The organism is Falsihalocynthiibacter sp. CO-5D18 (assembly GCF_041205445.1).
Classification (GTDB): Bacteria; Pseudomonadota; Alphaproteobacteria; order Rhodobacterales; family Rhodobacteraceae; genus Falsihalocynthiibacter; species Falsihalocynthiibacter arcticus.
Genome location: NZ_JBGFCF010000006.1, coordinates 57,672 through 112,828 on the forward strand (window position 1 = coordinate 57,672; position 55,157 = coordinate 112,828).

61 protein-coding genes and 1 tRNA gene (1 of these 62 only partly in view) are annotated in these 55,157 nt (G+C 52.6%); 34 read left to right on the plus strand and 28 right to left on the minus strand.

Features of this window, described 5'->3' with window-relative positions; translation table 11 throughout:
• Window positions 1–4 precede the first annotated feature (4 nt).
• On the plus strand, window positions 5–886 hold the full coding sequence (locus AB9F27_RS09780) for an AEC family transporter (RefSeq protein WP_335584008.1): 882 nt from the start codon (window positions 5–7) through the stop codon (window positions 884–886).
• A 68-nt stretch (window positions 887–954) separates the two neighbouring features.
• Window positions 955–1,539: a lytic transglycosylase gene (locus AB9F27_RS09785; RefSeq protein WP_039003373.1), complete on the plus strand. Its 585-nt coding sequence runs from the start codon at window positions 955–957 to the stop codon at window positions 1,537–1,539.
• Window positions 1,540–1,549: 10 nt separating this feature from the next.
• On the opposite strand, the gene AB9F27_RS09790 is transcribed toward AB9F27_RS09785, so the two are convergent.
• The 4 genes from AB9F27_RS09790 to AB9F27_RS09805 form a co-directional block, all read right to left on the minus strand.
• Window positions 1,550–2,149, minus strand: coding sequence for an outer membrane lipoprotein carrier protein LolA (locus AB9F27_RS09790; RefSeq protein ID WP_335584007.1), 600 nt, complete (start codon window positions 2,147–2,149; stop codon window positions 1,550–1,552).
• Between the two features lie 71 nt (window positions 2,150–2,220).
• Window positions 2,221–5,181 (minus strand): DNA translocase FtsK 4TM domain-containing protein, encoded by a 2,961-nt coding sequence (locus AB9F27_RS09795; RefSeq protein ID WP_335584006.1) that lies wholly within the window; start codon window positions 5,179–5,181, stop codon window positions 2,221–2,223.
• Between the two features lie 6 nt (window positions 5,182–5,187).
• Window positions 5,188–6,369, minus strand: coding sequence for an aminotransferase class I/II-fold pyridoxal phosphate-dependent enzyme (locus AB9F27_RS09800; RefSeq protein ID WP_335584005.1), 1,182 nt, complete (start codon window positions 6,367–6,369; stop codon window positions 5,188–5,190).
• Between the two features lie 127 nt (window positions 6,370–6,496).
• Window positions 6,497–7,825, minus strand: a complete 1,329-nt coding sequence (locus AB9F27_RS09805) for an amidase (RefSeq protein ID WP_335584004.1) — start codon at window positions 7,823–7,825, stop codon at window positions 6,497–6,499.
• Between the two features lie 90 nt (window positions 7,826–7,915).
• Here AB9F27_RS09805 and AB9F27_RS09810 point away from each other — a divergent pair, with 90 nt between their 5' ends.
• Window positions 7,916–9,142 (plus strand): UbiH/UbiF/VisC/COQ6 family ubiquinone biosynthesis hydroxylase, encoded by a 1,227-nt coding sequence (locus AB9F27_RS09810; protein ID WP_335584003.1) that lies wholly within the window; start codon window positions 7,916–7,918, stop codon window positions 9,140–9,142.
• On the opposite strand, the gene AB9F27_RS09815 is transcribed toward AB9F27_RS09810, so the two are convergent.
• The 4 genes from AB9F27_RS09815 to xth are packed head-to-tail and all read right to left on the minus strand — an operon-like array spanning window position 9,139 to window position 11,744.
• A complete protein-coding gene (locus tag AB9F27_RS09815) occupies window positions 9,139–9,321 on the minus strand; it encodes a Trm112 family protein (protein WP_335584002.1) in 183 nt (60 codons plus the stop codon). The genes AB9F27_RS09810 and AB9F27_RS09815 overlap by 4 nt on opposite strands.
• Window positions 9,318–9,956 carry an LON peptidase substrate-binding domain-containing protein gene (locus tag AB9F27_RS09820; RefSeq protein ID WP_335584001.1) on the minus strand — a complete coding sequence of 213 codons (639 nt, stop codon included), beginning with the start codon at window positions 9,954–9,956 and terminating at the stop codon, window positions 9,318–9,320. Before AB9F27_RS09820 ends, AB9F27_RS09815 begins: the two co-directional genes overlap by 4 nt.
• Window positions 9,957–9,982: 26 nt before the next feature.
• A complete protein-coding gene (gene trxA / locus AB9F27_RS09825; RefSeq protein ID WP_369757683.1) occupies window positions 9,983–10,906 on the minus strand; it encodes a thioredoxin in 924 nt (307 codons plus the stop codon).
• Between the two features lie 49 nt (window positions 10,907–10,955).
• Window positions 10,956–11,744 (minus strand): exodeoxyribonuclease III, encoded by a 789-nt coding sequence (gene xth, locus AB9F27_RS09830; RefSeq protein WP_335583999.1) that lies wholly within the window; start codon window positions 11,742–11,744, stop codon window positions 10,956–10,958.
• A gap of 251 nt (window positions 11,745–11,995) precedes the next feature.
• On the opposite strand from xth, the gene AB9F27_RS09835 reads away from it, so the two are divergent.
• Window positions 11,996–13,048 (plus strand): Hint domain-containing protein, encoded by a 1,053-nt coding sequence (locus tag AB9F27_RS09835; protein ID WP_335583998.1) that lies wholly within the window; start codon window positions 11,996–11,998, stop codon window positions 13,046–13,048.
• 68 nt (window positions 13,049–13,116) lie between these two features.
• On the opposite strand, the gene AB9F27_RS09840 is transcribed toward AB9F27_RS09835, so the two are convergent.
• On the minus strand, window positions 13,117–13,803 hold the full coding sequence (locus AB9F27_RS09840) for a response regulator transcription factor (RefSeq protein WP_039003364.1): 687 nt from the start codon (window positions 13,801–13,803) through the stop codon (window positions 13,117–13,119).
• A gap of 162 nt (window positions 13,804–13,965) precedes the next feature.
• Between AB9F27_RS09840 and ribA the strand changes: the two genes are divergently transcribed.
• A complete protein-coding gene (gene ribA, locus AB9F27_RS09845) occupies window positions 13,966–15,057 on the plus strand; it encodes a GTP cyclohydrolase II (protein ID WP_335583997.1) in 1,092 nt (363 codons plus the stop codon).
• A gap of 41 nt (window positions 15,058–15,098) precedes the next feature.
• Window positions 15,099–15,560, plus strand: coding sequence for a L,D-transpeptidase family protein (locus tag AB9F27_RS09850; RefSeq protein ID WP_335584056.1), 462 nt, complete (start codon window positions 15,099–15,101; stop codon window positions 15,558–15,560).
• On the opposite strand, the gene AB9F27_RS09855 is transcribed toward AB9F27_RS09850, so the two are convergent.
• Both AB9F27_RS09855 and AB9F27_RS09860 read right to left on the minus strand, forming a co-directional pair.
• Complete coding sequence (locus tag AB9F27_RS09855; protein ID WP_335583996.1) at window positions 15,557–16,210, minus strand: YggS family pyridoxal phosphate-dependent enzyme; 654 nt, start codon at window positions 16,208–16,210, stop codon at window positions 15,557–15,559. The genes AB9F27_RS09850 and AB9F27_RS09855 overlap by 4 nt on opposite strands.
• 100 nt (window positions 16,211–16,310) lie before the next feature.
• Window positions 16,311–17,309, minus strand: a complete 999-nt coding sequence (locus tag AB9F27_RS09860; RefSeq protein ID WP_335583995.1) for a porin — start codon at window positions 17,307–17,309, stop codon at window positions 16,311–16,313.
• Window positions 17,310–17,603: 294 nt separating this feature from the next.
• On the opposite strand from AB9F27_RS09860, the gene AB9F27_RS09865 reads away from it, so the two are divergent.
• The 4 genes from AB9F27_RS09865 to holA all read left to right on the plus strand — a co-directional run bounded on the left by AB9F27_RS09865 (window position 17,604) and on the right by holA (window position 22,224).
• Complete coding sequence (locus AB9F27_RS09865) at window positions 17,604–18,074, plus strand: DUF3576 domain-containing protein (protein WP_335583994.1); 471 nt, start codon at window positions 17,604–17,606, stop codon at window positions 18,072–18,074.
• 97 nt (window positions 18,075–18,171) lie between these two features.
• Window positions 18,172–20,724 (plus strand): leucine--tRNA ligase, encoded by a 2,553-nt coding sequence (leuS, locus tag AB9F27_RS09870; RefSeq protein ID WP_335583993.1) that lies wholly within the window; start codon window positions 18,172–18,174, stop codon window positions 20,722–20,724.
• Window positions 20,711–21,202 carry a hypothetical protein gene (locus AB9F27_RS09875; protein ID WP_335583992.1) on the plus strand — a complete coding sequence of 164 codons (492 nt, stop codon included), beginning with the start codon at window positions 20,711–20,713 and terminating at the stop codon, window positions 21,200–21,202. The genes leuS and AB9F27_RS09875 overlap by 14 nt, the downstream gene beginning before the upstream one ends.
• Window positions 21,199–22,224 (plus strand): DNA polymerase III subunit delta, encoded by a 1,026-nt coding sequence (gene holA / locus AB9F27_RS09880; RefSeq protein ID WP_335583991.1) that lies wholly within the window; start codon window positions 21,199–21,201, stop codon window positions 22,222–22,224. The genes AB9F27_RS09875 and holA overlap by 4 nt, the downstream gene beginning before the upstream one ends.
• On the opposite strand, the gene AB9F27_RS09885 is transcribed toward holA, so the two are convergent.
• Genes AB9F27_RS09885 through AB9F27_RS09895 form a run of 3 tightly spaced genes read right to left on the minus strand, consistent with a single transcriptional unit; the run spans window position 22,217 to window position 24,784 of the window.
• Complete coding sequence (locus tag AB9F27_RS09885) at window positions 22,217–23,401, minus strand: TIGR03862 family flavoprotein (protein WP_335583990.1); 1,185 nt, start codon at window positions 23,399–23,401, stop codon at window positions 22,217–22,219. The two genes, holA and AB9F27_RS09885, sit on opposite strands and share 8 nt — an antisense overlap.
• Entirely contained in the window at window positions 23,398–24,030 is a 633-nt protein-coding gene (locus AB9F27_RS09890) for an enoyl-CoA hydratase/isomerase family protein (protein WP_335583989.1), read from the minus strand. Before AB9F27_RS09890 ends, AB9F27_RS09885 begins: the two co-directional genes overlap by 4 nt.
• Window positions 24,031–24,034: 4 nt before the next feature.
• Window positions 24,035–24,784 (minus strand): SDR family oxidoreductase, encoded by a 750-nt coding sequence (locus tag AB9F27_RS09895; protein ID WP_335583988.1) that lies wholly within the window; start codon window positions 24,782–24,784, stop codon window positions 24,035–24,037.
• Between the two features lie 129 nt (window positions 24,785–24,913).
• Here AB9F27_RS09895 and AB9F27_RS09900 point away from each other — a divergent pair, with 129 nt between their 5' ends.
• From AB9F27_RS09900 to lpxK, 6 genes are all read left to right on the plus strand, one after another.
• Entirely contained in the window at window positions 24,914–26,413 is a 1,500-nt protein-coding gene (locus AB9F27_RS09900; protein ID WP_335583987.1) for a DUF2125 domain-containing protein, read from the plus strand.
• 127 nt (window positions 26,414–26,540) lie between these two features.
• Window positions 26,541–27,908 carry a TldD/PmbA family protein gene (locus AB9F27_RS09905; RefSeq protein ID WP_335583986.1) on the plus strand — a complete coding sequence of 456 codons (1,368 nt, stop codon included), beginning with the start codon at window positions 26,541–26,543 and terminating at the stop codon, window positions 27,906–27,908.
• On the plus strand, window positions 27,901–28,674 hold the full coding sequence (locus tag AB9F27_RS09910; RefSeq protein WP_369757684.1) for an inositol monophosphatase: 774 nt from the start codon (window positions 27,901–27,903) through the stop codon (window positions 28,672–28,674). Before AB9F27_RS09905 ends, AB9F27_RS09910 begins: the two co-directional genes overlap by 8 nt.
• Window positions 28,675–28,741: 67 nt before the next feature.
• Entirely contained in the window at window positions 28,742–28,984 is a 243-nt protein-coding gene (locus AB9F27_RS09915; RefSeq protein WP_039003351.1) for a DUF4170 domain-containing protein, read from the plus strand.
• A 12-nt stretch (window positions 28,985–28,996) separates the two neighbouring features.
• Entirely contained in the window at window positions 28,997–30,277 is a 1,281-nt protein-coding gene (locus AB9F27_RS09920) for a glycosyltransferase N-terminal domain-containing protein (protein WP_335583985.1), read from the plus strand.
• A complete protein-coding gene (gene lpxK, locus AB9F27_RS09925) occupies window positions 30,277–31,269 on the plus strand; it encodes a tetraacyldisaccharide 4'-kinase (protein WP_335583984.1) in 993 nt (330 codons plus the stop codon). Before AB9F27_RS09920 ends, lpxK begins: the two co-directional genes overlap by 1 nt.
• Here the strand turns inward: lpxK and AB9F27_RS09930 are convergent.
• From AB9F27_RS09930 to AB9F27_RS09940, 3 genes are read right to left on the minus strand one after another with little or no spacing between them, the layout of a single operon-like run.
• Window positions 31,266–32,387 (minus strand): CaiB/BaiF CoA-transferase family protein, encoded by a 1,122-nt coding sequence (locus tag AB9F27_RS09930; RefSeq protein ID WP_335583983.1) that lies wholly within the window; start codon window positions 32,385–32,387, stop codon window positions 31,266–31,268. The genes lpxK and AB9F27_RS09930 overlap by 4 nt on opposite strands.
• Before the next feature lie 3 nt (window positions 32,388–32,390).
• The gene (locus AB9F27_RS09935) at window positions 32,391–33,008 is read right to left on the minus strand and encodes a DsbA family protein (RefSeq protein WP_335583982.1); all 618 of its coding nucleotides are present in this window, start codon (window positions 33,006–33,008) and stop codon (window positions 32,391–32,393) included.
• 8 nt (window positions 33,009–33,016) lie between these two features.
• Window positions 33,017–33,538 (minus strand): DUF721 domain-containing protein, encoded by a 522-nt coding sequence (locus AB9F27_RS09940; RefSeq protein ID WP_335583981.1) that lies wholly within the window; start codon window positions 33,536–33,538, stop codon window positions 33,017–33,019.
• A gap of 81 nt (window positions 33,539–33,619) precedes the next feature.
• Here AB9F27_RS09940 and AB9F27_RS09945 point away from each other — a divergent pair, with 81 nt between their 5' ends.
• Both AB9F27_RS09945 and AB9F27_RS09950 read left to right on the plus strand, forming a co-directional pair.
• Entirely contained in the window at window positions 33,620–34,684 is a 1,065-nt protein-coding gene (locus AB9F27_RS09945; RefSeq protein WP_335583980.1) for an A/G-specific adenine glycosylase, read from the plus strand.
• Window positions 34,685–34,716: 32 nt separating this feature from the next.
• Window positions 34,717–35,850 (plus strand): alkane 1-monooxygenase, encoded by a 1,134-nt coding sequence (locus tag AB9F27_RS09950; protein ID WP_335583979.1) that lies wholly within the window; start codon window positions 34,717–34,719, stop codon window positions 35,848–35,850.
• A gap of 106 nt (window positions 35,851–35,956) precedes the next feature.
• On the opposite strand, the gene AB9F27_RS09955 is transcribed toward AB9F27_RS09950, so the two are convergent.
• The 3 genes from AB9F27_RS09955 to AB9F27_RS09965 all read right to left on the minus strand — a co-directional run bounded on the left by AB9F27_RS09955 (window position 35,957) and on the right by AB9F27_RS09965 (window position 38,385).
• Window positions 35,957–37,072, minus strand: coding sequence for a site-specific DNA-methyltransferase (locus tag AB9F27_RS09955; protein ID WP_039003344.1), 1,116 nt, complete (start codon window positions 37,070–37,072; stop codon window positions 35,957–35,959).
• 103 nt (window positions 37,073–37,175) lie between these two features.
• Complete coding sequence (locus tag AB9F27_RS09960) at window positions 37,176–37,811, minus strand: ribonuclease HII (protein ID WP_335583978.1); 636 nt, start codon at window positions 37,809–37,811, stop codon at window positions 37,176–37,178.
• 73 nt (window positions 37,812–37,884) lie between these two features.
• On the minus strand, window positions 37,885–38,385 hold the full coding sequence (locus tag AB9F27_RS09965) for a hypothetical protein (protein WP_335583977.1): 501 nt from the start codon (window positions 38,383–38,385) through the stop codon (window positions 37,885–37,887).
• A 152-nt stretch (window positions 38,386–38,537) separates the two neighbouring features.
• Between AB9F27_RS09965 and AB9F27_RS09970 the strand changes: the two genes are divergently transcribed.
• The 8 genes from AB9F27_RS09970 to AB9F27_RS10005 all read left to right on the plus strand — a co-directional run bounded on the left by AB9F27_RS09970 (window position 38,538) and on the right by AB9F27_RS10005 (window position 44,452).
• Complete coding sequence (locus AB9F27_RS09970) at window positions 38,538–38,816, plus strand: hypothetical protein (RefSeq protein WP_369755440.1); 279 nt, start codon at window positions 38,538–38,540, stop codon at window positions 38,814–38,816.
• Window positions 38,794–39,492 (plus strand): hypothetical protein, encoded by a 699-nt coding sequence (locus tag AB9F27_RS09975; RefSeq protein WP_335583975.1) that lies wholly within the window; start codon window positions 38,794–38,796, stop codon window positions 39,490–39,492. Before AB9F27_RS09970 ends, AB9F27_RS09975 begins: the two co-directional genes overlap by 23 nt.
• 62 nt (window positions 39,493–39,554) lie before the next feature.
• Window positions 39,555–40,853 carry a mechanosensitive ion channel family protein gene (locus AB9F27_RS09980; protein WP_335583974.1) on the plus strand — a complete coding sequence of 433 codons (1,299 nt, stop codon included), beginning with the start codon at window positions 39,555–39,557 and terminating at the stop codon, window positions 40,851–40,853.
• A gap of 24 nt (window positions 40,854–40,877) precedes the next feature.
• Window positions 40,878–41,324, plus strand: a complete 447-nt coding sequence (locus AB9F27_RS09985) for a hypothetical protein (RefSeq protein ID WP_335583973.1) — start codon at window positions 40,878–40,880, stop codon at window positions 41,322–41,324.
• Window positions 41,325–41,378: 54 nt separating this feature from the next.
• Window positions 41,379–41,455 (plus strand) — tRNA-Arg (locus AB9F27_RS09990).
• A 155-nt stretch (window positions 41,456–41,610) separates the two neighbouring features.
• Entirely contained in the window at window positions 41,611–42,465 is an 855-nt protein-coding gene (locus AB9F27_RS09995) for a hypothetical protein (RefSeq protein ID WP_369757685.1), read from the plus strand.
• Entirely contained in the window at window positions 42,462–42,935 is a 474-nt protein-coding gene (locus tag AB9F27_RS10000; RefSeq protein WP_369757686.1) for a plasmid mobilization protein, read from the plus strand. The genes AB9F27_RS09995 and AB9F27_RS10000 overlap by 4 nt, the downstream gene beginning before the upstream one ends.
• A gap of 65 nt (window positions 42,936–43,000) precedes the next feature.
• Window positions 43,001–44,452: a relaxase/mobilization nuclease domain-containing protein gene (locus AB9F27_RS10005; protein ID WP_369757687.1), complete on the plus strand. Its 1,452-nt coding sequence runs from the start codon at window positions 43,001–43,003 to the stop codon at window positions 44,450–44,452.
• 126 nt (window positions 44,453–44,578) lie between these two features.
• Here the strand turns inward: AB9F27_RS10005 and AB9F27_RS10010 are convergent, their stop codons facing one another.
• The 5 genes from AB9F27_RS10010 to AB9F27_RS10030 all read right to left on the minus strand — a co-directional run bounded on the left by AB9F27_RS10010 (window position 44,579) and on the right by AB9F27_RS10030 (window position 48,114).
• On the minus strand, window positions 44,579–45,622 hold the full coding sequence (locus AB9F27_RS10010) for a restriction endonuclease (protein ID WP_369757688.1): 1,044 nt from the start codon (window positions 45,620–45,622) through the stop codon (window positions 44,579–44,581).
• Window positions 45,623–45,720: 98 nt separating this feature from the next.
• Window positions 45,721–46,011 carry a HigA family addiction module antitoxin gene (locus AB9F27_RS10015; protein WP_369757689.1) on the minus strand — a complete coding sequence of 97 codons (291 nt, stop codon included), beginning with the start codon at window positions 46,009–46,011 and terminating at the stop codon, window positions 45,721–45,723.
• 12 nt (window positions 46,012–46,023) lie between these two features.
• Window positions 46,024–46,305 (minus strand): type II toxin-antitoxin system RelE/ParE family toxin, encoded by a 282-nt coding sequence (locus AB9F27_RS10020; RefSeq protein WP_369757690.1) that lies wholly within the window; start codon window positions 46,303–46,305, stop codon window positions 46,024–46,026.
• A gap of 160 nt (window positions 46,306–46,465) precedes the next feature.
• Complete coding sequence (locus AB9F27_RS10025; protein WP_369757691.1) at window positions 46,466–47,599, minus strand: HigA family addiction module antitoxin; 1,134 nt, start codon at window positions 47,597–47,599, stop codon at window positions 46,466–46,468.
• Window positions 47,596–48,114, minus strand: a complete 519-nt coding sequence (locus tag AB9F27_RS10030) for a hypothetical protein (protein WP_369757692.1) — start codon at window positions 48,112–48,114, stop codon at window positions 47,596–47,598. The genes AB9F27_RS10025 and AB9F27_RS10030 overlap by 4 nt, the downstream gene beginning before the upstream one ends.
• Here AB9F27_RS10030 and AB9F27_RS10035 point away from each other — a divergent pair.
• The 6 genes from AB9F27_RS10035 (at window position 48,097) to AB9F27_RS10060 (ending at window position 52,264) form a co-directional block, all read left to right on the plus strand.
• Entirely contained in the window at window positions 48,097–48,318 is a 222-nt protein-coding gene (locus AB9F27_RS10035) for a DUF2188 domain-containing protein (RefSeq protein WP_369757693.1), read from the plus strand. The two genes, AB9F27_RS10030 and AB9F27_RS10035, sit on opposite strands and share 18 nt — an antisense overlap.
• 10 nt (window positions 48,319–48,328) lie before the next feature.
• Window positions 48,329–48,589, plus strand: coding sequence for a multiubiquitin domain-containing protein (locus AB9F27_RS10040; RefSeq protein WP_369757694.1), 261 nt, complete (start codon window positions 48,329–48,331; stop codon window positions 48,587–48,589).
• Complete coding sequence (locus AB9F27_RS10045) at window positions 48,564–49,757, plus strand: ThiF family adenylyltransferase (protein WP_369757695.1); 1,194 nt, start codon at window positions 48,564–48,566, stop codon at window positions 49,755–49,757. The genes AB9F27_RS10040 and AB9F27_RS10045 overlap by 26 nt, the downstream gene beginning before the upstream one ends.
• 28 nt (window positions 49,758–49,785) lie before the next feature.
• Window positions 49,786–50,148, plus strand: a complete 363-nt coding sequence (locus AB9F27_RS10050) for a DUF6527 family protein (RefSeq protein ID WP_369757712.1) — start codon at window positions 49,786–49,788, stop codon at window positions 50,146–50,148.
• Window positions 50,149–50,367: 219 nt separating this feature from the next.
• A complete protein-coding gene (locus AB9F27_RS10055) occupies window positions 50,368–51,054 on the plus strand; it encodes a hypothetical protein (protein WP_369757696.1) in 687 nt (228 codons plus the stop codon).
• Window positions 51,055–51,319: 265 nt separating this feature from the next.
• Window positions 51,320–52,264, plus strand: a complete 945-nt coding sequence (locus AB9F27_RS10060; RefSeq protein ID WP_369757697.1) for a hypothetical protein — start codon at window positions 51,320–51,322, stop codon at window positions 52,262–52,264.
• A gap of 84 nt (window positions 52,265–52,348) precedes the next feature.
• On the opposite strand, the gene AB9F27_RS10065 is transcribed toward AB9F27_RS10060, so the two are convergent.
• From AB9F27_RS10065 to AB9F27_RS10075, 3 genes are all read right to left on the minus strand, one after another.
• Window positions 52,349–53,248 (minus strand): HNH endonuclease, encoded by a 900-nt coding sequence (locus AB9F27_RS10065; protein WP_369757698.1) that lies wholly within the window; start codon window positions 53,246–53,248, stop codon window positions 52,349–52,351.
• A 102-nt stretch (window positions 53,249–53,350) separates the two neighbouring features.
• Complete coding sequence (locus AB9F27_RS10070; protein ID WP_369757699.1) at window positions 53,351–53,647, minus strand: hypothetical protein; 297 nt, start codon at window positions 53,645–53,647, stop codon at window positions 53,351–53,353.
• A gap of 4 nt (window positions 53,648–53,651) precedes the next feature.
• On the minus strand, window positions 53,652–54,074 hold the full coding sequence (locus tag AB9F27_RS10075; RefSeq protein WP_369757700.1) for a helix-turn-helix domain-containing protein: 423 nt from the start codon (window positions 54,072–54,074) through the stop codon (window positions 53,652–53,654).
• 154 nt (window positions 54,075–54,228) lie between these two features.
• On the opposite strand from AB9F27_RS10075, the gene AB9F27_RS10080 reads away from it, so the two are divergent.
• Entirely contained in the window at window positions 54,229–54,576 is a 348-nt protein-coding gene (locus tag AB9F27_RS10080; protein WP_369757701.1) for a hypothetical protein, read from the plus strand.
• A gap of 53 nt (window positions 54,577–54,629) precedes the next feature.
• Window positions 54,630–55,157 carry the 5' portion of a tyrosine-type recombinase/integrase gene (locus AB9F27_RS10085; RefSeq protein WP_369757703.1) on the plus strand. The gene runs 378 nt beyond the window's last position, so the window shows 528 of its 906 coding nt (coding positions 1–528); its start codon is at window positions 54,630–54,632; the stop codon falls past the right edge of the window.

The window sequence follows — 55,157 nt, forward strand, 5'->3', positions numbered from 1 at the left end:
GACTGTGGACGTAGTTTTAACAGTCCTCGAAATTGTCGCTCCTGTCTTCATTTTAGCAAGCATCGGATACGTCTGGGTGCGGCTCGGATTTGAGTACCGCGTACAGTTTGTAACCGGCATGGCCATGACGATATCGATCCCCGCATTGATCTTCGTCGCTTTGATGCAAACCAAGATTGACCCGTCGGCGCTGTCGCTATTGCTCGTCGCATCGATCGTTACCTATGCCGTTTTGACGCTGGTCTTTTATCTCGTTGTGCGCGCGTTGAAATTGGACGTCCGCAGCTTCCTCCCCTCCCTCATTTTCGGCAATACAGGTAACGTTGGCCTCCCCCTTGCCTTCTTTGCGTTTGGCGAAGAAGGTTTCGCCTATGCCATTGTAGTCTTTGCAGTAATGGCGATCTGGAGTTTCACTTTTGGGGTCTGGATTGTCTCTGGTGGGGGCAATTTGAGCAAAGTCCTTAAGGAGCCGATGGTCGGCGCCACACTACTTGGTGCGATCTTCATGTGGCAAGGATGGGAAACCCCGAAATTTTTGACGAACGCGCTTGAGCTTGTGGGGCAAATGGCCATTCCGATGATGCTCATAACGCTTGGTGTCGCAGTCGCGCGATTAAAGCCGGGGCGGTTGGGGCAAGCGTTTTGGCTTTCCCTCCTTAAGGCTGCGATTTGTATCGGTGTGGCCGCCGGAATCGGTGTGTGGCTGGATCTCCCACATGTGGCACTGGCGGTTTTGATCCTGCAAGTCGGGACACCCGTTGCTGTCACCTCCTACATGCTAGCCGAGAAATATGGGGCTGATTCCAATGCCGTTGCTGGCCTTGTTGTGGTTTCAACCCTCATTTCTGTCGCCGTGATTCCCCTCGCGCTTGGATTCCTGATCTAAAATCAACTGATTGTTATTTCCAAATGGGTGAATTTACGTTATCCTGTTTGAAAAAAAGCGAGGGGCATATGAGCAGACTTCTTCGCGCAACAGTATTGATGATTCTGGTCGCCGCATGCGGTGGGGGTGATAATTCCGCCCCACGCAATTTAAACGACGCCTGTTCAATCCTCAATCAGCGCGGTAAATATTACAAGGCCATGAAAAAAACCCAGCGGCGCTGGGATATTCCAATAAACGTGCAAATGGCGACTCTTTACCAAGAGAGCAAATTCATCGGCAATGCGCGCACGCCACATCAGTATGCACTGGGTATCATACCTATGGGCCGTCAAAGTTCTGCCTACGGCTATAGTCAGGCGTTGGATGCGACTTGGGATGAGTATCGCGCGTCTACTGGACGTCGCAGCGCTAAGCGCGACGATTTTTCTGACGCGGTCGATTTCATGGGTTGGTACATGGACGAAAGTGCACGCAAGCTCGGGATTTCCAAAGCAGATGCGCGCAACCAGTATCTTGCCTACCATGAAGGCAGAGCCGGCTACGCGCGCGGATCGCACAATTCCAAAGCATGGCTCATTAGAGTTTCACAAAGCGTCGACGACCGTTCGAGGCTTTACGAAGCCCAACTTAGGCAGTGCGGCAAGATTTAGGCCACACAGACTATCGCTCTCTCGAGGCGAGCGTAATATTAAAGAGGCTGGCGGGTAAACTCACGCCAGTCTTGAAATCGCCAAAAATAACGCGCGTGCCCGCATTCCCCGCCGCGTCGTTAATTATCCATTCGATAAGGCGCGTCGGATTCGCTTCAAAGATGAGATCAATACTTCCGTATTCTGGATTTTTCGGGTCTTGGGCGCGCACAACGGTATCGGTACCGCGTGTGCCATGCCCTACGACCATTTTCGCTCCGCCAAGGTTCACATTTTTCGCAAGAATAATGCTTAATGGCGTGCGGTTGAGCGGATACTGCTCGGGTCCCGTATTGGATTTCTGGTCAAAGATGGCCACTTGGCTCCCGCCGGCAATCACCAACGTGTCGTCGGGCTTATCATACTCAAACCGCGCCCTGCCCGGCCTTTGCATAAACATATTGCCCGATGATTTTGAACCATCGGCATTCACTTGGCTAAAGCGACTCTGAGCAGTAGAGAAGCTATTGAAATAGTTAGAAATCTCCTTGAGGGAGATTTTCTCGGCAGCCGCAGGCAAAGCCATGCTGACAGCCAAAACGGGTACTAAAAGGAAGCGTAAATGTTTCATGTATTTATACTTAACTGCTTTCGGCCAGATTACTACCCAGCCGAAATCACAAAGCGTTGTTCTGCCGTTATCTATTGTTCGGGCACCAAAATTTCGCGTTTCCCAACGTGGTTGGCTGCGGAAATTAAGTTTTCGTCTTCCATTTGCTCAACAAGACGCGCAGCCTTGTTATAGCCGATGGCCAATTTACGTTGGATATAAGAGGTCGAACATTTCCGATCTTTCAACACAATCGCAACCGCTTGGTCATAGAGCGCGTTTTCACCTGTGGTGTTCCCACCAAGGCCAAGCACGAGGTCGATTTCACTCTCCGCACCCTCTGCAGGCCCATCAACAATACCGGACATATATTCAGGCGTGCCATAGGCCTTGAGGTGGTTAACAACTTCCTCGACTTCTTCATCGCTACAGAACGGGCCGTGAATACGGTTAATTTTACCGCCGCCAGCCATATAAAGCATGTCGCCCATACCCAAAAGTTGCTCGGCGCCCATTTCGCCAAGAATCGTACGACTGTCAATCTTGCTTGTCACTTGGAACGAGATACGGGTCGGGAAGTTGGCCTTAATCGTCCCTGTGATAACGTCAACAGACGGACGCTGGGTGGCCATGATCAAGTGGATACCCGAAGCACGTGCCATTTGGGCAAGCCGCTGGATACAGGCTTCGATTTCTTTGCCCGCGACCATCATAAGGTCTGCCATCTCGTCAACAACAACAACGATATAGGGCATTTTTTCTGGCGCAAATTCTTCGGTTTCAAAAGTTGGATCGCCAGTTTCATCGTCAAAGCCCGTTTGCACGGTTCGGCTGAACATTTTGTCCTTCGCAAGAGCGTCACTAACGCGCCCGTTATAGCCATCAATATTCCGCACGCCCATTTTGGACATCTTGCGATAGCGTTCTTCCATTTCGCCCACGACCCATTTAAGGGCCACAACGGCCTTTTTAGGGTCTGTTACGACGGGGCTAAGCAAGTGGGGGATGCCGTCATAAACACTCAACTCAAGCATTTTCGGGTCGATCATAATCAGGCGGCACTCTTCGGGCGTTAATTTATAAAGCAGCGACAAAATCATCGTGTTGATCGCCACGGATTTACCCGCGCCGGTCGTCCCCGCAATCAAAAGGTGGGGCATTTTGGCGAGGTTGGCTACGATCGGTTCCCCACCAATATCCTTACCCAAAGCAAGCGGCAATTTCATGCTGGAATCGCCGAAATCCCGCGCCGCAAGAATTTCGCGCAGCACAACCATTTCACGGTTTACGTTGGGCAACTCGATCCCAATAACCGAGCGACCAGGTACGGTGGAAACACGGGCGGAAAGCGCTGACATTGAGCGCGCAATATCATCCGCAAGGCCGATAACACGGCTGGCTTTCAAACCGGGCGCAGGCTCAAGTTCATACATTGTGACAACTGGGCCGGGACGTACGGCGACGATTTCGCCTTTCACGCCATAATCATCCAACACATTTTCAAGCATCCGCGCGTTTTCTTCGAGCGCTTCATCCGACAAAATGTGGCGCTGAACCGAACCTGGGCTGGCCAAAAGCGAGAGGGGCGGTAACTCAAACTCGGTCGCAGATTCGTCAAATTGCAACGCAGGTTGCGCCTCGGCTTGGGCCTGACGCGAAGGTAGGATCGGTTTGCGTGCCCCGTGTTGAACCATAGGTTTTGTGATCGGCGCAGAAGGAAGTTGGGGTGCGGCCACTCTGGCAACAGGTGGCGGCGTCGGGGCGATATCAGGCGTAATCTGCGGTTCTACCTCCTGCGGATACTCATAGGTATCAGTCTCTAACACGGCCTCTTCGGTTTCGTATTCTGCAAAATTTTCGACCGCGGTAGGAGAGTTCAAAACCAAGGGGGCCGGTTTTTGGGATCGTAGCATTTTGGGCTCTGCCCGAACACTGGCACGCGGCGCATGACGCACACGAGACTTGATGATCTCAGAAATTCGCGCTTTGATTCGAGCCTCGTCGTCCATATCGCCCGACGCCTCAACCTTGGCAGCGGGCATGTCTTGAACAGGCGCAGGGCTACGTTTTTTCAGCAAAGGTACGCGCGCAAACAAACCCGGTTTAGGAGCAGGCGCCGCATGTGTCGGCGCAACCATAGGGGCGGGAGCGGCCAAGACCTGTGCGGGTTCTTGGATGTCACGTGCAGGGGCGGCACGCGATTTAGGTGCCGAAAGAACAGGTTCCGCACGCACAACCTGCGCCGGCCGATGAGCTTGTTGAGGGCCAGCAACCACGGGCTGTACGTGAAGATCACCGTCTAGATGCTCTTCGAAAACCGCGTCTTCCTCCGCAATGCGAGCCGCCATTTCACGGCGCTCGTTCCGGCTCTCTTGAACACGTTTCGCGGCCAGAACAGCTTCATTCGCACCACGCCCCATGAGGGTCATTAGGCGCGCGTACCCCATGATCAAACCCACGAGGAGGAACCGGCCGATAACGCGCAACTCAGGTTTAGTGAAGCCCAACACAAAGACAGCAGCCCCCAACATTGCCACACCAGAAACCAGCGAAAACAGTTTGAAACCGACCGTCGTTGTAACGCCAACTGCGTTGAGCAATCCTCCGGACACCATTTCACCGAACATACCGCCCAACCCAAAGCTGTGATCCCAGCTTACGGATGGCGCGTAAGTTTCGGCATGAACCGAAAAAATCGCAATCCAAATCGGTAGGAAAATCAACCGTGAGATAGCGCGCTCTTCGCCTTGATGCGCCGCAAATCGCACGCCCCAAACAAGCATCGCAATGGGAACACCCCAACTCGCGACGCCTGCGATAATGAAAAGTGGCGACGCGATCGCCGCACCAAAGCCACCCAACCAGTTTTGGATCGGGGCGCTTGTGGCGGAAAACCAACTTGGGTCCGTGGGTGAGTAAGACGCAAGTATCAACGTCGTCAAAAGGCCTGCAACGACCATTGCGACACCAATGAGTTCTTTGCCGCGTCTTTCGATGGCGGCCGTTACATTGGAGTCCAACAATGGGTCTCGTTGCCGTGTTTGATACGCCATACTCTACTATCCTTCGCTATAGATACAGTTTCGGATCTTCTTCAGACCCGCCCGCACCTCTTCTTTTGGGGCCACGAGGGCGACACGAATGTAGCCCTGACCCGGATTATGTCCGTTAACGTCGCGACTAAGATAAGCACCGGGAAGAACCCGTACACCCGTTTCGCGCCAAAGCTTTAACGCTGCAGCCTCGCCATCCTCAACCGGAAGCCAAAGGAAAAAACCGGCTTCGGGAGATTCGTAATTTTCGATGCCGTCGAATATTTCATCTGCAATATCGAATTTTTCCGCATAGAGCTTTCGGTTCGCAACTACATGTGCCTCATCATCCCAGACTTTTGCGGCCGCCATTTGAAGTGGCAGAGGCAAAGGGGCGCCAGAATAGGCCCGAAGTAAGCTCAAACGCGCCATCGTCTCTGGGCCACCCGCAATAAATCCAGACCGCAAACCAGGCAGGTTTGATCGCTTCGATAAGGAGTGAAAAATCACGACGCGTTCGGGATCAGCACCCATTTCTGCAGCAACTTGAAGTACACCAACCGGTGCATCAACCCGATATATTTCGGAGTAACACTCATCCGCTAGAATTTGAAAATCATACTTCTCGGCAAGGGTAATCAGTTCTTTCCAATAGGCGCGACTTGCGACTGCACCCTGTGGATTAGACGGCGAACAGATATACGCGAGGGCCGTACGACGAAGAGTTTTAGGCTCTAATCCAGCGTAATTCGGCATATATCCCGTCTCACGCTCGGCAGAAACATAAATGGATTCCGCGTTCACTGAAATCGCGCCAATCCCGTAAACTTGATAAAACGGGTTGGGAATGAGCACGACCGGAATGCCGTTTTTATTTTCAGGACAAAGCGCCATCGCCGCGTTGTAAAGCCCTTCCCGTGAGCCATTCACAGTCATAACCTGAGAACTGGGCAAGGCAACATTATATCGCCGCTCAATCCATCCAGCGATCGAGGCCAAGAGTTCTGGCGCTCCATCATTTGGAGGATATCGGTTAAAACCCGCAGCATTTTCAGCGATTACGTCGGTGACAAAGGGTGGGAACGGATGTGTCGGCTCGCCGATGGTCATAGCAAATGGCTCGCCGCCGGGTGCGTGCGAGTCCAATAGCGTTCTTAAACGCGGAAATGCGTATTCTGGCAGATTCGAAAACCGCTCTGGAAAAACCATATATGCCTCAATGTCGGGATCATAAGCGCCCCGTATGTTTCGAGACTACCTGTGCAAAGGGATTTGGTCCAGAAAAACGCCGTTGTTATCCGCAGCTTGGCCATATGCATGTGGCATTTAGGTCAGCCTATTGAGCAAGTGCAATTTCCGCAGCACGCCCAATTCTAAGCAACGCCTCTTCGCCCATGGGCTTTCCCATCAACATAAATCCAGCCGACGCCACACTTGTGGGCAACGTTAGAGCCGATAGTCCAAGCAAATTCCCAATTCTGGTATTTCGCAATGCCAGTAAATTCCGTGAAGAATAGTATGAATGGTCCGAGAGAAGACGTTTTTGGTTTGGCGGAAGGATCGGAGCCGTGGGTAGGACAATCGCGTCATACCCCGCCATTTCCAAATTCCACTTTGCGCGAATTTCATCAATCTTGCGCCAACCTGCAACAAAGTCGGATGCGAGAAAAGTTGCTCCGCTTCGGAAACGCTCTAGAATTTCAGGAAACATTTTCTCGGGGGTGGCTTCGATAACGTCCTTCCATGTCCCATACGCCTCGCTAGAAAACAGTATAGGGGAGAGCGCCATCGCCTCATGCAATTCGGGAAAAATGACATCCTCAACCTGTGCGCCATTCGAATTTAGGCGAGTTAGAGCCTGATTAAAACCAAGAGCCGGCTTATCTTCCACGTCCGCTTGCGCAATGGTTTGCAGCACACCTAGACGAACATTTCCAAGCCCCACGCCCCCAAGGTCAACAGGTTTTCGCCCCTCAATGAGCGCCAAAGCCTGCGCCGCATCCTCAACCGACCGACACAGTGGTCCCACGGTATCAAACCGCTCACAAAGAGGCACGACGCCTTTACAAGAGATCCGCCCAGATGTGGTTTTAAGGCCGACCAGATCGTTCCAAGCGGCCGGAATCCGTACTGACCCTCCCGTATCAGAACCAAGCGCAATAGGGGCAAGCCCATAAGCCACCGATGTCGCAGCCCCCGACGAACTTCCACCGGGGACAGCCTCCGCATCATTCACACAGGGAGGGGTTTCCTTCACTGGGTTTAGCCCAAGTCCCGAGAACGCCAGCTCGGACATATGCGTTTTTCCAAGGCAAACAGATCCGCCAAACGTTGCGGCCTTCAGGACTTCGGCATCGCTTTCAGGCACACGGCCAGCGAGTAAATCGCTTCCCGCTTCGGTCGCCACCCCTGCACTGTCAAAAAGATCTTTCCAACTGACGGGTACACCGTCCAACAGACCCAAACGCGCCCCAATTCGTGCCCTTTTTGCCGATTCCGCAGCTTCGGCCAACGCGCGTTCGCGTGTTACCTGTGTATAGATCTTGGCGCTTAGAGGGTGCGTATTAATGGCATCAAGATAGCATTGCGTGAGTTCAACGGGATGAACATCACCGCTCCCAATCGCTCGCCCCAAATCCGAGGCCGTCGCTTTTAGCCAATCCATTTTTCCACCCCTAATACCATATTTGCAATTTGCGACTCTAGCGACGACCGACCACATGGACAATCCCGCTAAAAGCGCCAATATACCTGTATGAAATTTGATTCCGATATCCTGATTGTAGGCGGCGGGCTTAACGGCGCGTCAATGGCTTTGGCCCTCGCTCAAGGTGGGATGAGTGTCATCCTCGTAGACGCCCTCCCAACCCAAGTTCGAAAAGCGAATGATTTTGACGGGCGCGGGTATGCGTTGGCGTTGTCCTCACAAAAACTAATGAGCGCTTTGGGCGTTTGGTCGGGGATCGCGCATCATTCCCAACCAATCTTGGATGTAAAAGTCACCGATGGGCGCGCGGGCGAAGGTCCTTCTCCATTTGTGCTGCACTTTGATCATCGTGAACTCGAAGAAGGCCCCATGGGGTATATGATTGAGGATCGCTTCTTAAGGTTCGCACTTTTGGATGCGCTGGAAAAAGAACCCAGAATAGAGACTATTTCGGGTGAAACCGTTGTTTCCCAAGAACAGACGGCAACCGGTGCCACTGTGACATTAGCCTCAGGAAAAACTCTTGCTGCCCGCCTCCTCATTGGTTCGGATGGCAAAAAAAGCCAGACCTCAGAGCGAGCAGGAATTACCAGAGACAACAAAGATTACGGCCAGACCGCCTTGGTTGCCGCCGTTGCGCATGACCTGCCACACGAGGGCTGTGCACATCAGTTTTTCATGCCGTCGGGGCCGCTGGCGATTTTACCCCTTCCGGGAAATGTTTCGTCCATTGTCTGGAGCGAAACGCACGAGAATGCCGATAGGATCAAGGCGCTCTCGGACGCCGATTTTCTGGAAGAGTTGCGCCCAAGGTTTGGGAGTTTTCTGGGAGATATTTCGTTGGCAGGTGGAAGGTTTTCCTATCCCCTTACCCTTTCGGTCACCCCAAAAATGGTTGCCCAACGTTTGGCCCTCATTGGAGACGCGGCACATGCGGTGCATCCAATCGCGGGCCAGGGTCTCAACCTTGGCTTGAGAGATGTCGGCGCATTAGCGCAAGTAATTATAGAAGCCAAACGTCGCGGAGAAGACTTCGGTGCCTCTGATGTTTTGGCGCGGTATCAACAATGGCGACGCTTTGATACGGCAGCCCTTGCGGGTGCGACAGACGGATTCAACGCTTTATTTTCAAACGATAATTCTGCGCTTCGGGCCGTAAGGGATTTGGGACTAGGTTTGGTCAATGCCATTCCGGGTGCGCGGCGACGCTTAATGCGCGAAGCTGCGGGCCTAACGGGAGACGTTCCCAAACTGCTGCAAGGACGCCCGATTTAATCGAGTTCGCGCGCCTCATCAATTAACATTACAGGAATGCCATTGCGGATCGGAAAGGCCAGATTGGCCGGTTTTGAGATGAGCTCCGCATTTTTGGCGTCGTAGTCGAGCCGCGCTTGCGTCAGAGGGCACACCAAGCTTTCGAGCATTTTCGGGTCAAAAAATCCTTCATTTGTCATTGTATTTGTTCCTTCTGTGACCCTGCATGAATGGCCATTTCCATCAAAGCCTGAAGCGTTTCTCGACGTGCTTTCAAATCCACAGCTTCCAATAGTGCTTGCTTCTCTTCTGGCTCAAATGGACAGAGCATCGACAGGGAATTGATCAACAATTCGTCCTCGGCTCCCGACAAATTTTCCCAATCGGTTTCCAATTCTTGCATATGAAAATACTTTTGAAGCAACGGAATAAAATCATCCCGCGGAAACTCTGGATCATGCTCTGGTCCAGCCACATCTCGTTCGAAACCCGTCCAGCTTGGCGTCGTGACTAAGTAGGGTTTAAAACTCTCGCGAACGTCCAAAGGTCGGTACCGTGACACACCCGAAAGTGTAATCATGTACCGCCCATCGGCAGTTTCTGAAAAACCGACGATCCGACCGGCGCAGCCAACATTCTGATACGTCGTTTCGCCTTTACCTTTCTCGGTCTGGATGAGGCCGATCATACGGTCATCCGTCTTTAGGCAATCATCAACCATCGCCAAAAAACGCGGCTCAAAGACTTGCAGAGGCAGCCTCCCGCGCGGAAGGAGCAGCGCCCCATCAATTGGAAAGAGCGGTAAGGTCTCTGGAAAATTGACGGGCAATTTCATTGTTTTGAACTCGCTCCGGTTTTCGATTACACAAAAATCATTGAGGACAGTTTGCGCCGCCCATTCAGAGCGATCGGATCTTTCATGTCCAAGGCATCAAAAATGGTAAACATTTGAGATTTGGCAGCGCCGTCGTTCCAGTCTCTATCCCGCCTGAATAGCTCCAAAAGAGCTTCCACAGCCCCTTCGGTATCACCTGCAGCAAGTAGCGCTGTGGACAGATCGAAACGGGCCTGATGATCGTCTGGATTGGCCTCCACAGCGGCAGAAAGCTCAGTTTCCGGACCTGCGTTTGCTGCTTGCTTCGCTAAATCAACTTTCGCCCGTACCGCTTCAATAGCTTTACTCTCGGATATTTCCGCCGGAATACCGTTTAGCACAGCCTCGGCCTCTTCTACTTCGCCAAGCGCCAAATGGCACTTAATAATACCCGCAAAGGATGGCACATTCATGGGATCCTCTTCGGTGATCGCTACGAATGTTTGCAGGGCATCGTCAAATTCGCCAGCTTCAAACATTGCCTCGGCAGCCTCGACCGCATCTGCGAGTCCACCATCGGGCGCACCAGGCCCCATTGCAGCGATACGCTCAACAAACTGGTCAATCTCACTGGGGGGGAGTGCCCCCTGAAATCCGTCCACTGGCTGTCCTTGCCAGAAAGCATAAACTGTAGGGATGGATTTAATCTGTAATTGAGCGGAAATTCCGGGGTTTTGGTCAACGTCGACCTTTACCATTTTGACGGCGCCCTCAGCTTTGGTCACCGCAGCTTCGAGTGCTGGCCCAAGTGTTTTGCACGGGCCGCACCACGGCGCCCAGAAATCAACTATGATCGGAACCTCTTTGCTGGCTTCGATCACATCTTCCAAGAAGTTGGCCTCAGAAGACTCCTTGACTAGGGTCTCATCCGTAGGTTCGGCGGGCGCATCTGTTTTTCCAAATTCAAGCATCGATCACAATCCAATTAACGTCATTTCTATCTATATGGGGGTTGCGACCCTAAAGGTCAAAGGTTGCAAAGACTGGCGCGTGGTCGCTCGGCTTCTCCCACCCGCGCGCGTCGCGTGCAATTCGACTGCTGTGACCCGCGCTTTTAATATCGCCCGTCGCCCAAATGTGATCCAAACGACGCCCTTTGTCTGCCTCCGACCAGTCTTTGGCCCGATAGCTCCACCAGCTATAGACTTTACCGTCTGGAATATCGGCCCGCGTCACATCATGCCAATCGCCAGATTCACGGGCCTCTTCGAATTTTTCAACTTCGATCGGCGTATGGCTCACCACTTTCAGAAGTTTTTTGTGATCCCAAACATCGTCTTCCCGTGGGGCAATATTCAAATCTCCGACCAAAATGGACTTTTTCGGCATATTGGCGCGGAAATCATCCCGCATATCAGCGAGGTAATCGAGCTTTTGACCGAATTTCTCGTTTACCAAACGATCGGCCACGTCGCCGCCCGCTGGCACATAGTGGTTATGAATCGTTACGCCATTTTCGAGTTTCGCCGCCACATGTCGTGCGTGCCCAAGATTGGCGAAATCGTGCATCCCGACCAACTCAAGCGGAAGGCGCGAAAGGATCGCGACCCCATTATACCCCTTTTGGCCGTTTGCCACCATATGCGTATAACCAAGCGCGTGAAAAGCCTCGGTCGGAATTTTATCCACAGGGCTTTTACATTCCTGCAAGCACAAAATGTCCGGCGCCTGTTCCTCAAGTAATTTCAGTACGATAGGTTCACGAAGGCGCACAGAATTGATATTCCAGGTGCAGAGAGTAAAAGACATGTAGCGCTCCAAAATTTTCGTTTCCCAAGAATAGGGCGGAGCTGACGGAATAACCACCCAAAAGGATTTCTCGAAGCCGTAACCGCCGGATTTCGAGTTTACTCCTGCAAGTTCTATGCAATTACCTTGCCTTTTGTTTCCGAATATTAACCAAAATAACGGCTAATGCCCCTTTGTTGCCTCAAAGGCCTCCAATTTTCACCTTGAATCCTTGCTAGAAATGCACGTGATCAGGACGAATGGGAAAAAACATGCCAATACTCTATACGTTAGCAGACGATCAAATTTCGGTATCCGGAGGCGAATCCCTTTCCGGCATTAGCCAAGGTGACGGGACCCACTTGATTGGGGAAACGATCACCTTGAATTCCAAATTTTGGGAAACCATAGACATCACCGATGGAAACGGGTCATTCGACGATAACGATGAAGGCCAGTCGCTGAGCGAGGATATAACTTACGCCGGTACGGACTATAACGCGGGCGCGATTATTGAGGCTGAATTCCAGTTCCAGGTCCAAGATCCCGATGGAAACAATTACACCATAATTGCGATGAACATTCGGGAACCTGGTGATACTAATACTTACGGAACGATCGAAGGTTTGGCTTTTATCGGTCCGGTTGGTGGGTTTCCACCTGTTGGGGTTCCTCTTACGGTTATTTCTGCATCTGAGGGGCCAACGCCAGGTGTTACAAACTACGAAGACTACGCGTCCCCCGCCTGTTTCACACCCAAAACTTTAATCGAAACCGCCAGCGGTCCCCGCGCGATTGAGACGCTTTCACCTGGTGACTTGGTGGAGACATTGGACCACGGGCTAAAGCCCCTGCGCTGGAAGGGCGAAGTCAAGTTTTCGCGTGATGAGTTAGCATTATACCCTGTGTTTGAGCCTGTTTTGATTCAAAAAGGGGCTCTTGGGAATGGCGTACCAAAGCGTGATCTTCTCGTCTCGCCACAGCATCGTGTATTGATTTCCGATTGGCGTGCCGAACTGTTTTATGGCGAGGACGAAGTCTTGGTTGCAGCCAAGCATTTGGTGAACGGTACGACGATTTCTCGGCACCTCCCAACCGACGGCGTTACTTATATTCACCTACTATTTGACCATCACGAAGTTATCTTCTCCGAAGGTTTACCTTCAGAAAGCTTTCTGCCTGGCGCGGAAGTATGTGAAGGAATGGCCGCCGAAGTTCAGAATGAACTCTATGCGTTGTTTCCAGAACTTGAGGAGGATTGGAGCGCATTCAGTGCCGCCAAACCGAGCCTAAAAGCCTATCAAGCCGCACCGTTATTTGCATAAAAAAACCCGGGCACAAGGCCCGGGCAAGTCAACAGGGAGGTGCGACTTAACCCAGTCGCCGGGAACTTTTAGGAGGCGAGGCGATACCCGCCGCTTTCGGTAACAAGAAGACGCGCATTGCTTGGATCAAGCTCAATTTTCTGCCGCAGACGATAGATATGTGTCTCTAACGTGTGGGTTGTGACCCCTGCGTTATAGCCCCAAACCTCATGCAACAAAACATCCCGCGCTACGACACTGCCCGTGGCGCGGTACAAAAACTTAAGGATGTTTGTTTCCTTTTCGGTCAGGCGCACCTTCTTTTCGTCCTCGGTAATCAACATTTTGACCGCGGGCTTGAATGTATATGGACCCAGTTGAAAAACCGCATCTTCGCTCTGTTCGTGCTGGCGTAATTGCGCCCGAATACGGGCCAAAAGGACGGGAAACTTGAACGGCTTGGTGACGTAATCATTTGCACCTGCGTCGAGTCCAAGGATCGTATCCGCGTCGCTATCATGCCCGGTAAGCATCACAATCGGGCATTTAATCCCTTGCTTGCGCATCAAGCGACACAGTTCACGGCCATCGGTATCAGGTAGGCCGACGTCCAATATCACCAACTCATAAATGGCTTCTTTGGCTTTCACCATCGCCGTAGCACCCGAATCTGCCTCGAAAACATCAAAGTCTTCGGTCATAACCAATTGCTCTGAAAGAGCTTCACGTAGGTCGTCATCATCGTCGACCAGTAGTATTTTCTTGAGCGCTACCATGGGGAAACCTCCGTTGCTTGTGATAAGAGTTGTTCCTCTGAGAGGCGCAAAACAAGAGGCTGGCAGGAATAATCACGGTGACGTGTGGAAAACCAGCCTTATGTTTCAATTCCCACCCAGAATGGTTACATATCAGATGAATGTTGTAACAGAGTTTTGCGAATGCCCCTGACCCCAACCCTCTCCGAGCGGCTTGCCCGTGCCCGTGCAGACCTTCGAATGGGCGCACCAATCGTCCTATCCAAAGCCGGCGAGTCGGCACTTGTCATTGCGTCAGAAACATTGACCCCTGCCCGCCTTTCGGACCTTCGCGAATTGAGCGTGCCTCTTCTTTTGGCCATAACAACCCGCAGAGCCGAGACACTCAAGGCGCGCGCTTATGACTCGCAAGTTGCACGAATAGTCGTTCCGAGCGATGCCGACACAAAATGGATATATGCGGTTGCCGATCCAGAAAACGACCTGAGAGCGCCGATGAAAGGGCCCCTCAAAACCCTTCGCGAGGGCGGAAGTTGCATTGCAAAATCCGCAATCGGGTTGGCCAAGGCCGCGCGATTACTGCCGTCCGCCGTTCTATTGCCAATTGAAAACGGCCTCGCGTTCGCCCACGAAAACGATTTAACCCATGTGCCCCTTGAGGACGCTGAAGCGGAAATTGATGCAATGTCGCCTCTTACTTTGGTAGCTTCGGCACGCGTCCCCCTAGAGGTTTCCGAAGCGGGGCGCCTGCATGTTTTCCGCCCACTTGATGGCGGTGAAGAGCATTATGCCGTGGAAATTGGTCGCCCAGATCGTGGGAAACCCGTGCTCTCTCGCCTGCATTCTGCGTGTTTTACGGGTGACCTTATCGGCAGTTTAAAATGCGACTGTGGTCCGCAGCTGCGCGCAGCTCTTGCAGCGATGGGCGAGAATGGGGCGGGTGTTTTGCTCTATCTCAATCAGGAAGGGCGCGGGATTGGTCTTGCCAATAAAATGCGCGCCTATTCCCTTCAAGATCAGGGGTTTGACACTGTTCAGGCCAATCATCGCCTTGGATTTGAGGATGATGAGCGCGACTTTCGCATTGGCGCGGAAATCCTAAAACGCATGGGGTTTCAAAGCGTTAACCTCCTCACGAACAACCCTGCTAAAGTTGAAATGATGCAGGCGAACGGCATTCAAGTTGTCGAACGCGTGCCGCTGAAGGTTGGCGAAAACGCACATAATCACGCCTATCTTGCGACGAAAGCCGCAAAATCCGGGCATCTGCTGTGAAGCCATCCGACCTTGTCGTGACCCGTTGGGGGGCGCGGTTTATGGGGCGGCGTATTCCCTGCTCCATCGGGAAAGGCGGTTTTGTCGCCAATAAACGTGAGGGGGATGGCGGGACGCCGAGACAGGAAATGCGTCTAGTTGGAGGAGGATTCCGACAGTCGCGGCTTCGACGGCCACACGTTCCATTTCCAATGGATGCGATCGGCCCAGCCGATATATGGTCGGACGACTCGCGTGATCCAGAATATAATAGCCGAAAAACTCAACGGTTTTATAAATTTAGCCACGAGACGTTGTTCCGCGCCGACCCCCTATATGATGTGGTTTTATACACGGATTACAATTACCCACAGGCTACCCCCGGATTGGGGTCGGCAATTTTTGTGCACCAATGGCGGAAACCGCGGCACCCGACCGAAGGGTGCATCGCTTTTTCACGGCAGAATTTGCAATGGATATTGGCGCGATGGGCGCCCAATAGCAGAATTGTAGTAAAGGCCTAGTTGTAGCTGCGCGCGCCGAAAATTGCAGAACCAACTCTGACGTAGGTTGCGCCTGCTTTTATGGCAACTTCGAAATCGCTGCTCATCCCCATCGAAAGCTCAGATAACTGATTTCGTGCCGCTATTTCCGCTAGTAAGGCGAAGTGCAGGTTTGGATCTTCGTCAACGGGGGGAATGCACATGAGGCCAACGAGCGGCAAACCAAGCCCTACGCACATTGCGATAAAACCGTCCGCCTCGTCGACGGAGACACCCGCCTTTTGCTCTTCTGCGCCTGTATTGACTTGGACAAACAGTTTCGGGCAGTGACCAACCTCTTTGGTTAGTCGCGCGAATGTGGTGGCGAGTTTTGGGCGATCCAGGGTGTGGATAGCATCAAAAAGCTCCATCGCTTGACGGGCTTTGTTTGTTTGGAGAGGGCCGAGAAGATGCAATTCCACAGGACCGTATTCCGCGCGTAGGTCAGGCCATTTTCCGGCGGCCTCTTGCACTTTGTTTTCGCCAAAAATCCTGTGCCCCTGATCTAGAACTGCGCGCACGCGCTCAAGTGGTTGCACCTTGGAAACCGCAATAAGCTTGGTGGATCCAGTAGGACGTCCAGCACTAGATTCTGCGGACTGAATTTTGGAAAGGGTGTTTTTCAGAGACATAATATGGCCTTTTGAGTTCACCCCAATGAGCCACAGTCTGGACAAAAAGAAAAGAGCGGACCGAAGCCCGCTCTTTCCAATTCACAATAATCCGGATGGATTAGAAGTTGAATTTGATACCAAGGTCACCAACTGTGTATGTGTCAGCGTCGTTGATTGGGCTCACGCTAGCGATACCGCCGGCAAGTGTAGCACCGCCACCGAGGTCGTATGCAGCACCAAGGCCGTAGGACTCAGAGGTAGTATCGAAGTCCTGAAGGTCTTTCTTAGTGTAGAAAGCAGTTACAGTCGTCGCACCAGAAGTCCAGTCACCGGAAACAGCGTACTGTTGAACGTCGCCGAAGCCAGCCCATTCGCCTTGAAGGTAAATACCTTTAACGCCCCATGTACCGTTAGTCCATTGAGCACCAAGAACCCAATCGCTCGCGTCGCCTGTACCAGCAACGTCGTTCGTAGCTTCATAACCACCAGCGATTGTAAGGCCATTGTCGTTAGACCATTTAGCACCAACCGAGTAGGACTGACCTACTTCACCAACAGCTGGAAGAAGCTGACCTGGAACGGAAACAGTACCGATTTGGGTGCCGATTTGGCCGATACCAACGTAGAATACTGTGGAACCCGCTGCGTACTCATAAAGAGCCGAAGGAGTTGGGTACAGTGTATCGTTGCTGCCGTCGCCATTCACATCAGTACCGGAGTTGAGGTACGTGATTTCGTTGATGTCGCTCAAGTTTGTGTAACCGATACCGGAAACTTGACCAACAGCAGCTTTAGCAGCGCCGTCAACGTCGCCCATGGAGAGCTTACCGAAAGAACCGGAGATGAATACGGAACCAGCGCGACCAGCAGAACCGCCACCAGAGTTGTCAGCGCGGATGAAACCACCGAAAGACAGACCGTTGTCAGTTTCGCCGGATGCGGAGAAACCGATACGAATACGGCTGCTAATTTTGATGTTGGAATCGCCAGGAAGACCGAAAGTGTCACGGTCATCGTATACCAAACCCATGCGGCCGTCACCGGATACGGAGATGTCAGCGGCTGCGACGCCAGCGGTTGCAACGAGTGCAGTCGTAGCAATAAGAAGATTTTTCATTTCGTTTTTCCCTTGTAAGAGATTAAAGAGTGCACCTCAATTCAGGGAAATCCGAACTGAGTATGCTGTTCAATCGCCTTTCGGCTCCGGTTTTGCAAGTTCCCGATGCATCGCTTTAACAAACCCTTTAAGGCTGATGCAGGTTTGCCACAGTCAATTTTCAGCTTCTTTGGGGACTCCAAACAGGGCGAACGATATTGTTCTCTTTATAGTATGGCTTAAAAAACTGAAAAACCTTGCTCCGCCTTTGGTGGTTGGTTACTAAATCCCCTGAAGCAATAAGGGGAAGCCAAAATGGTAGCGAGCAAATTTTTCAAATGGTTTTCATCGATTCTTTTGGTCGTGGGCATTTCCGCATGCGATTCTGAGCCAATCCCTGAGCGATCCCCTTTCCAAGAGAGTTATGAAGACACGCCACCCAGCACTGTTTGGGATATTTTTGCCAACAACACGGATCCAAACACCCAAATTGAGGTGAATAAATATCTTTGGAATGCGGCGCTTGAGATTCTCGACTTCTTGCCCGTTCAGGATGTCGATCCCTTTTCAGGCATTTTCATCACGGGATACGGCACACCTCCGGGTGGCAGCCAATCCTATCGCGCTGCCGTTTATATCCAAGACCCTGCTTTGGATGCGCGTTCTCTTAATGTCGCCCTTCAATCGAGCGGAGGTCGCGCAGTTTCTGCCGAAACCCAGCGTGCGATCGAAGACGCTATTCTTACGCGGGCGCGCCAACTTCGGTTGCGCGACAGCAATCTCTAATCTTGGAAGGCGCTTGCCGACCTAACCCGTCATTCGCATACGTCGAGCCCTGCAACCCGCAGAAGAGCTCGGCGTTTTGCACGTAAAGGACTCATTCATGTCACGCTATATCGCCTCCGAAATCGAACCCAAATGGCAAAACGCTTGGGACGAGGCCGAAATATTCCTCGCCAAACGCGACCCTGCGAAGGAAAAATACTACGTCCTCGAGATGTTCCCCTACCCGTCTGGGCGTATTCATATGGGTCACGTGCGGAATTATACGATGGGCGACGTGGTTGCGCGGTATAAAGCGTCGTGTGGTTTCTCGGTCTTGCACCCAATGGGCTGGGACGCCTTCGGAATGCCCGCCGAAAACGCTGCTATGGCGATTGGTGGCCATCCAGCCGATTGGACCTATCAAAACATCGCCGACATGCGGGCCCAAATGAAGCCCTTGGGCCTTTCGATTGACTGGACCCGCGAATTTGCCACCTGTGATCCGGAATATTACGGCCAGCAGCAAAGCATGTTCATCGATTTCATGGGCAAGGGCCTTGTGTATCGTAAGGAAGCGGTTGTGAACTGGGATCCAGTAGACATGACAGTTCTGGCGAATGAGCAAGTGATTGATGGTAAGGGCTGGCGTTCCGATGCGCCCGTCGAGCGTAAATCACTAACACAGTGGTTCTTCAAGATTTCCGATCACGCCGACGAACTTCTGACTGCGTTGGATGATTTGGACAATTGGCCCGAGAAGGTCCGCACCATGCAGGCCAACTGGATCGGCAAATCGCGCGGCCTTGAGTTCGCCTTTGATTTGACCACCCCTCAAGGCGACATCAAAGACATTCCCGTTTACACAACCCGCCCCGATACATTGATGGGCGCGAGTTTCGTTGGCATTTCCGCCGATCACCCGCTGGCCCAAGCGCTCGAAGGCGACAACCCTGCGTTGGCCGCCTTTACCGCAGAATGCCGCAGCCTTGGCACGTCAGAGGCCGACATGGAAAAGGCCGAGAAGCGTGGCTTTGATACTGGCCTAAAAGTGCGCCACCCGCTCAACCCTGATTGGGAATTGCCGGTTTGGGTCGCAAATTTCATTCTAATGGACTACGGCACTGGTGCGGTCTTCGGTTGCCCAGCGCACGATCAACGCGATCTCGATTTCTCGCGCAAGTATGACTTAGCCGTCACCAACACCTTCTTTGCACTGGATGATGAGGCACCCGTTGGCAACACAGCCCTCACCCCGCTCAAATCCGAAAAAGTGCGCTGGGTCGACCACTTCGCAGGCCTCACCGAGGCCACAGGCGAAGAGGCCGTGGCTAAAACCATCGAATTCATGGAAGCGAAATCCCTCGGCAAAGGCGTCACCAAATTCCGCCTGCGCGATTGGGGCCTAAGCCGTCAACGCTATTGGGGATGCCCGATTCCGGTTGTGCATTGCCAAGCCTGCGGTGTCGTCCCTGAGAAAAAGGAAAACCTGCCGATTGAATTGCCCAAGGATGTCAGCTTTGACCTCCCCGGCAATCCGCTCGACCGTCACCCGACATGGCGCAACTGTTCCTGCCCGAAATGTGGCGCGGATGCCCTGCGCGAAACCGATACAATGGATACGTTTGTCGATAGCTCTTGGTATTACGCGCGTTTCACTTCGCCCAATTCTCCAACACCGACGAATGCCGAAGACGCAGCCTATTGGATGAACGTCGATCAATACATCGGTGGGATCGAGCACGCGATTCTTCACCTTCTCTATGCGCGCTTCTTTGCACGCGCGATGCAAATCTGTGGTCACTTACCCGAAAGCGCGATTGAACCCTTCAACGCGCTCTTTACGCAAGGGATGGTAACGCACGAAATCTACCAAACTCTCGATGGGAATGGGCGCAAAGTCTATCACCTGCCCGAAGATGTGACCGACGGAAAATTGGCCGATGGCACCGAAGTCGAGATTATCCCCTCGGCGAAAATGTCGAAATCCAAAAAGAACGTGGTTGATCCAGACGACATTATCACAAGCTTTGGCGCCGATACCGCCCGCTGGTTCGTCATGTCCGACAGCCCGCCCGAGCGCGATGTCGAGTGGACCGCCGCTGGCGCTGAGGCTGCCTCAAAACACCTCGGTCGCGTTTGGCGACTGGCGGATGAAAACCGACAGAGCGCCGAGGAGGCGGCTGCCGACGGCAGCTCCGACGAGGCGCTCCTGCGAGCCACCCATAAAGCAATTGAGGCGATCACCGCCGGAATCGATGGATTCGCCTTCAACACGTCCGTCGCCCAGCTCTATGGCTTCACCAATACAGTTGCGAAATCCAAAGCATCTACTGCCGCGCGCCGCGAAGCCCTCAAGATCATGGCGCAACTGATGTCCCCCATGACGCCACACTTGGCCGAGGATATGTGGCAAATGCTCGGTGGCGAAGGCCTCGTTGCCCAAGCGCCATGGCCCAAAGCCGATCCCGCGCTTTTGGTCGACGATGTGGTGACGCTTCCGATCCAAGTTAATGGCAAACGCCGCTCCGAAATCACGGTACCTGCGGACATGCCCAAAGAAGAGGTTGAAAAACTGGCTTTGGCGGATGAAGCTGTGATCAGAATTCTTGAGGGGAAAGCCCCTAAAAAGGTCATCGTTGTACCAGGTCGGATTGTGAATGTTGTCGCTTAATCGCCGTTTCTTTTTTCTTTCCGCCACAGCCCTCGCATCGGGCTGTGGTTTTGAGCCGGTGTACGGCCCTACCGGCAGTGCCCAAGGTCTACGGGGATCTGTTCTCGTTGACGCGCCGATTGACAAAAACAGCTTTGACCTCACCAAACACCTCGAAGACCGCCTTGGTAGGGCAACCGATCCGCGCTTTGGCCTCTCATATCTGATTGAAACCAGCATCGACCCGCTTGGCATCACGCCGAACCAAGAAACCACGCGCTATAACGTGCTCGGTGAAGTTGCCTTCGCCCTACGCGACCTCAATACCCAGAATGTTCTCACCGAAGGCGTCGCCAAGAATTTCACAAGTTTCGGCGCCACATCCAACCCTGTCAGCACGCGTACCGCGAGTGAGGCGGCTTTTGAACGTCTCATGATCGTCCTTGGGGATGATATAACCGAGCATCTTATCCTCAATTCAGGGAGCTTCCTCCCGTGAAGCTTTCGCCGCGCGACGCAACCGGATATTTCACCAAGCCCGACCCGAAACGAACGGGCCTGTTGATTTACGGAGCGGACGCGATGCGTGTGGCCCTAAAACGCCAAGAAGTTATCTTGGCCCTGATTGGCCCCACTGGCGACGACGAAATGCGCCTCTTTCGGATTCCGGCTTCTGACATGCGCAAAGACCCCGCCATGCTTCTCGATGCCGTAAAATCCCAAAGCTTTTTCCCGGGTGCACGCGTGGCCTTTGTTGAGGGTTGCACTGATGCCCTTGTCAAACCCGTCGCCGCCGCCCTAGCGGAATGGCAACCCGGAGATGCGCAGGTCATCGTAACGGCCGGACAGCTCAAGGCCACATCCGCCCTGCGCAAGCTGTTCGAAGGGCACGGCAATGCCTATGCGGCAGGTATCTATGATGATCCTCCAAGCCGTGCGGAGATCGAAGCCGACTTGGCAAAAGTGGGTCTAACGCGGGTAAGTCCGGACGCAATGGAAGCCCTCACGGCGCTTTCCAAGGAAATCGGACCGGGAGATTTCCGTCAAACGATGGAGAAACTCGCTCTCTATATGCTGAGCAGTTCCGAGTCTGCGACTCCGCTAGATGTTGCCGCCTGTGCCCCCTCATCCACGGAGGCTGCACTCGACGATATTTTAAATATTGTCGCGGAAGGTCGCAGTGCGGAAATTGGGCCAATCATGCAAAAACTCGAAGCCCAAGGCGTTCAACCCGTTGGATTGTGCATTGGCGCGACACGACATTTCAGAACACTTCACGCAGCTAGCGCCGATCCGGGTGGACCGGCAGCAGGCATCGGCCGCCTGCGTCCCCCCGTTTTTGGGGCGCGTCGCGACCGTATGCTGCGCCAAGCCCAAAAATGGGGCACCCGTCGTTTGGAAGCCGCGCTCTCTATGCTCCTGGATACCGACCTTCAGCTACGCTCCACAAGTCGCGCGCCAACTATGGCGCTGGTGGAGCGCACTTTGGTGCGCCTCTCCATGCTTGGCGGCCTTAAGTAGCCGAATTAGAGCCGCTTTCGGCCCAACGAACCGCAGCTTCCGCCGCCAGTTTTCCAGTCGCTAAAGATGCTGTAATCAGATACCCACCCGTGGGCGCTTCCCAATCCAGCATTTCACCCGCACAAAATACACCTGGGCGGTTTTTAAGCATGAGATCCTCTGTCATCCCATCAAATTTCACGCCACCTGCCGTTGAAATAGCTTCGTCCAGCGGCCGAGGTCCTTTCAGCGGCACGGGAAGCGCCTTAAGCACTGAAATGAATGCATTGCCCGTTGGCAACGGGCGCGCAAACTCCTGTAGCAAAGCCATCTTCACAGGCGTTAAGCCTAAAACTTTGCGATAAAAGTTGGCCATACTCGTTTTGCCCTGAGGCCTTGCCAAGCGCTTGCGGATTTGATCGCCTGTAAGGTCGGGCAAAAGATCAAGCGTCAGGGTCTCTCCGTCGCGAAGCGCGGTAGACACGGTATAAATGCCGCCCCCTTCGAGTCCCGTGCGGGACACAACAATTTCCCCGCGATGGGTTTTGCCCGCAACAATCAATCCAACGGGCTTAACAGGGCTTCCGAAGTGGCGCTCCATATGCGACGACCAATCCACAACAAACCCCATGTTCGCAGGCTTGAATGGCGCAAGCGGCGTATCTATCCATTCGGACCACGCCCCATCAGAGCCTAATCTTGCCCAACTCGCGCCACCACAGGCCAAAATCGTTACATCCGCCTCAACCTCTTTGGCGCCTGCGCTTGTTTCAAACTGAAACGACGGACCCGCGCAACCAACCCATTTCCAGCCCAGTTCCAAAGTAACGCCCTTGCCCCCCATCCGTGCCAGCCACGTTCTAAGAAGTGGAGAAGCTTTCATCGATCTTGGGAATACACGGCCCGTTGAGCCAGTGAAAACAACCTGATTTAACCCCTGCGCCCACGCCATTGCTTCGCGGGGACCAAACGCGGTCATGGCAGATTTCAACGCTTCAGGCATGTCGCCAAAAGTCGCCAAAAACTGTTCATCCGTCTCGTTCTTGGTGATATTCAGACCAGACTTTCCCGCCATAAGAAGCTTGCGCGCGGGGCTTTTCTTGGTTTCTGCAACGGTGACAGAAAACCCCGAATCCGCCAATATTTCGGCCGCCATAAGCCCTGCTGGGCCTGCGCCGATAACCAATGCCGTTTTCATCTCGAAGATTCCTTTTCGCCGTTCGGGCAAGTTGATTTGATTGCAAAGGCAATCTCTGGCTTGGCAGATATCACGTCCGCGCAAAGGGATTCAACCGTCGTAAATAAATGCTCCCGAGAAACGACTTGGTCCACGAGGCCGTACGAAAAGGCCTGCTCGCTCGTCAGTTTTTGTCCGCATAGAAAAACAAGCTTCGTGCGTGACGGACCAATAAGGGTGGCCATGCGTTTGGGATCGGAGGGCTGTGGAAGGAAACCGTGCTTCATGACGGGATAAAAAAACCGCGCCTCCGGCACTGAAATCCGAATGTCACAGGCCAGCGCCATGCCAAAGGCGCCCCCCGCAATCGTCCCGTTTAGGGCGCATATCGTAAGGCCTCGCAAAGCGGCAATTTCTCCAGAAAGCTGCTCCCAAAGTAGGCTTTCAGCCAGACCTGCGCGGGCTTCGTCCAAATCGGCACCGGCGCTAAAAACAACTCCTGTCCCCGTAAAGACAACGGCTTTCGCATCCCGCGCTTGACGGACAATGCCGATCAGATTTTCCAGCATCTCGCGCGTTAGCGAGTTGGCTTTTTGGGGCCGATTGAGGGTTACCGTCCAAACGCCCTCTAGCTGGGAGACATCAATCATTGCGCTATTCCAGACCGAGAGTGGCGCGAAGTCCCGCCTCTCTAAGGGAAAGTTCCTGCCCCAAATGTGGGTCTGATGCGGGGGAACACATCCAAACGAGCGCCTTGGCAGGCCATTCGGCAGGGACGTGATCCGAGACGTTTAACTTACTGACCGGATTAATGCCGCTGGCTTTAATTTTGACCTGCATATCTGTCGCGACCGTTCCGGGAGAAAGGCCCATGACCCGCAAACCCGTTTCGTGGCCTTCCAAATGGGTTGCGCGCGTCAACATGAAGGTCGCCGCTTTGCCCGTGCAATAGGCGCTCCACCCTTCCATCGGACCATGCGCCGCACCCGACCCCACGTTCAAAATCGTACCCGCTTTGGCGGCAAGCATGTGCGGCATCACTGCACGGATACAATGATAGGCCCCTTTGACATTTATATCGATTGAGCGCGCCCATTCCTCTGGATTAGACTCGAAAAGGGAGCCAATAGGGTCGACGACTCCTGCGTTGTTGATCAAAATATCCACGGCCCCGAACCCCGCCTGAGCGGACACAATCGCCGCGGAAACTTCTGAAAACTGGCTCACGTCGCATTGGATCGCTAAGGCTTTCTCGCCAATCTCTTGTGCGATTTCGGCGATCGCATTCCCGCTTCTGGCAAGGAGCACAACATTTGCACCCGCCTGAGCAAACGCCCGCGCCGCCGCCGCGCCTATCCCGCGACTTGCCCCCGTAATTACAACTGTCTTTCCAGCAACACTCATGTTCTCTCCTCGCAAATTTTCTACAACTTAAACCAATGCAATTTTCAAAGAAAGGCCCAGTGCCGCTTGCGAATTTAGGCGCTTCAGTACAATGTATTCCCAAGCAATTTTTGAATCGAAGGAATCACAATGACATATTTGAAAATAATTAGCGTTGCGACGGCGACATCGGCCCTGTTGAGCAGTGCTGTGTTTGCAGATGTGACCTCTGAGCAAGTTTGGAACGACCTCAAAACCACCTACGAAAATCTCGGCTATTCAATGGACGTCGGCAGCGAGAGCCAAGACGGCGAAACATTGAACATTGCGGACATTGTCTTGACCGTACCCGTCGAAGATGACGAGTCTGTTGTTGTGACTGGCCTGTCGTTCGGATTTGAGCAACTCTCCGACGGCACTGTTTCCATCCACATTCCTGACGAGCTTCCGATTATGGCGGAAGTTGATGACGTGGTCGTCACGCTTATTTTGACATCCCAAGACATGAGCATCATCGCAAGTGGCGACGACACAACAACCAATTATGATTTCTCGGCTACAACCTATGCCCTTGCCCTCAAGGACATCAAGCAAGGTGATGTTGCGTTTTCCCCAAAAGCGCTGGTGACCTTCAGCGAATTGGCAGGTTCCTATGCCTTCACAAAGGGCTCCCTCTTCAAAATGGTTGGCACATTTGATGTTGCCGAAACGGACATTGAGGTTGATATCAAAGATCCCGAAGGTGGCGCGCAGATGGTTACTGCGATGGTCAATCTGAAAGGCTTTACGGAAGCGTTTGATTACGCGATTCCAGAAGAAATCAACTACGAAGACCTTGCAGCCGCATTTGCCGCTGGCTTCGGCGGGAACATTTCGTTTGGTCACAGTGGTGCAACGTTCGATATTGTTGTTACGGACGAGAGCGAAGGCTTTGACCTAAAGGGATCAACTGCAGAAGGATCCGCGAAATACGCCCTTTCCCAAGGAGGCCTTGGCGTAGAAACGAGTTCCAAAGGTACTCAGGTAACTATCGTTCCAGCTCAAATGCCCCTTCCGATTTCCTTTAGTGTTGAAGAAACCAATAATGTATTCACTATGCCTGTTTCTAAGTCGGATACACCCGATGATGTGGGTCTAACTATGAAGCTTATTGGGTTATCCGTTGATGAAGCACTTTGGAGTATGATCGATCCCGCAGGCACATTACCGCACGATCCGGCAACGTTGATTGTTGATCTCTCTGGCAAACTTAATCTTGATTTCGACCTGTTTAATTTTGAAGAAGCCGAAGAGATGTCAGGCGATGAGTTCCCGGGTGAATTGCACAGCTTCAACATTGATGCGCTCCAACTAACCTTGGCGGGTGCCGAGTTTACCGGCGATGGTGCCTTTACCTTCAATAACGACGACCTCGAAACATTTGACGGCCTTCCTGCACCAACGGGTGCGCTTAATTTGAAACTTGTGGGCGGCAATGCCCTCCTCGACAAATTGGTCGCGATGGGCCTCATTCCTGAAGAGCAAGCCATGGGCGCGCGGATGATGACGGGTCTTTTTGCCAACGCAGGCGAAGGCGAGGACGAGCTTGTTTCCAAGATCGAAGTCAATGCCGACGGATCGATCTTGGCCAACGGTCAACGCATCAAATAGGCGTTTCTAGATCGAGACATTCAAAGGCCGCTAGGGAAACTTGGCGGCCTTTTTCGTGGCCCACCCTTGCACCTGAGCGCACACAGGGCTACCTCATTGCGCATAGACCCACAAAAGCGAGCCCCAAATGAGCAAATCAACAGCTTCCCCCACCGATGATCTTGCCAAATTCACCGACGCCTTGCTCAAAGCCGCCAAAATCGCGGGCGCGGATGGTGCGGATGCAATTGCAGTTGAGGGGTCTTCCGCCACAATCGACGTTCTTAAAGGGAAGCTTGAACATGCCGAGCGTTCCGAAGGCGTAGATATCGGTTTGCGTGTACTAATCGGCCAGCGACAAGCTTGCGTATCGGCCAGCGATACCCGCGATTATACGATTACCCAAATGGCCGAGCGCGCCGTCGCAATGGCCAAAGAAGCCCCCGAGGACGCCCATATCGGCCTCGCCTCACAGGATCAATTGGCAACGGATTGGAATGTCGACGCGCTCGATATGAACGATCCCGCCGCGCCACCCAGCCCCGAGGAACTCCAAGAGTTAGCGCAACGTGCAGAGGCCGCCGCACAAAACGTCGAAGGCGTCAGCCAAGTTCAAGCGACATCGGCTGGCTATGGAAATCGCCGTGTTCACCTCGCCACAAGCAATGGTTTTTCGGGCGGCTATGCGCGCAGCGGTTACTCAGTTTCCACAGTCGCAATTACCGGCTCTGGGGCCGACATGGAACGAGACTATTACGGCGATAGTCGCACCTATTTCTCCGATCTCTATAGCCCCGAACACATCGGAAAAATCGCAGGACAACGCGCCGTAGAACGCATCGGCGCGCGCCAACCAAAAACTGGATTCTTCCCTGTATTATTCGACGAGCGTGTGTCTGCCACCCTCATTGGACATCTTTTGGGTGCGATCAACGGGAGTGCCATCGTCCGCGGTGGAAGCTTTTTGCGCGACAGCTTGGGCGAACAGGTTTTGCCAAAAGGTATCTCCCTCATTGAGGATCCACACCGCGCTCGCACGTCAGGAAGTCGGCCCTTTGATGGCGAGGGGCTGCTCACACAACGCCGCGCAATCGTTGAGGACGGCATATTGACGGGCTGGACGCTCGACCTTGCAAACGCACGCGCGTTGGGCATGGAAAGCACCGCAAACGCATCACGCGGAACCTCTTCACCGCCTTCACCAAGTTCTGGAAATGTGTCCCTAACGCAAGGGAATATGACCCGAGATGAGTTGCTAGCCGAAATGGGCACAGGGCTCCTTGTCACCTCTATGATCGGCAGTTCGATCAACGCTAACACAGGGGATTATTCCCGTGGCGCGTCTGGGTTCTGGGTTGAAAACGGCGAACTTCAATACGCCGTGAATGAATGTACCATTGCGGGAAACCTCAAGGATATGCTGCGCACGTTCACGCCCGCAAACGATGCGCGCACGCATTTATCGCGCGTTGTTCCGTCGTTGTTGCTCGACGGGATGACCCTAGCTGGTGGCTGATATTGATCTCCTGATCGACGCCGCATACGCGAGCGGAGAGATTGCAAAAAAATACTGGAAGAAAACACCCGATGTTTGGGAAAAATCCGGCGGTGCGGGCCCCGTAACCGAAGCTGATTTGGCCATCGACAGAATGCTCAAGTCAGAATTGACGCATGCGCGACCCGATTATGGCTGGCTCTCTGAGGAGACTGAAGACACTTCGGATCGCCTAAATCGCGAGCACGTTTTCATCATTGATCCGATAGATGGCACACGCGCCTTTATCGAAGGCTCTCCTGCGTTTTCCCATTCTCTGGCCATTGCTAAAAACGGAGTCGTAACCGCCGCCGCAGTGTATTTGCCCGCCCTAGATCGGCTCTATTGCGCCACAAAGCATGGAAATGCGACCCTAAATAGGGATAGAATTGACGCGAGCACACGTTCAAAAATTGATGGCGCAACAACACTTGCAGCTAAAACAAATTTTTCGGCCCACCTTTGGCAGGGCCCCGTTCCACAGTTTGACCACCATTTTCGGAGTTCTTTAGCGTATCGCCTTTGCTTGATCGCGCATGGACGCTTTGATGTTATGCTCACTTTGCGCGATACATGGGAGTGGGATGTAGCCGCTGGAAGCTTGATCGCTGAACGCGCTGGTGCATGTGTTACCGACCAAATTGGCCAACGCGCTCTCTTTAACAATCCGCGCCCGATGCTGCATGGAATGGTTGCAGCCCCACCAGAAATTCACGCGGGCATAATTTCGCGACTTGCTCCGCGCTAAGTCCCTTTCCCCCTGAACCGATCTCCCTTAGACTGTTTCCAATTCCCAAAACCACGATGAGGATCACATGACACAACGCCTACACTTAGTATTCGGGGGCGAATTGGTTGACCCGACCAAAAACGTTTTCAAAGATGTGAATGACATTAAAATCGTAGGCATGTTCCCCGACTACGCGAGCGCTTATGATGCGTGGAAATCCGAAGCCCAGCGCACGGTCGACAACGCCCATATGCGTTTCTTTATCGCGCATATTCATCGTCTTCGCGATGAGGAGATAGCTGCTTCCTCGACCGAAGAGCTGGGTTAAAGTCGACCCGAAATGTCGTTTTCGCTCTCTCTTTTTATGAAGGCCCAAACGCGGCGTACTGCAGAAGTGCAGATCGCGCTCGAGAGCGAAAACTCACCCGGTGCCGCCGAAGAAATGGGGATTGCCAGCGTCGAAAGACCGCGAGGGGTTCTCGTTTGGCTACATGCTCCTGACGTCGCGAAGGCACATGCTCTTACAAAACTCATTCGACAATTGAGCGAGGACTGGCCCTCAGTGCATTTCCTTGTGACCACCCCGCGCAATGACAGAATTCCTTTTACGACCGACGCGCTTCCTCGTCACTGCTTTCATCAGTTTTCGCCCGCAGAAGTCCCTATTTTCGTCGAGAATTTCCTGAAACACTGGAAGCCAGATTTGGCTGTTTTTGCGGGAATTGAAACCGGTCCAATCACCGTTCTTTGCACCTCCAATAGCCGAATTCCTCTGTTTCTCATCGATGCAAAACTCGACGCACGTAGCTTTTCTGGTGTGCGCGACCGGTTCTCGGGCCAACGGTCGGTCATGCGGGAGGTGTTGCGGCGTTTCAATTACATTGACACAGTGGATGCCTCCTCCGCAAAAGCGCTTTCCGCTTTGGGAATTGAGGGGAGCCGGATCACAATTTCTGGCCCTATAGAGGAAGTGAGCACGACACTGCCCTGCAATGAAGAGGATCGCACTCACCTCGCGAAAGTCCTCGTTGGCAGGCCAGTTTGGTTTGCGAGCAATATTCCCAAAGTGGAAGAGAGCATCGTTTTGAATGCGCATATGACAGCGAGCCGAACGGCACATCGCTTGTTGCTCATATTGTCGCCCGATTCGAGCCAACGGGGGTCTGACCTTGCAGATGAGTTTGCTCAGAAGGGACTTCGGGTGAAACTGCGTTCGCTCGGCGAGATTCCAGATGACGAAACCCAAATCTACATTGCTGACACAGATGGCGAACGTGGGCTTTGGTATCGTCTTGCAACTGTGAGTTTCCTCGGATGCAGCCTTGCTGCAGGACACGCGATTCAGTCACCGTTTGAGGCCGCTGGCCTTGGCTCTGCTATCTTGCATGGGCCGAACCTAGGGACGCATCGCAAAGTATATGAGGCTTTGAATTCGGAGGGGGGAGCGCGACAGGTCGGCACCACAACCGAACTGACCAATGGACTTCTTTCGCTCCTTGCGCCGGACCAATCCGCGGCGATGGCGCATTCTGCATGGGATTTGACGACCAAAGGCGCGCGCGCCACGGATTTGGCCGTTGCTCGTATTGAAACGATGCTCGAAGATATCGGAGCTTTTTGATGAAACAACCGCTGTTTTGGTACCGCCCATTTGAGAATTCGTGGCGCGACAAATTGCTCGCCCCTCTGGGAAAACTCTATGCGTCGGGCACGGCGCGTCGCCTCTCAAAAACCACTGGCTATCGCCCAAAGATGCCCGTGATCTGTGTGGGTAACATCAATATTGGTGGCACGGGAAAAACCCCGACCGCTATTGCTCTGATCCAACTCCTTCAGGGCATGGGCCGAAAACCCGCGCTCTTGTCACGCGGATATGGTGGCAAGCTTGAAGGGCCGGTACGCATTGACCCGAACGGACACTTCTCTAGCGAGGTGGGCGACGAACCAATGTTGCTCGCGGCCTTCGCGCCTTGCATTGTTGCTAAAGACCGCGCCGCTGGCGCGCGTTTCGCCGAAACCCTTGATATCGATGTTCTTATTTTGGACGATGGCTTCCAGAATCCCTCCGTTGCAAAGGATCTTTCGATTGTCGTTGTGGACGCTGCATTAGGGTTCGGCAATGGTCGTGTCATACCGGCCGGCCCACTGCGCGAACCTCTTCATGTGGGTCTAATACGGGCCGATATGGTGATATCTGTTGGAAATTCCGCCGCCCAAGAGCAATTCACTAAAGCATGGGGGCACGCAGTTGGAGTGCCACGTCTTGAAGGAGAGTTGACTGTTTTGCAAATGGGGATGGATTTTTCCGGCCTTCGGTGCTTGGCCTTCGCCGGAATTGGTCACCCCGAGAAGTTTTTTGAAACACTCAAGTCCCAAGAGGTTGAACTGATAAAGACCGTCGCCCTCGCCGATCATCAGCCCCTCAGTGAAGCGCTAATGCGTCGTCTTGAGTTCGATGCAGCAACACTAGGGGCGCAATTAATCACAACGGAGAAAGACGCCGTTCGTTTACCCAGCGCCTTTCGACAAAAGGTTCTGACCTTGCCTGTTCGTTTGGAAATTAAGGACGCGACCGCTTTGGTCGAAGCCCTGAAATCCGCAGGAATAGACTAGGGTATCTTGGTGCTTCCTAGTTTGGGCGAAGCTTGATCAAGCGCCAATTGGCTTTTCGAAAACGTAATTGGTGTTCGTACCCCAGAGACGCCCTCAGGCGAAATTTTAAGGCCGCGATGCTTAACCTGTGGATCGTTGAAAACGTCCTCAATCGTATTGATCGGCCCCGCCGGCACACCGAAATTTTCGCACGCGGCAAGAAGTTCGGCCTTTGTCATTTTGAGTGTGTGAACTTCGAGTAACGCGCCAAGCGCCTCCCGATTTGTCACACGCGCGCTGTTCGTGGCGTATTGCGGGTCGGAGGCAAGGGTTTGAACAGAAAGCAATTCGCAGAATTTAACAAACTGACTATCGTTTCCGACGGCGACGATTATATGACCATCCGAGCACCCAAACGTTTGGTAGGGAACAAGATTTGGGTGCGCGTTGCCAAGCCGCTTCGGCGAGATACCCGTCGCGAAATAGTTCATTGACTGGTTGGCAAGGATTGCGGTGCCAACATCCAGAAGCGCCATATCGACCTGTTGCCCTAACCCCGTTTTCTCCCGCTCATGGATCGCCGCAAGGATGGCCGTACTGGCGTAAACCCCTGTAAAAACGTCAATAATCGCCACGCCTGTTTTCTGCGGATGGTGCTCAGGGTCACCTGTGACCGACATAAGGCCCGACATGCCTTGGATGATATAGTCATAGCCCGCGCGTCCGGAATAGGGGCCCGTTTGACCGAAACCCGTGATCGAACAATACACCAGACGTGGATTGATTTCGGCAAGACCGGTGTAATCCAACCCGTATTTCTTGAGCCCGCCAACCTTGAAGTTCTCAATCACAATATCCGCGCTTCGGACCAGTTCGCGCACTTGTGCCTGACCTTCCGCTGTTCGGAAATCGATACAAATTGAGGATTTCCCACGGTTCGTCGCATGGAAATACGCCGCCGAGGTTTCGCCATTGTGTTCGATATAGGGTGGGCCCCAACGGCGTGTATCATCGCCCTCAGGACTTTCGACTTTAATGACTTCTGCGCCCAAATCCGCCAATATCTGGCCACACCAAGGGCCCGCCAAAATGCGGGCCAATTCAATGACTTTTAGGCCAGTTAATGGCGGCTGGGACATATTTTAAAGCAACCCGTCGAGGTGGTCTGCAAACTCTTGATAGGTTGCGTTTTCAAACTTCTTCCCGTTGATCATAAAGGAAGGCGTTCCCGTGATCTCATCGCGAGTCGCGTTTTCCTGGAACCAAGCAACAAGGGCCTCTGCTTGCTCGCCATCTGCCAGGCAGGCGTCGAGTGCATCCTTGTCTAAGCCATCAACCAGTCCGATTTTGCGCAAGTTTTCCGCAATTTCGGTTGGCTCGCCGGTCGCCCAAGTTTTCTGATTGTTATAGAGCGTTTCGGTAATAGCAAAGAACCGTTCTTCGCCGCCACAACGTGCAACCATGGACGCCCAAAGACCGTACCGATCAAAATAAACTTCCCGATAGACAAAGCGAACTTTGCCTGTATCGATATAGTTTTCTTTGATTTTCTGGAACGTGCTTGTGTGGAAATTCGCGCAATGCGGGCATGTGTAGGAGGCGTACTCAATAATTTCGATGGGCGCCTCGGGTGATCCCAAGACCATTTCTGTGATGCCCGTCATTGGGGCGGTTTCTGCATCCTGTGCAAAGGCAAAGGAGCCTCCCATCGCGGGAATGATCGAAAGGGCGAGTGCGGAAGTAAATTCGCGACGGTTCATTTGGTCACCTATTTTTGTTTTCTGGAAAGGACGTTCGCGCCCAGAGCTTCAAGAGCGGCTCGCAGGTCGGCGTTTTGGACTGGCGCTGCAAATGATTTTGCAACGGCAGCTTTTTGTGGATCGGGAGTGGGTGTTGTTTTGGGGGCATGGGCAAAATCGATCTTCCCTTCGGAAAATCCACTCCGCGCAGTTTGGGTAATCCGAATCGCCGAAATCGCCGCGTGGCCGTAAACTTGGTTTACGCGGGTTCGGATTTGCTCCTTTTGCATCTCCAACATCGGTGCTTGCGCGCCAGTCGTCAGCAGCGTCAAAGTCGCGCCAAAACTACCCCGACCATATTTTACATCCACAGGACGGGCGATCTTGGCTGTCTCTTCACCCACGATTTCGGCCCAATGCGTCAACATCCGCGTCACAGCAAAGCCACGCGTCTCCGCCGATTTGCGGATTTGCCCCTGAAGCAAACTCGAAGTGCGCTGAAAGCCCTTCATGTTGCGGCCAGGTTTTTGATAGCGCGTTTGCGGCTTCATCTGTTCATCCCTGTGTTGCCTGCTATTCTATGCGCCATGGCGACGTGCGCCAGTGAAATAGCGATAACGATTGGATAAACAATGCGTGACCTGCCGAAATCCGCCGATCTTTTGGCATGGTACGACCTGAATGCACGCGAAATGCCATGGCGTGTGGCGCCAGCGGCGTCGATTGCGGGAATACGGGCGGACCCCTATCGCATTTGGCTTTCGGAAGTGATGTTGCAACAGACCACAGTGGCCGCAGTTCAGGCCTATTTCATAAAATTCACAACGCTTTGGCCAACTGTGCGCGATTTGGCAGCAGCAGAAGACGCCGATGTGATGGCCGCATGGGCGGGCCTTGGATATTACGCAAGGGCCCGAAATTTGCTAAAATGTTCGCGCAGTGTTGTCGCGGATTATAACGGTATTTTTCCATCCACCCGCGCCGAACTTGAGAGTCTTCCGGGAATTGGACCGTATACCTCTGCGGCGATTGCATCGATTGCCTTTGATCGTGCCGAAGTTGTTGTTGACGGAAATGTTGAGCGGGTTATGGCGCGTATCTTTGCCCATGACGTCCCACTTCCCGAGGCCAAACCCGCCTTAAGGGACTTCGCAACAAAACTAACGCCCCAGAAACGCGCGGGGGATTACGCACAGGCGGTTATGGATTTGGGCGCGACCCTTTGTTCTCCTCGCAATCCAACCTGCGCGCCTTGCCCATGGACAGAAAAATGCCGTGCCCAAAAATTAGGAATCGCCGCCGAACTGCCCAAGAAAACGCCGAAAAAACCCAAGCCGACTCGGTTCGGCACCGTCTATTTGGCCCAGCGCGAAGATGGCGCGTGGCTTTTGGAACAGCGCCCCGATAAAGGATTGTTAGGGGGTATGCTTGGCTGGCCGGGAAATGAATGGAGCGAAAACCCAGAGAATGTCGATCCGCCAATTTCAACTTTTTGGACCCCCCTGAATGGCGAAGTAGGTCATACTTTTACCCATTTCCACCTTAAATTGGCAGTACAGGTCGCGCAGGTTCCCCTCGAAGCCGCCCCACTACGTGGCGTTTTTGTTGACGCCTCCACCTTTAGCGCCAATGATTTACCCACTGTCATGCGCAAGGCATTTGACCTTGCACAAGGCCTGCGCGACAAAACCGTATAACATCTAGAACTTTTTAGTTCACGGAGCTCAACATGATCCCTGCCGAAACTGTCTCAAAATTTCAATCTGCGCTACCGTTTTGGCTCTCGCTAGGGATGGTTCCCTTGGCCATTTTGGGGGCTGTGTTTGGCGGATTTTGGGTTATTTTACTGCCGCTTTATGGCTGGCTCCTGTTTGGAGTTCTGGACGCAATTTTTGGGCGGACCACGGAAAACGCAAATCCATTGACGCCTGATAGTGACCTGTTCTGGTATCGCCTCATCACGTTGATCTGGCTACCGATTCAATTTTGTGTAGTGTTTGGCCTCATATATTATGTACCTCGCGCCGATCATTTGGGGACTCTTGAAACGCTCGTGCTCTTCTTTGGTGTTGGTGTGGTTTCAGGCACAATCGGGATCAATTATTCGCACGAACTCATGCACCAAAAAAGTCGCCTAGAGCGTTGGTCGGCCGATATTCTTCTCGCAATGGTACTGTATAGTCATTTCCGCTCCGAACACCTTTTGGTACACCACATCTATGTTGGCACCCCGCGAGACCCTGTTACGGCGCGATACAATGAGGGATTTCACCAATATTATCCCCGCGTTCTACGACAATGTTTGCCGTCCGCATGGAGGGCCGAAAAGGCGATGTTGGCGCGGCGCGACCTGTCCGTCATGCATCTCCGCAACCCGTTTTGGCGCTATGCTGCACTTCAGGTTTTCTTTCTGGTGCTGGCGTTTTCGTTAAGTGGTTTTGTTGGGCTGGGGCTGTTTCTCATGCAAGCAGGCGTCGCGATTTGGCAATTGGAACTGGCCAATTATATCGAGCATTACGGCCTGACACGCGCCCATATTGGCGGTGGGAAGTACGAGCATGTGAGGCCGCACCACAGTTGGAATGCGTCCCACAAGGCCAGTAATTGGCTCTTAATTAACCTTCAACGGCACAGTGACCACCACTATAAACCCTCCCGCCGTTTCCCCCTGCTCAAGAATTACAGCCAGAAGGATGCGCCGCAACTTCCCTACGGGTATCCGGTTATGACGGCCGTTGCGATGATCCCGCCGCTTTGGCGTCGTAAGATGAATCCGCACGTTCGCGCGTGGCGCAATCATTACTATCCGGGGATCGAGGATTGGTCGGCCTATAAGGATGGCACAAATCCGATGCCACGGTAAAAAACACGAAAAAAACCCTGTCGCATGGGCCAGAGGCTTGCACGACAGGGCAAGGTTGCGCTGTGGAGCAAGTCCACAGACACAGGCGGTAATTAGTGTATCTAGTTTAGTTGGGGCGTTCGGTCATTTCTGCGCGAATTTGCTGACGCAACAAGTCAATCGGGACCTGTTTGCCGTCGCGCTTAAAGCACCAATATGTCCAACCATTGCAGCTAGGAGCGCCTTCCAATGCGGCTCCAACCTGATGAATTGAGCCTTTAACATCGACGCCAACCAATGTGCCGTCTGCACGGACCTTGACCTTGTGGCGCTTGTTCATCGAATAGAGTTCTTCGCCAGGCTGAAGCATGCCGCGCTCGACCAATTGGCCAAAAGGAACACGTGGTTCGGCGCGTTTTGACGTCGACACTTGCAAGCTCTCGTTGTCGAACTTGCGGATATTCTTGAGGCGTTTCTCGGCGACTTTGCGATAGTCGGCTTCGCGCTCGATTCCGATGTAATCACGGCCAAGTTTCTTGGCTACAGCGCCAGTCGTCCCTGTTCCAAAGAACGGGTCCAAAACAACGTCGCCGGGGTTTGTTGTGGACACCAAAATGCGGTGCAACAAGCTTTCGGGCTTTTGCGTTGGATGCGCTTTGGTACCTTCGTCATTTTTCAAACGCTCATGGCCATTACAGATCGGCAAAACCCAATCGGACCGCATTTGAATGCCTTCATTGAGCGACTTGAGCGCCTCATAATTGAAGGTATATTTGCTGGATTCCTCTTTGGACGCCCAGATCATTGTCTCGTGTGCATTGGTCAGACGTTTGCCGCGAAAATTCGGCATGGGGTTGGATTTGCGCCAAACAACGTCGTTCAAAATCCAATAGCCAGCGTCCTGCATGGCAGCGCCAACGCGGAAAATATTGTGGTAGCTGCCGATAACCCAGATCGCGCCATTTGGCTTGAGGATACGTCGAGCAGCTGCGAGCCATGCCTTAGTGAAACGGTCATAGGTTTCAAATGAGGAGAATTTATCCCAATCATCATCCACAGCGTCGACTTTTGAGTTGTCGGGGCGGTGAAGATCGCCTTTCAGCTGAAGATTATAAGGGGGATCTGCGAAAATAAGATCGACAGAGTTTTCAGGAAGACTGTTCATCACATCGATGCAATCGCCGTCAAGTATCTGGTTAAGAGGCAGCTCGAAAGCCTCTTTTGCTTTAGTATTGTTTTTCATTACTGCCTCATATGTTGCGCATTTTTGCGCTTACTTATTGAGACCAAGAATGAGTCATAATGGATTCGTCGTCAATTTCTTTTTTGAATCAATCACTTAACTTTTAGTCTTGATACAAGATATTGTGTACTGGTTTGAAGGAACGTCTATGGTGTGGGGTAACCCCAAGTTTTAGAAGCGCAGACATGTGGCTTTTTGATCCATATCCCGCGTTTGTCTCCCAGCCATAACCCGGATGCTGTTGCGCTAAATCCACCATGAGGCGATCGCGGCATATTTTTGCGACAATTGAGGCCGCCGAAATCGATACTGATTTGCTATCACCTTTGATAATTGCCTCCGAACTCAAGGTAAGGTCGCGGGGAATCATATTGCCGTCGATCAGAACGTGATCGGGAACAACATTGAGGCCCGCAATCGCACGCACCATAGCGAGGTGACTCGCACGCAGAATATTGATCTCGTCGATTTCCTCCACCGAGGCATGCGCAATCGACACTTGCGCCTTTGCGAAGATCACTGCTTCCAGTGCTTCGCGTCTCTTGGCTGTCAGGAGCTTACTGTCATTCAAGCCTTCTGGGATGTCATTTGGATCAAGAATGACCGCCGCCGCCGTTACGGGCCCCGCGAGTGGTCCGCGCCCCACTTCATCAACCCCTGCGATGAACTTGGCGCCGCGCTTCAACGCAGCCATTTCATAGGAAAAGTCGGGGACGGGTTTGAGAGGTTTGCTGTTCATACCCTTGGATTGCCCATTCTTGGGCGACGGGCAAGCAAAAAGGGCGGGGAATTTTCCCCGCCCGTTTAACACCTTAGTATTCGCGGCGCTGAGTATAGTATCCGTTATGCTGTAAACAGTTGGGGCTATAGACCTTAACGTGCTTATCGTGGCCCTTGCCTTTTCCCTTACCATGCCCCTTGCCCTTCCACTTACCTTTACCATTATTCTTAAGCTTAATTTCACATTGCTTAGGAAGATTCTGTGCGTGTCTAAAGTGCTTGTTCAGGCAGTCTTCAACATAGTAGGATCTATTGCCATCCGTTGTCCGGAAGGACCTATAACAATTCTGCGGCAACCGTTTATTGTTATCCGTCCAACGCCGGTTTGGTTTGTAGATTTGTTCTGGAATTGGCTTCACCGGAGCGGCAACTGGTTTGTTGTCACGCTCACGCTCGGCGACCACGCCAATGATACCCATCACAGCAATGGCCGCGAGGAACTTTTTCAAATCCTCATTCGCTTGAGCCGGAGCCGAGAACGACGGAACAGCCAAAACAGCGACCAAGAGAAGCGTTCGAAGATTGCGGATCATTTCAAAATTCCTTTATTTAGGTGCAATACGGAAATTGCGATGAAATAATTTTGCGCAATTGGGTGAAGTCTCTCAATATCACCTGATTGTTAGGGGATAACCGAACCTGTGATATTGAATAACACGCACAATTGGCGCATGGTTTTGAAATGATGAAACACATAATCTTCGCGATTGCGCTTCTTGGTGCCGCACCCGCCTCTGCCGCTTGTTATGCGGACTATAAAGCCAAGCAAGATAACCCTTTGCGACTCCATTACGGGGTTGTGAAATTAACGGATGATACCTGCGAAAAATCGGCCGCGGGGTCGGTAATTGCAAAACGGATCGGCAAAGACGGCTGGACACTTCTCACGGTCATCAGTGTTTTTGACGATGCCGCCTTGAACGGTAAGAAAGCGAGCGCGGGTGCCTACTTCCTTCGCTACTAAAGCCTCTCATTCTGGCAACCGTGTCATTCTGATTGGAACAATCGTTGTCGTCGTACTCCTCGCAGGTGCGGCGGCACTTTTGTTGTCGAACCTCCCCGATGCCAATGCGTTCAACGCGCGTGTTGAAAGTATCTTTATTGCCAACAATGATCTTACGTCCGGGGCGGAAATTAAGCTTCTAGAAATCCTTGCCCAATCGGGAACAGCCTTTTCGGGTACGCTGAATTCCTATCGTGTCACGATCCTCATCTTACTGGTTTTTGCTTCAATTATGATGGTCGTTTCGCTCGTTTTCTTGCTGACGATCCTATTTTTGAATCGCCGCATGGGCGAGGTTGAGCGCTCGGGAATTCAAGTAAATTCCCTCCTGATTAGCCGAGAGGAAAACACGGTTTACCTCAACAATATGGAATTTGTCCTTACCCCCGCCGCAATCGAAACCCTCTCGGTTTTGGCTGAAGCGAGGATGGACGATGATGTCATGACAGGGGCCCAAATCGAAGCCGTTATTTCGGGGCGCAACGAGGTCGATTGCGACGAGGCCGCGGGCGCAACACGAATAAAACGGCTGCGCGATTCGCTGGGCAACCAAATGGTCAGCAATTTATTGGTTAAGAACGTTGCTCGACGGGGTTATTTGCTCTCGATTGAAAAAGACGTCATTCAAATGCTATAACCCCCGAAACTCGGTTATTTTCTCCTTCTATACCCGTTCAAATTTTGTGACAGGAATTTTCTATGTCGACCCTATCCAGACGGCTTTTGATTTGTCTCACGGCCGTTTTCCTTTCGTTGGCTACGACAATTTCGGCCCAAGAAACTACCGAAACTGTTTCGATCAGCACAGAGCTCCAAAGCGCGGAAACGGATCAACAGGTTCTCTCCATTCTGATGGTGCCTTTAACATCTGAGGAATTGGCCGAAGTCGCGAACGCGTGGCAGGGCATCGTCCATGCGCAAATGGACGAAATTGCCAACATTAATCTGAAGGTTTTGACTGCCAGCGCCACGGAAATCGACGCCCTTCGTACGCAATTGTCCACCATGACGACCGAGCAATTTGCACTTCAGCGGAAATACCAAAGTGTTCTCAAAGCTTGGGGCCGAAAAGGGGGGGCCGCTGAAGACTTGGAGAGCCATGAGAATTATTTAATTGGCCTTAAAGAGAGCAGCCTCCAAACTACTGATTCCATTACCCTATTGCGCACTGCTGGAAACTGGATGATCGCGCGCGACGGCGGGCTTGGAATTCTCATCAAAATCGGTACGCTTATTGTTGCCGTTTGGGTGCTGGCCTTTGTTGCGAAATTCATTCGCCGCGTGACACAGCGCGGGCTCGAGAAAATCCCGCATCTTTCGAACCTCCTAAAAGCCTTCATTCTTACTGTTGTTTACTGGCTAGCTTTTGCCATTGGCATCATGGTTGTCCTTGCGGCTTTTGGCGTCAATGTTGGGCCACTGTTCGCCCTCCTTGGTGGTCTATCCTTTATTCTCGCCTTTGCCCTACAAGACACGCTCGGAAATCTAGCGAGTGGCTTGATGATTATGATCCTCAAGCCTTTCGACACGGACGACTATATTCATACCGCTGGCACCTCTGGAGTTGTGGTTGAAATGTCGATAATTTCGACAAAAATACGCACCTTTGACAACCAAATCATCGTCATTCCGAACTCCAAAATCTGGGGCGATGTTATTACCAACGTCAATGCCTCCGATACGCGACGCGTAGATATGGTGTTTGGAATTGCCTACTCTGACAGTGCCGACCAAGCGATCGGGATTCTCGAAAAATTGCTTGAGGACAATAAATTGGTGCTCAAAGATCCGGCCGCAGATGTGTTCGTTGGCGAATTGGCCGACAGTTCGGTCAATATTTTCTGCCGCTCATGGGTCAAAACCGAAGATTATTGGACCGTCTATTGGGATATGCTTGCCCGCGCCAAGACCACATTTGAGGCCGAGGGTATTTCCATTCCGTTCCCTCAACGCGACATCCATGTTCACCAGATTACTGCCGATGCCAGCGACAAATAGAAATTATATTTTTGGGAGTTTGAAATGATCAAAGTTGTTTTAGGCGCGGTTCTCGGGGCCGCAATTGTAGTTGCCGGATATTTTCTGTTGAACAAACCAGAACCAACATCAGAGCAACGTTTAAAAAGTGCGCTTGAGGATGCTGGCGATGCAGCAAAAGATGTAGTCGGAGACGTTGGAACCTCTATCGCAAAAGGCGCGTCCGACAAGGCTGAAGGCATGGCGCGCTATGTCGAACAACTCTCGGACGACGCCAAAGTTAAGCTTGAAATTGAACTCGCTAAATGGAGGGAGTCTGGAATTATTTCGGACGACAGTTTCGATTTTGAAAAAGCCGTCGCAGACCTCAAAAACAGTGATCTCTCAACTGCCACACAAGCTCAAATAAACGACATCCTCAAAACCCTACAAGACGCCCCAGAGTCTTTTGACGCACAACTCAACGAGCTTAGAAAGCAACTTGAAAAATAGTCGTAAAATCGCCTGTTAATTGGCGTGACCGATCTATACAAATTCAAAACAAGTGGCCTCGTGGCTCAATTGGATAGAGCAGCCCCCTCCTAAGGGGCAGGTTACTGGTTCGAATCCAGTCGGGGTCACCAAAAACACCTTTAAAATATGGCTTATTTACAAGGCTTTGTGCAGAGGCTTGCAGAAAGTCCCGTAAGCTTTCGGATCGAATTCGGCAGGAATGGTGGAAATTTCGTACAAAACCTGTACAAAATTCGCACGTCTTTGCGCAATTCGGGACTTTCCAATGAGCTGGCGGGTTGCGAACACATGCGCGGAACGAAAGTTTGGCAGCGCAACGCGCAAGCAGATCATCATGTTTCTGGCCGACAAGGCGAGCGACGATGGTTCAGGCATTTGGTGTTCCAAGGGAACAATTCAACGGCACACCGAGCTGGGGGAAACCACAGTCAAGCGAGCCGTGCGCGCGTTCCTGAAGGAAGGCGTCCTTGTCGAGACCGGCGCGCGGACCTGCAAGAACGGTTTCACCGTTGTTTACCGGATCGATCTGGCCAAGGTTGAGGCGCTGGATCCGACCGCAGAGCCCGAGATTGAGACGGGGTCCACAGTGGCCCCCGTCCAGTCTGGCCCCGGTACGGGGGCCACTGTGGCCGGGGTACCGGGGCCACCACGGCCCCCAAACCATCCTAAAACCATCCATAAACCACCTACGCACAGGCGCGAGGCGGCGGTGGATGAAGAAGCTGAGAAGATTTTAGCGGCCTATCCGCCCGACCGGCTACGTGGCAAAGCGGCCTGCCTTGCCCAGATCGAAGGGGCCATGAAGGAAGGGATCAGGCCGGAGGAATTGCTGCAGGCCGTCAAGGCCTACGCCACCGACAGCGCAGGTTTCACCCGCTCGAAGGTCTGCTTTTCTGACAACTGGTTCCAGTCCCGGCGCTGGCTGGCTTATGTTGAGAAGCAAGCGGAAGACCGAGAGAAGGCGACAGCATTGCAGGCTGATCACCATACGCGACTGGCCTGCTGGATCAATGACCGAAGCCCGATGTGTAAGCACATCACGGGGACCCAAGTCACGGCTTTGCTTGCGTCGAAGATGGTTTCCGAAGCCCAAATCCAAGCCGCAGGCCTCAGATCATGACCGCTACCGATCCCACCGAAGAGCAAACAGCAAGGCGACCCATGTCATACGCTGGCGCTGCTGACACGGGACCTTGCGAGGGGCGGCACGCCTCCCCTTCGAACCCCACCGGCGCGGGAAAAGCCCGCACCAAAGAACCGCTGACCGAGACCTTCGTCTTTCGGTGTAGCGCTGCAGAGAAGGCTCAGTTGCGCGCCAAGGCCGAGGCTGCTGGCCTGCCCGCCGCGACCCTGCTGCGCGAGGCGCTTGGCCTGACGGAAGCCCGCCGTCGCAAACCCATCCCCCGCGTCGATCCGGCGTTGGTGCTGGCCGTCGGGCGCATCGGTGGCAACCTGAACCAGATCGCCCACTGGCTGAACCGCGCGATGTTGGCAGGTCGCGTGGACCTCGATGCGCTCACGGTTGCCCGTCGGTTATTGACCATCGAGCGCCAACTTGCCCAGATCGTCGAGGCGTCGCGCCGATGCTGATCAAGTTCTTCCGCAACGGCAAAGGCGCGGGGGCTGGTCCGGTCGGCTACCTCGTCGCGGACAAGGTGCTGGCCTACGATTACAACCGCGACCTGATCCGCGATGCAGACGGCCAGCCGATGACGGTCACGCGTGAGCCTTTGCCCGAGGTTCTGCGCGGTAACGCCGACCGCACCGAAGCCCTGATCGATGCCAGCCGCCACCAGTGGACCTATCGCGCGGGCGTAATCAGCTTTGCAGGCACCGACGCCCCGACTGAGGAACAGCAGGCCGAGGTCATGGACGGCTTCGAGCGTCTGGCCTTCGCGGGGCTGGACCCGACGCAATATGAGGTGCTCTGGGTCCGACATAGCCACGAAGACCGTGTCGAGCTTCACTTCTGCACACCGCGCCTGGAACTGACCTCGGGCCGAAGTCTGAACATCGCACCGCCGGGCTATCAAAATGCATTCGACAGCCTGCGCGATGTAATGAACCAAAGCCACGGTTGGGCCGACCCAATGGAGCTAGAGCGCACACAAGAGGTCCGCAACACCATCGAAACCCCAACCCGCGCCCAAGGCCGCGACGAACTGCATGCGTGGCTGCAAGACCAGATCAGCGTCGGCCTGATCACTGACCGCGCCACCATGATCGACGCACTCGCGGACGCTGGCTTCGACCTGCCGCGCGTCGGCAAAGCATACCTTACCGCGCGCGATCCCGACACGGATGAACGCTGGCGTTTGAAAGGAGAGATTTTCCATGAAGACTGGCAAGCCGACCCGGCTGAGCGAGAAGCTGAACGCGGAGCTGGACACGATCCGGCAAGACTACGCCGCCTCGATGGCATCGCAATTGGAGAGCTTCAGGACCGATTTGAACAGTATTGCGACCAACGCGCAGCGTACAATCGAGATCGATACCCGCACCTTTCTGCGACAGAACAAGAGCTGGCTGACGATCTCGCCCTGGCTGATCACGGGGACGTTCTTGGTGGGGATCGTCTCGATGATGGCCGCGAGCTTGCTTTGGACGCTGATGCTGGCGAACTCGGAAATGACGGACTTGGGCCTGACGCGGATCGACAGGGAGGACGGGACGTGGCTGGTGCTGGACCCGGCCAAGACGCGCCTGAGGACCTGCACACTGGGCGGCAGATCAGTGACCTGCATCAAGATCGAGGAGAATTAGATGACGACACCCCTGACAGCCTTGGAACGCGACTTGCTCGCTTGCGTGGAGCGGTTGGTGACGGCCTGCGAGGTCTCAGCAAAGGAATTGAGCGGCTTAGAGGAACGCTCGACGACCAGGATGCAGAGCCAGATGGATGGATTGGCCGCCTGCGTGTCGGTGCTCATTCAATCGCAAACAGCGTCCGTGGCTGCGTTGCACGGCTTGTTGAGCGAGGGCTCGAATTACGGGAAGCTGCGCTCGCAACTCGAGACCAGCTTGAAATTAGCGAAGGACGCCGAAGGGAGGCTGAGACAGAACTAGAAGCGCGGGAGGTCGATATGGACCGGGGGCTGACGCACTAGGGCCAGTTGAGGTCAACATTTTAGACTTAGCAAGCTTTCGCCGTTGTAAATTCTATATCCGTTCTTGCTGACTTTTTCACTGCTTGAGCATCAGGCTTGGTTGACGGATCGAGTCTGTCATCGTCATTAAGTCGGTAGTCCTCTAAAATTCTTCTTGGTAACTTCGCAATTCTTCACTGAACCGTCTCGTTCAAACGTCAATTCTAGCCTCACCTCCTCAGTATCGGCTTGAAATAGCAACACTTCTTCGATTGCATCCGTAGGCCGATGAAAGTTGGTCTTGGAGGCTCGATAAACCAATTTCTCGTCAGGTTGCATCCAGTTTGATATCCAACGTGGCGATCCGTATTCAGCCTTGATCGCCTCTTTGGACATGCTATTTATTCGCTCGAGATGTTCAGATTCAAGCAACCTTACATCTCCACACTCACCGTTTGTTCGCGCCAGAAGAAAATCCACATATTCATTGTAAAGGACTGGCGCAGCGAGAAAAAAAGCGTCAACCGATTTCCGGGGTGAGCCGAAAAACTTCAGCTGTTCTCCGGTATCGATATCTGGTGCCTGTCCACCTGTGATAAATGGGGTTGGTCCTGCTGCCCCGATTAAGCTTGAACTAAGGGAGAAAGCAACGCTCCTAGTCTGCAGAGCGTCAAGATACTCGAATTCACTATCATCCATGTTTTTTTGAGTTTGATAGAATAATTGATTGTAGAAATTGTCGTCATCATCATTGGCCGTTAGCTCGTAGATGCGATCAGAAACAAACATCAAATGGCTAGACACAGTTGCCAGCCAACGATCAAAGAAATGCTCCTGAAACCCCTCCCAATCTAAGAGCAGCAGGTTGGAATTTGATGCTGCTTCGACAGCCCCTTTTTGAAACCCGCGTTTGGAAACAACATATCCAACGTTTGCCCCAGTGTCTGCTACTACAGTACGCAAACCATGAATAACGGACTTCGAAACAGGCCTATTCCAGTGCTTGCATTCGACTATAATTTCTTGATGAGGCTGGCGTGTATCGTCCAAGGCATAAACATCTACTTCGACAGTTCCGCGGACGGTTTTAACAGTCTTGGCACGTACCGCCTTACATCCGATTTCTAACAGTATCTGAAGCACGCGAGCTTCTAAGTTCCGCCAGCTTTTTGGTTCATCATCATAGATCATTGGTAAGGCAACACATATTCGACAACTGAACGCTTCCTATCAAATGCTTGGTCCAATCTATTCAGGAAAAATAACTTGAGCACCGAGTACTGACCACATTAGGCGGCAAAGAGAGGTTCAATGTCGGACACATCGATCTCCTTGGCGGCCAACGCCATGTCGTAATTTGTCTGTAAATTCACCCAATAAGCTGGGGTCGTGTTGAAAACGCGGGCGAGGCGAAGCGCCGTGTCAGGCGTGATCCCCGTGGTGCCCTTGATCAACCGCTCGATGCGCGTCCGAGGCACATCTAGACGCCGCGCAAACGCGATTGCCCCCATGTCCAAGGGATCAAGGTAAAGCTCTTTCAGGACTTCACCAGGGTGCATTGGTTCTTCAAGCAGGCTCATCAGCGTATCCATTCAATGGTAATCGACAATCTCAACATCAGCGGGGCCGTTCGGCGTCCAGACAAAGCAGATGCGCCATTGCCCGTTGATCCGCACAGAGTGTTGTCCAGCCCGGTCCCCTTTCAGTTCTTCCAAGTGGTTGCCGGGTGGAAAGCGTAAATCCTCCACGACAACCGCAGCATCCAGCGCCGTGAGCATCGCCCGCGTACGCTTCACCAAGTCACCGGGGAAGCCTTTGCCGTACTTGCCTTTCACGGCACTGGCTGCGCGCTTGCCCTTCGTGCTTAGTATCATATCAGGCGTGTATCACTAAAAGATTCATGTGTCAAGATATGATACATATTCCAGCGGCCAATAAGTAGTATTCGTCTAATGAATCGTCACTCCGAATAAGGTGAACCGGACAATCACTGGATTAGCAGCGTTCCATCTAAGCTCGATCCAACCCAGAAATTCAGCTGCTTGAGTTGAACTTAATTCGTCTCTTAATTTTTGCCAGCTGCGTTTTATAGCTAATGACATCTTCACGCTGCAATCTCACCAACAATAGCCCAGGATCGACATCGTGCTGGTTCGCGAATTGTGTAAGAGCCTTCGAGCTGAACTTCGGCACATTTGAGCCAAATGTTTCTTTGAACTCAGCAACTACCGATCCCGCAATAATCGTTTCTGCTGAAAATCTGTCAGCGTCGGCCTCAATATCTCTTCCTGCCGTGCCATTGTTGTCTTTGTCGATGAAGACTGACTTCTTGCTATGGTCAAGAATGTGGCAACACTCATGGAAAAATGCGAACCAGACGTTTGCTTCATACCCAAGTCGATCACTCAAGACGATAACAGCTTTATTCTTAGTCGCCCAGTACGCGGCCCCTCTCAGTCCAGTTCGAGGTACAGATGGGATCAGAGCTACAGCCACACCAACTGTCGCACATAGTTTTACCAACTCATCTGATATCGTCTGCCAAGGCTCCTTGGACAAAGTCTTCAGTTGCGGAAGAATTGATCTAAATGCGGCCTCAGAATATGGCGCGGTTTCGATCCGATCTGCTGCAATCTCAGCACCTCTGAGCCAGACAGCAACTCCAAGCGGATCGATGCCGTTATGATTTTGCTGCTTGAACCGGGACAGATCTAGTCGCTCTTGCCAGTGCTGCTCCCACGCCGGAATGCTACTAACGCCAAATGCTTTGAGGATATGATCTACGAGTTCGAATGGATCAGGTTTCTTATCCAGAAGACCAAGCTTCAACATTTCGACCATTGGGAAACGCTTAGCCCAATCCAATGCCATCTTCGAAGACCCAGCTAGTTCCTCCTTTGAGCGAGCTAGCGACAGTTGATGTTTGGCTTCAAGGGCAAGCCAAAAGCCTGCACCCTCTCCTAGGACTCTTTCAAACTGGATCGCCGTTTCCGGTGTTATGGAAACTTTTCCCGAGATAATTTCGCTTATGGCCTTCGTCGGTCGACCTGTCCTACGAGCGAAATCGACTATTTTTATCCCACGCTCATTGAGGAACCGGCGCAGGTATTCGCCAGGAAGTCTTGGAGCGTAATCTGGCCTAAACTCAGTCATTCGTTCTGTCATCATACTGTTCCTCCCACGGAAATGACGTCGATGCTTTCAATGTCGTGCAATTTTTGACCCGTCCGAAATGCCCTGGGTTTGAACAAAACCTGACCCTTTCCTGCCCGACCCACCGAAAATGAGGGTGGAGATTTTTCGGTTACTTGGTCTCTAAGCACCGGAGGTGATGTACTCAAGTCCGCCAAGGTCGGCGCGGCGTCCAAAAAATAAAGCAGGTCTTTAACGCTTTCCGCCGCTTCATCGCCGAGGGCTTTAGTGAGCTCCATCCCGCTGTTGCACAAAGCTCCAACGGATGGAGACTCAAATCCGACCTGCATAAGGGACCCTCGACACTGCCCGACGCCTTGGAGCGCCTTGTTTTCATAACGGGAAGCGTACTTGTTTCGCGCCAGCTTGTCAAAAAATAAAAAATAACGCGATGCGTTACGAAAAAATATTGACGAATCGGAAATCTGTGGAGTAAAAACATAACACGAAGCGTACTTAAAAAGGATAAATAGATGTCTAAGAGAATTCACGTAGTGCCTCACAACGGTGCCTGGGCGACTAGGCGAGAAGGCTCGTCAAGAGTTGGAACCACTCATCAAACTCAAACTGAAGCGACAAGTTCTGCACGCGCGACCGCTGTTCGTGAGCGCGGTGAAGTTGTCATCCATAGGCCAAACGGAAGAATCCGCGACGCCAATTCCTACGGCAATGATCCGTATCCACCAAAAGGCTAGGAGCAAAACCATGAAAGACGGCAAAGAGCAGAAAACTGTAACAATCATAGTCGAGGGCACCCCTCACGAATGGCCCAAGAAGCAGGGAATTACCTATGCGGAGTTGGTTACGCTTGAGGTTCCCGATTATGCCCAACACCCGGAGGTTACCTATTCGGTAAAATTTACCAAGGGCAACGGCAACAAGCCGGCTGGCGTACTTGCTCCTGGCGGCTCGCTCAAAGTGAAGGAAGGCATGATCTTCAATGTTTCAGAAACTGGTCAATCATAACGAAGATATCAGCCGTCTCGTCAGCAAAGGCTACGCAATCGGATGCGATAGCAACTACTTAGTCGTTCGAGACATACCTTACCTCGATGAAAATCTTGATCTGGCTTGGGGGGCAATCGTCGCAAAGCTAGTTGCGGTGGACAAACTTAGATTTGTGCAAGATGACCATCAGGTTTTCTTTGCAGGCGGTGTACCATATGGTATTGATGGTACACTGATCCGGAATTTGGGTGGTGGCCCCTGCATTCTTGCGCTCAGCAGCGCCGCAAATGACATCGTCGTCCAAAGACGTTTTTCAAACAAACCCAAGGTAGCACAGAAATATCTCGATTTTTTCGAGAAAATCGATAGCTACGTCACAATTATTTCTGGCCCTGCGATGTCATTGCACGGAGCGGATCCACTTACTTTCAGGGTGAATGAAGGCTGCGATCCAGGATCTGTTTTCAAAGTTCACGACACGCTGACCAGTCGGGCAGAAATAACCGATTTATCGGAAAGGTTCGGTGAAGATGTAATCGCCGTCATTGGCCTTGGAGGAACGGGTAGTTATCTGTTGGACTTCCTAGTGAAGACACCGGCTAAAGAGATCCGTGCATTCGATTCAGATGTGTTTCATGTCCACAATGCGTTTCGGTCCCCTGGAAGACTTGAAGATCAAGAACTTGGCCGTCCAAAGGCCGAAGTCTATGGAAACAGGTATGAAAATTTCAGGACGGGCTTAACTATTGATGCTGTGTTTATCGATGAGGACACAGCGGATCTGCTTGACGGAGTGACGTTTGCGTTCGTGTGTGTTGATAAAGGATCGTCGCGATCAGAAATCTTCGAGATATTGATTGCCAGAAATATTCCATTCATCGACGTTGGCATGGGGTTGAAGCGCAGAAGTGGGTCTTTGAACGGCATGGCAAGGGTAACTTACTTTGCAGCGGCTTCGAGTAGAGAAACGCTCGCGAAAGGCTTTGCCGAACTTTCGGATAATCCTGATGATCTGTATCGGGCTAACATTCAAATTGGCGAACTGAACGCTCTGAATGCTGCGTTAGCGATTATCCGGTACAAGCAGCTACGCGGATTTTATTTTGATGCGAAGATGTATGAGCACCTCTTGTTTGATCTGAGTGACCTCAGCACAGTTGGAGAAATTCTGCCCGATGAAAACTGAACATTTTACTCTCGAGAAAGTTCACTACATGCCCAAGCAACTTGAGCGGGCCGTATTGTACGTTTCGGCGGAATTTGAGACAGCCGCGCATCTTTGTGCATGTGGATGCGGAGCAAAAGTTAGAACACCACTCGGACCGACTGAATGGGCAATTCGAGAGACTGAAGCCGGCCCAACTGTGCGGCCTTCCATCGGTAATTGGCAACAAGAATGCAGGTCGCATTACCTAATTACAAGAGGCAGTGTGAAATGGGCGGGGCGGTGGAGCGAGGAAAAGGTGCTTGCTGGACGCACTGCCGAGCAGAACCGGCGCGAAGTCTATTTCGAAGAGAATTATCCTGAGCCGAGTATTTCTGGTCGGTTCTGGAACTGGCTAAAGTCCCTTTTCTAGTCTGCCACGATTGCAAAATAGACAAGACGGTAGCCTTCGTGAGATGCTCCAAGTTGTCGCACATCTGATCGACTTCATTCCGGGGGAACTGCAAGGCGGAGGCCTATGATTTTACCAAGCTCCGCAATGGGCCGGATCCTGAAGTTTTGTTGACCCACTGTACTCCATAAGATAAACGGAACAAAACAAGAATGCTCTCAAAGTAAACACAGGTGTACTATGTCGAAAGTCGCATGGTGGGAAAGATGGGATGGCGAACAAACCCACTGGCATAACCTTGATGGTTATTTCAAGCCCATTGTTACACGGTTTTTCATTACCTGGTTTGCCACCGCACCCTTGGTTGCCAGTGTTATCCAAAATTATCCTAGCATGCTCGTGCTACCGTTTGATTGGTGGATTTTATGGCTTGCATCCTTGGCCTATGCGATTGCTTTTGGTATCCACGCATGGAGATGCCCTCAATTCATAAAGCGGTATCCGACCTACCCAGCCTATCAAGCACGCGGGCACTCACCGCGTTGGCTTGTTTGGGAGTTTCATGGATGTTGGACCAGCATTCATACAGTCAGTCGTGAAAAGCTCGAAAATCGCGTGGTTGGAAAGAACTACGCGAAAGAGTCGAGCGAAAATCCAGATTTCCGAAAAGAGCCGCAGGTTTCTGAAAAAGGGACGATATTTCAGTTCCCGCATCTTACGAAAAGTTACGACCTTGCGATTAAGGAAGACGCACCAGAAGAGGTGGTCAGAGACCTCTTTTGGGAAATTTTTGGCAGGTGGACCAGCAGCGGCCCCAAGATGCGCTTGCTCATATGGGGGCTTCTCGCTGTGGCGATGGTTTTGGTCTTTGTAACTGTCCTTCAGGATATTTGTTTCGTACTATCCCTGCTTTGGGTAATAAATTAGAGTGTCATCATACAAATATTATATGGCTCCGACGAGCCAAATGCACTTTTGCAGCGTTCCGTTACGTTTAGACTCGTATAGTAACTGCCAGTTTGGTTGCCAGTATTGCTTTTCAAAAGCGCGCGGAGGTTCGTTTGGTGTAAACGGTGCAACTACGATCAATAATGCACAACTTAGGAAACGGCTACAGCGTGCCGCTGAAGGTAATCCTCGGGGCGCAACCGAAGACTTCATCCAGAGACGAATTCCCGTTCAATTTGGGGGAATGAATGACCCGTTTGGCCCTTCCGAGAGTAAGAAGTCGATCTCGCTTGAGACCTTAAAGGTGCTGGCAGAGTACGATTACCCAACCATAATTAGCACAAAGGGAACTATTCTCGCCAGCGATGAGTACCTTTCGGTCTTAGCTCGGGGAAACTTCTATGTCAGAATTTCGGTTGCAGCAGTTGGCTCAGAGCTAACGTCCAGTCTTGAACCAGGTGTGCCGTCCGTAAACGACCGAATGAACTGCGCTAACAAGATTGCAGCCAAAGGCGTGTCGGTATCGTTGCGATTGCAACCAATTATACCGGACTTTGAGCAAGACGCGGAAAAGCTGATTATTGACGCAGCCAATCATGGTTTCAAACACGTTTCTGTCGAGTATTTGAAGCTACCAGTAGAAACCTCAGCGCATAATTTCGCAAAGCTTCAGCAGACGTTACCCGGAATTCGAAATTTCTACGCCGAGCAAAATGCCGTGCGTGTGGGACGTGAGTTCGTTCTACCAATCGCATTCAAGAAACCCCGCCTCGTCCGCCTGAAAAGAGTTGCCGAACAGCAGGGGTTAGTCTTTGGTTTCGCAGAGAACGAATTGCTTCTGCAGAATGACTTCTCTGCCTGCTGCAACGCGTCCGACTTGTTCTTGCGGGACGCCAATTATTTCAACTTCAACATTGCTGGAATTCTTCGAAAACAAATGCACTCGGGCGACTTCAGGTTCGCCGTGTCGGACAATGAATGGCTGCCAACTCATTCTGTTTTCAGCCATCTTAACTCGAAATCGAGAGTGCCCGTCGGCAACGGTTCCAACCGTGATGCTTGGACAAATTTCCTGAAAGCAAAGTGGAATGCAGGACCTTGGCGCGGCGGACCGTCTAGCTTTGACGGAGTGGTAAATACAGGCTCACTAGATGACGCGGGTAACAGTATTTATCGTTTGAATTATTAACTCGGTTCTTCTTCCGCCAATAACCCTCACCTTAATCAGGCCAAGCTGTCACTCGCTCCAAACATGAATGGCCGTTACGGGTCGTTAATGTTTAAAGCAATTATCTCGGTGCCAAGTTACGAACTCCGTTCTTGGCCGGTTGGCCAGACGCTCAGGCGCCAATAGCTTTCCAGAAGAATTGATCATCGCTGTCACGGCTTCTAGGTCGTTGCTTTGTCTAGACACGAGAATGGAAAGATCATCGGCAAGCCCGACCAAGCCTCTGTCAAACATCCAATGCGCGGTACCGGATAACGCTAACCCATTACTCACGATATCGGGGCCGTCACGGTCGACCGGCCTGATATGGGCTGCCTCAACTTCGGCACGCCCGCCACCATTGATGAGGCGCAGTCCCGTTATCGCGCACCGTTCGCCATAAGCGCGAAGAACATTCTTTCTGAAGTTGCGGTCGCGCACAGCGCGGTTAGTCAATTGGTCGACACGCTCCCGCGCTGTGAGATGCTGAAAGGGTACCTGCGGATCTTGGAAGCCGGGCATCTGGTTTGTCTGATCGACGCGAGGCAGAAAATCATCGTCTTGCCCAAGTCCGCGCTCCACGATCCGAGCGAAATCCTCTGCTGAGAGTCGCCGAACTGCAGCCTGAGCGCGGCCGGAAATATTTCCAAGATCGTTCAGCACGCCTTGCTCGACAATGCCGTCATTATCGCGGAATGGAACCGGATCGCCAAAGTCGAGATAGGTCCCGGGTTCGATTACAGCCAAATACATATCAGCGCTGCGAGGGTCTGCGATGACCTCTTGTACCTTGGCGACAGCGAAGTAGCCTTTGGTGTTTTTCACTTTGGTGGGTTCAAGGTAGACGATCCAGTCGCCTTCGCACTGCTGCACACGCGTCAGGTATTTTTTTGGGAACTGGTATCGTTCCGAAGGGACGTCATCGTAGCCCGAGTCTGTCCGGTGAATGAACACTCCGAACGTCACGCGAATTGGTCTCCCCGGCAGACGAGCTGGAGGCAAGTCTCAATCGCAGTGGGTAGTTCCCAGCACGCCTGAAGAGCTGTGAAACGGCGGTTCGTGTTTTGCTCACTCAGCAATCAAACGCTCCAATTTCTTGCTCGCGAAATGCAAGGTCAGAACTGAGCCTGTCAGCACTGGAACAAGGATGCCCGCCACGGCAACACAGATGATTATGCCTGCTCTGAACCAGGTGAATTCGGTGCCGTAGTCAAAGAAGTTGAAGTGAAGAAAGCCAGCAAGATACAGGGCACTAACGCCCATGTAGATGTTATATAACGGCGACAGTGGGTCAACTGTGGTTCGGTGCGCCCGTTCTAAGACTGCCCGGCGGGTACGCTTCCAGTTTTCGCTCGCTTTTTTCATTTCTCTACTCCCTAACAAGCTCGATCCAAGTGTGAACATCATCATCGGTTACCTCTCGCCCTTCGACGTGTGACTGATACCAGCGGGCGATGATGGCCCCGCGTTTTTCGCTTTTGATCTTGATGGCTTCTTCATTGAGGTGCTGGTCGAGTGAGGTCTCGATCCTCTTGAGCGCGTCGAAGTCATGGGCTGCACGGACCGCTTTGGTTCCCAACAGTATCCACGCTGCGTCCACGTCGAACCGATCAGCCATAGCGACCAGAGCTTCAACCGGCAGGCCGCGCTGGCCCTTTTCGTAGCTGTGATACGCGCGATGTGAGACTCCAATCGCATCGGCCATGGCGGTTTGTGTCAGGCCAACTTCATTGCGCGCAATCGCGAGGCGCGCGCCCATAGAAGTGAAGAGAGACTTAGAATCCTGCGCCATGCAAGTTTTCCTATTGACGAAACCGTCATATCGCGCAAAACTGCACAAAATAACGTAAAGTTACATTCAATTCCATCTGACCACGTCAGAAGGTGCAGAACAAGCGATTCCATGCGTACAGAAAATTCAACCCGAACGGAAAAGGATGACTGAAATGGCAGAGATCGACAAAACAGACAGCTCGCAAATCCTAGGGCTTGGCAAGACGCCAGCACAATGGGTTGAGATCATGGCAGAGCGAGGGATTGAAATTTCCGAACGCACCTTGCGAGAGCGGGCGAATGAGACAGGCGCGTTCTATCGGCTCGGTCGGACAATGCTGATCACGCCCGCACAGATCGATACGATTTTTGAAGGAGGTCAGTCATGCCGCTCGAAATCTACAAAAGGGGTCGGGTTTACTGGGCGAAGGGCTGGGTCGAGTACAACGGCAGGCGTATCGCAGGCCCATACCGGCGAAGCACTAAGGCATCTACAGAAGCAGGCGCACGGGACTGGGTAGCCCGCGAAACAGAGGCACAGATTCACCGATACGTTTTCGGGGATGAACCGCGCATGACCTTCTCTGATGCGATCTTGATCTACAAAGCATCCCCGAAAACGGCAAAGCAGCTTATTCCAATCGTTGAAGAGATTGGCGATCTGCCTTTGTCCGCGATCTCGGGCAGGATGCTCAAGGAACTGGGACCAAGCCTAAAACCAGATGCCTGTACAGACACATGGTGGCGGGAGATTGTCACGCCCGCCAGTGCAGTGATCAACAATGCCCATGACCTGAAGAACACGCCAACGATCCGCGTAAAGTCTTACGACAATTTTGAGCGCATCGCTCAAGACAAGCGGCGTAGCAAACTGAGCCGTGTGGAACGCACCCCAGCGGACAAGGAATGGATCGAGGCGTTTTGTAGCGCAGCTGATCCTTACAATGCTGCGTTGGTGCGGTTCATGTTCGAGACAGCGGCGCGGATTGATCAGGCAGTAACATTGGAGCCTAGTGATCTGAGAACTGCGGAGAATAAGGTGAGACTGAAAGCCCAGAAGGGGCATCCTGAAAGCTGGATCACCGTGTCGCCTCAAATGATG

Bases quoted from the DNA above. Each gene is read 5' to 3' on its own strand.
- AB9F27_RS09785 (WP_039003373.1), top strand. From the start codon at position 955: ATGAGCAGACTTCTTCGCGCAACAGTATTGATGATTCTGGTCGCCGCA.
- AB9F27_RS09790 (WP_335584007.1), bottom strand. From the start codon at position 2,149: ATGAAACATTTACGCTTCCTTTTAGTACCCGTTTTGGCTGTCAGCATG.
- AB9F27_RS09795 (WP_335584006.1), bottom strand. From the start codon at position 5,181: ATGGCGTATCAAACACGGCAACGAGACCCATTGTTGGACTCCAATGTA.
- AB9F27_RS09800 (WP_335584005.1), bottom strand. From the start codon at position 6,369: ATGGTTTTTCCAGAGCGGTTTTCGAATCTGCCAGAATACGCATTTCCG.
- AB9F27_RS09805 (WP_335584004.1), bottom strand. From the start codon at position 7,825: ATGGATTGGCTAAAAGCGACGGCCTCGGATTTGGGGCGAGCGATTGGG.
- AB9F27_RS09810 (WP_335584003.1), top strand. From the start codon at position 7,916: ATGAAATTTGATTCCGATATCCTGATTGTAGGCGGCGGGCTTAACGGC.
- AB9F27_RS09815 (WP_335584002.1), bottom strand. From the start codon at position 9,321: ATGACAAATGAAGGATTTTTTGACCCGAAAATGCTCGAAAGCTTGGTG.
- AB9F27_RS09820 (WP_335584001.1), bottom strand. From the start codon at position 9,956: ATGAAATTGCCCGTCAATTTTCCAGAGACCTTACCGCTCTTTCCAATT.
- trxA (WP_369757683.1), bottom strand. From the start codon at position 10,906: ATGCTTGAATTTGGAAAAACAGATGCGCCCGCCGAACCTACGGATGAG.
- xth (WP_335583999.1), bottom strand. From the start codon at position 11,744: ATGTCTTTTACTCTCTGCACCTGGAATATCAATTCTGTGCGCCTTCGT.
- AB9F27_RS09835 (WP_335583998.1), top strand. From the start codon at position 11,996: ATGCCAATACTCTATACGTTAGCAGACGATCAAATTTCGGTATCCGGA.
- AB9F27_RS09840 (WP_039003364.1), bottom strand. From the start codon at position 13,803: ATGGTAGCGCTCAAGAAAATACTACTGGTCGACGATGATGACGACCTA.
- ribA (WP_335583997.1), top strand. From the start codon at position 13,966: ATGCCCCTGACCCCAACCCTCTCCGAGCGGCTTGCCCGTGCCCGTGCA.
- AB9F27_RS09850 (WP_335584056.1), top strand. From the start codon at position 15,099: ATGGGGCGGCGTATTCCCTGCTCCATCGGGAAAGGCGGTTTTGTCGCC.
- AB9F27_RS09855 (WP_335583996.1), bottom strand. From the start codon at position 16,210: ATGTCTCTGAAAAACACCCTTTCCAAAATTCAGTCCGCAGAATCTAGT.
- AB9F27_RS09860 (WP_335583995.1), bottom strand. From the start codon at position 17,309: ATGAAAAATCTTCTTATTGCTACGACTGCACTCGTTGCAACCGCTGGC.
- AB9F27_RS09865 (WP_335583994.1), top strand. From the start codon at position 17,604: ATGGTAGCGAGCAAATTTTTCAAATGGTTTTCATCGATTCTTTTGGTC.
- leuS (WP_335583993.1), top strand. From the start codon at position 18,172: ATGTCACGCTATATCGCCTCCGAAATCGAACCCAAATGGCAAAACGCT.
- AB9F27_RS09875 (WP_335583992.1), top strand. From the start codon at position 20,711: ATGTTGTCGCTTAATCGCCGTTTCTTTTTTCTTTCCGCCACAGCCCTC.
- AB9F27_RS09885 (WP_335583990.1), bottom strand. From the start codon at position 23,401: ATGAAAACGGCATTGGTTATCGGCGCAGGCCCAGCAGGGCTTATGGCG.
- AB9F27_RS09890 (WP_335583989.1), bottom strand. From the start codon at position 24,030: ATGATTGATGTCTCCCAGCTAGAGGGCGTTTGGACGGTAACCCTCAAT.
- AB9F27_RS09895 (WP_335583988.1), bottom strand. From the start codon at position 24,784: ATGAGTGTTGCTGGAAAGACAGTTGTAATTACGGGGGCAAGTCGCGGG.
- AB9F27_RS09900 (WP_335583987.1), top strand. From the start codon at position 24,914: ATGACATATTTGAAAATAATTAGCGTTGCGACGGCGACATCGGCCCTG.
- AB9F27_RS09905 (WP_335583986.1), top strand. From the start codon at position 26,541: ATGAGCAAATCAACAGCTTCCCCCACCGATGATCTTGCCAAATTCACC.
- AB9F27_RS09915 (WP_039003351.1), top strand. From the start codon at position 28,742: ATGACACAACGCCTACACTTAGTATTCGGGGGCGAATTGGTTGACCCG.
- AB9F27_RS09920 (WP_335583985.1), top strand. From the start codon at position 28,997: ATGTCGTTTTCGCTCTCTCTTTTTATGAAGGCCCAAACGCGGCGTACT.
- lpxK (WP_335583984.1), top strand. From the start codon at position 30,277: ATGAAACAACCGCTGTTTTGGTACCGCCCATTTGAGAATTCGTGGCGC.
- AB9F27_RS09930 (WP_335583983.1), bottom strand. From the start codon at position 32,387: ATGTCCCAGCCGCCATTAACTGGCCTAAAAGTCATTGAATTGGCCCGC.
- AB9F27_RS09935 (WP_335583982.1), bottom strand. From the start codon at position 33,008: ATGAACCGTCGCGAATTTACTTCCGCACTCGCCCTTTCGATCATTCCC.
- AB9F27_RS09940 (WP_335583981.1), bottom strand. From the start codon at position 33,538: ATGAAGCCGCAAACGCGCTATCAAAAACCTGGCCGCAACATGAAGGGC.
- AB9F27_RS09945 (WP_335583980.1), top strand. From the start codon at position 33,620: ATGCGTGACCTGCCGAAATCCGCCGATCTTTTGGCATGGTACGACCTG.
- AB9F27_RS09950 (WP_335583979.1), top strand. From the start codon at position 34,717: ATGATCCCTGCCGAAACTGTCTCAAAATTTCAATCTGCGCTACCGTTT.
- AB9F27_RS09955 (WP_039003344.1), bottom strand. From the start codon at position 37,072: ATGAAAAACAATACTAAAGCAAAAGAGGCTTTCGAGCTGCCTCTTAAC.
- AB9F27_RS09960 (WP_335583978.1), bottom strand. From the start codon at position 37,811: ATGAACAGCAAACCTCTCAAACCCGTCCCCGACTTTTCCTATGAAATG.
- AB9F27_RS09965 (WP_335583977.1), bottom strand. From the start codon at position 38,385: ATGATCCGCAATCTTCGAACGCTTCTCTTGGTCGCTGTTTTGGCTGTT.
- AB9F27_RS09970 (WP_369755440.1), top strand. From the start codon at position 38,538: ATGAAACACATAATCTTCGCGATTGCGCTTCTTGGTGCCGCACCCGCC.
- AB9F27_RS09980 (WP_335583974.1), top strand. From the start codon at position 39,555: ATGTCGACCCTATCCAGACGGCTTTTGATTTGTCTCACGGCCGTTTTC.
- AB9F27_RS09985 (WP_335583973.1), top strand. From the start codon at position 40,878: ATGATCAAAGTTGTTTTAGGCGCGGTTCTCGGGGCCGCAATTGTAGTT.
- AB9F27_RS09995 (WP_369757685.1), top strand. From the start codon at position 41,611: ATGAGCTGGCGGGTTGCGAACACATGCGCGGAACGAAAGTTTGGCAGC.
- AB9F27_RS10000 (WP_369757686.1), top strand. From the start codon at position 42,462: ATGACCGCTACCGATCCCACCGAAGAGCAAACAGCAAGGCGACCCATG.
- AB9F27_RS10010 (WP_369757688.1), bottom strand. From the start codon at position 45,622: ATGATCTATGATGATGAACCAAAAAGCTGGCGGAACTTAGAAGCTCGC.
- AB9F27_RS10015 (WP_369757689.1), bottom strand. From the start codon at position 46,011: ATGAGCCTGCTTGAAGAACCAATGCACCCTGGTGAAGTCCTGAAAGAG.
- AB9F27_RS10020 (WP_369757690.1), bottom strand. From the start codon at position 46,305: ATGATACTAAGCACGAAGGGCAAGCGCGCAGCCAGTGCCGTGAAAGGC.
- AB9F27_RS10025 (WP_369757691.1), bottom strand. From the start codon at position 47,599: ATGATGACAGAACGAATGACTGAGTTTAGGCCAGATTACGCTCCAAGA.
- AB9F27_RS10035 (WP_369757693.1), top strand. From the start codon at position 48,097: ATGTCTAAGAGAATTCACGTAGTGCCTCACAACGGTGCCTGGGCGACT.
- AB9F27_RS10040 (WP_369757694.1), top strand. From the start codon at position 48,329: ATGAAAGACGGCAAAGAGCAGAAAACTGTAACAATCATAGTCGAGGGC.
- AB9F27_RS10045 (WP_369757695.1), top strand. From the start codon at position 48,564: ATGTTTCAGAAACTGGTCAATCATAACGAAGATATCAGCCGTCTCGTC.
- AB9F27_RS10050 (WP_369757712.1), top strand. From the start codon at position 49,786: ATGCCCAAGCAACTTGAGCGGGCCGTATTGTACGTTTCGGCGGAATTT.
- AB9F27_RS10055 (WP_369757696.1), top strand. From the start codon at position 50,368: ATGTCGAAAGTCGCATGGTGGGAAAGATGGGATGGCGAACAAACCCAC.
- AB9F27_RS10060 (WP_369757697.1), top strand. From the start codon at position 51,320: ATGAATGACCCGTTTGGCCCTTCCGAGAGTAAGAAGTCGATCTCGCTT.
- AB9F27_RS10070 (WP_369757699.1), bottom strand. From the start codon at position 53,647: ATGAAAAAAGCGAGCGAAAACTGGAAGCGTACCCGCCGGGCAGTCTTA.
- AB9F27_RS10075 (WP_369757700.1), bottom strand. From the start codon at position 54,074: ATGGCGCAGGATTCTAAGTCTCTCTTCACTTCTATGGGCGCGCGCCTC.
- AB9F27_RS10080 (WP_369757701.1), top strand. From the start codon at position 54,229: ATGGCAGAGATCGACAAAACAGACAGCTCGCAAATCCTAGGGCTTGGC.